The organism is Burkholderia sp. HI2714, from assembly GCF_002223085.1.
Lineage (GTDB): Bacteria > Pseudomonadota > Gammaproteobacteria > Burkholderiales > Burkholderiaceae > Burkholderia > Burkholderia lata_D.
Genome location: NZ_NKFM01000025.1, coordinates 1 through 56,137 on the forward strand (window position 1 = coordinate 1; position 56,137 = coordinate 56,137).

Genomic DNA, 56,137 nt, shown 5'->3' on the forward strand with positions numbered 1-56,137 from the left:
CACGCGAGATCCCGAACTTCAAGTACGTGCCGGTGCTCTCCGAGCCGGACGCCGGCGATCAATGGACGGGCCGCACCGGCTTCGTCCATCGCGCGGTGATCGAGGATCTGCCCGATCTGTCGGGCCACCAGGTGTACGCATGCGGCGCACCGGTGATGGTCGAGTCCGCGCAGCGCGACTTCACGCAGCACCACGCGCTGCCGGCCGACGAGTTCTACGCGGACTCGTTCACGAGCGCCGCCGATCTCGCGCATCCGGTCTGAGGCCCGCGCACCCGCGTACGGCACTTCGCGCCGCGATGTCACATCCGTGGCATCGCGGCGGTTTACAGTGTGGCGCGGGATGCCTTATGCTTGCGCACATGAACTGCTTCCTGTCCGCCCTTCGACGTCGCCGCTCGCCGCTCCGCCCGGATGCCGCAGGCTCGTTACGGACTCGCGCGTAACCCCCGCACTGCTTCACCGGTTACGCACAAGCTGTTCGACCCACCAGCCACGGCCTTCCGTGGCTTTTTTATTGCCCGTTTCCCTTTCAACGTCCGCTGGAGTCTGCTGCCATGCCCCTGAACGATTATCCGATCGACTCGCTGATGTACATCACGAACCGCCCCGACATCGTGTTTACGCACGGCAAGGGTTCGTGGCTCTACGATCACACGGGCAAGCGCTATCTGGACTTCATCCAGGGCTGGGCCGTCAACAGCCTCGGCCATTGCAACGAAGGCATCGTCGACGCGCTGAAGACGCAGGCGGAAAAGCTCCTGAACCCGTCGCCCGCGTTCTACAACGAACCGATGGCGAAGCTCGCGGGCCTGCTCACGCAGCACAGCGTGTTCGACAAGGTGTTCTTCACGAACAGCGGCGCGGAAGCGAACGAAGGCGCGATCAAGCTCGCGCGCAAGTGGGGCCGCAAGTTCAAGAACGGCGCGTACGAGATCATCACGTTCGACCACAGCTTCCACGGCCGCACGCTCGCGACGATGTCGGCCAGCGGCAAGCCGGGCTGGGACACGATCTACGCGCCGCAGGTGCCGGGCTTCCCGAAGGCCGAGCTGAACGACATCAACTCGGTCGAGAAGCTGATCACCGACAAGACCGTCGCGGTGATGCTCGAACCGATCCAGGGCGAAGGCGGCGTGATTCCGGCCACGCGTGAATTCATGCAGGCGCTGCGCGCGCTGACGAAGCAGCACGACCTGCTGCTGATCGTCGACGAAGTGCAAAGCGGCTGCGGCCGCGCGGGCACGCTGTTCGCGTACGAGTTGTCCGGCATCGAGCCGGACGTCATGACGCTCGCGAAAGGCATCGGCGGCGGCGCCCCGCTCGGCGCGCTGCTGTCGAAGGCCGAGTTCGCGGTGTTCGAGGCCGGCGACCAGGGCGGCACGTACAACGGCAATCCGCTGATGACGGCGGTCGGCTATTCGGTGATCTCGCAGCTCGTCGCACCGGGCTTCCTCGAAGGCGTGCGTGCGCGCAGCGAATACCTGAAGCGCAAGCTGCTCGAGCTGTCGGAAGAGCGCGGCTTCGAAGGCGAACGCGGCGAAGGCCTGCTGCGCGCATTGCTGCTCGGCAAGGACATCGGCCCGCAGATCGTCGAGAAGGCCCGTGACATGCAGCCCGACGGCCTGCTGCTGAATGCCGCGCGGCCGAACCTGCTGCGCTTCATGCCCGCACTGAACGTGACGACCGAGGAAATCGACCAGATGATGGCGATGCTGCGGTCGGTGCTCGACACGCTCTAAGGAGAACCCGCCGATGGATGCCGCCGCCGATGCTGTTGCAATCCGCCCGTTCGAACGCGCCGACACCGATGCCGTGCTCGCGGTATGGCGCGACGCGTTCCCGCAGTACGAAGACGCGGATGCGCCGCCGCACCGCGATCCGCTGCGATCGATCGAGCTGAAGCTCGCGACGCAGCCGGAACTGTTCTTCGTCGCGACCAGCGGCGCGCGCGTGGTCGGCACGCTGATGGCGGGTTTCGACGGGCATCGCGGCTGGCTCTACTCGTTCGGCGTATCGAACGACGCACGCCGGCTCGGCATCGGCCGCGCGCTGATCGCGCATGCGGAACGCGCGCTCGCCGCGCGCGGCTGCCTGAAGATCAACCTGCAGGTGCTGCCCGGCAACGACGATGCGTGCCGCTTCTACGCGGCGCTCGGCTATCGCGTCGAGGAACGCATCTCGTTCGGCAAGACGCTGCCGGCCGCGTGAAGCAGAGGCCGGCAGGCCGCCACGTCAGCGCGTGATCGGCCCCGCGCCCGGCAGCGGATTGCCGAGCGCGTCGGTCGGCACGGCCTGCTGCTCGAACGCGGCGAAATACGCGGCCCACTGCGTGTCGCTCACGCGCACGATCAGCGCGCCGTCCTGCCAGATGTCGTTGTGATCGTTGTGGTCGTCGCCCGCGCGGTGCAGGTAGTTCGAGCCGGTCGAACCCTGGTTCATGTGCGTATCGTGGATGCCGTTGCCTTCCGAATACGAACGGCCGAACACGACGACGTCGAGCCCCTGCGACTGCGCGGCGTTCACCAGCCGCAGCAGCGACGGGATCGGCTCCTGATTCTCCGTGCCGTCCATCACGGCGCTCGGGCGCCATGCGCCCGTTTCGTTCAGGATGTCGCTGCGCAGGTAGTCGAGCGCGGGCAATGCCGCCTGCCCCGTCAGGTCCGTATAGCCTTCGGCGGCGGCCTCGAGCGTCTGCGTGATCGGGTGGTGGAAATCGTAGACGAGCTTGTAGTTCAGCAGGTCGTCCGCGTCGTTGGTGCCGACATTGATCGCGACGTCCCAGTCGCCGCCGGGCAACGCCAGCGTCAGGTGGATGTGATATTGGATCTCGCTGCCGTGCGGCGAGCCTTTCAGCTTCGCCACCGATGTAACCTTCGCCTTCACGAAACCGTAGTCCAGACTCATGCGTGCTCTCCGTGTGCCGATCGGCCGCCGATGCTACGCGGCCCGTGTGACGGTTGGCAGGCGACCGGCAACGGGCGGCCGCCCCATCGTTCCCGCGCCGCGTGCGCGGCGCAACAGTCGAATGGAGTCGCGCCCGCACGCACAAGTTCGACCGGAATCGCATGACACGAAAAAAAAGGCTGTCACGGCATCCCGTGACAGCCTTTCGAAAGCCCGTGTGCGACGCGCCCGGCATCTGCCGTCGCGCGCCGCCGGGCCCGCTCATTCACTCACTCATTCACCCAGGTACGCGGCACGCACCTTCGGATCGTCGAGCATCTGCTTCGCATCGCCTTCCATCGTGACCGTGCCCGAATCCATCACGTAGCCACGATCGGCCGCCTGCAGCGCGAGGCGCGCGTTCTGCTCGACGAGCAGCACCGTGATGCCCTCCTTCGAGATTTCACGCACCACTTCGAAGATCTTCTCGACCATGATCGGCGACAGGCCCATCGACGGTTCGTCGAGCAGCAGCAGCTTCGGCTTCGAGAGGATCGCGCGCGACATCGCCAGCATCTGCTGCTCGCCGCCCGACAGCGTGCCCGCGAGCTGCGTCGCACGCTCCTTCAGGCGCGGGAAGAAGCCGAACATGCGGTCGACGTCCTTCTTGATCTGCTCGTTGTCGTTGCGCAGGTACGCGCCCATCTGCATGTTCTCGACGATCGACATCCGCGCGAAGATCCCGCGGCCTTCCGGCACCATCGCGAGGCCGCGCTTGAGCAGCTCGTGCGACGGGATGCCCTTGATCGACTTGCCTTCGTACTCGATGTCGCCTGCCGAATACGCCTTGAGACCCGTGATCGCCTTCATCGTCGTGGTCTTGCCCGCGCCGTTCGCGCCGATCAGCGTCACGAGCTCGCCCTGGCGGACTTCCATGTCAACGCCCTTGACGGCCTGGATGCCGCCGTAGTTGACCTGCAAGCCCTTGATTTTCAACATTGCCGCTGCCATCAGTGCACCCCTGCGCCGAGATATGCCTCAATCACCTTCGGATTCTTCTGCACGTCCTGCGGCAGACCTTCGGCGATCACCTTGCCGTAATCGAGCACCGTCATCCGGTTGCACAGCCCCATCACGAGCTTCACGTCGTGCTCGATCAGGAGAATCGTGCGGCCGTCCGAGCGGATCTTGTCGAGCAGGCGCGTGAGTTCGACCTTCTCGGTCGCGTTCATCCCGGCCGCCGGCTCGTCGAGCGCGAGCAGCTTCGGGTCGGTGGCCAGCGCGCGCGCGATCTCGAGGCGGCGCTGGTGGCCGTACGACAGGTTGCGCGACGTGTAGTCCGCGTACTGCAGCACGCCGACGTATTCGAGCAGCTCGATCGCGCGCTCCTTGATCTCGCGCTCTTCCTGGCGTTCGGCCGGCGTCTGGAACACCGCGCCGAGCAGCCCATGCTTGGTACGCACGTGGCGGCCCACCATCACGTTCTCGAGGGCCGTCATCCCGCCGAACAGGCGGATGTTCTGGAACGTGCGCGCGATGCCCGTCTTCGCGACCTGATGCACCGCGGTCGGCTTGTATTCCGTGCCGTCGAGCTTGAACTCGCCGGAGTCCGGCGTGTAGAGGCCCGTGATCACGTTGAAGAACGTCGTCTTGCCGGCGCCGTTCGGGCCGATCAGGCCGTAGATCTCACCTTCCCTGATCTGCAGACCGACGTCGGACAGCGCCTGCAGGCCGCCGAAGCGTTTGTTCACGCCCTGCACGGACAGTCGGATTTGTTTGTCGCTCATGTGTGTATCCCCTCGTCCGTAGGTTAAGCGCGCACCGGCTTCTTGCTGGCGCGCTTCGCCAGTTTCGCGATCTTGTCCTCATGCTTCGGCGCGGGCCACAGGCCTTCCGAGCGATACAGCATGATGACGACCATCGCGAGGCCGTACAGCGCCTGACGGATCACTTCCGTATCGACGATGTCATGACCGAACAGCGCGTGCTGCAGCGGGCTCATCGTCGAGCGCAGGAATTCCGGGAAGATCGCGAGCAGCACCGCACCCAGGATCACGCCCGGGATGTGGCCCATGCCGCCGAGCACCACGCAGGCCAGCACGACGATCGATTCCCAGAACGTGAACGATTCCGGCGACACGAAGCCCTGGAACGAACCGAACATCGCACCCGACAGGCCGCCGAACGACGCGCCCATCGCGAATGCGAGCAGCTTCACGTTGCGGGTGTTGATGCCCATCGCCTTCGCCGCGATCTCGTCTTCGCGGATCGCCGCCCATGCGCGGCCGATACGCGAGTGCTGCAGGCGCGTACACACCCAGATCACCAGCAGCGAGCACAGCACGAACAGGTAGTAGTACATGTAGACCGACGGCAGCTGGATCCCGAACAGCGAATGCGTCTGCGCGAGGCTGAAGTCGCCGACGTGCACCGGATCGATGCCCGTGATCCCCTTCGGGCCGTTGGTGATGTTCACCGGACGGTCGAGGTTGTTCATGAAGATCCGGACGATTTCACCGAAGCCGAGCGTCACGATCGCCAGGTAGTCGCCGCGCAGGCGCAGCGTCGGCGCGCCGAGCAGGATCCCGAAGGTCGCCGCCAGCGCCATCGCGATCGGCACGATGATCAGGAACGGGATGTGCAGCCCGTTCGGCGCGAGCGCCGCGATCCACTCGAACTGCGAGGTCAGGTGCGGCGAACTCAACAATGCCGCGGTGTACGCACCCACCGCGTAGAACGCGATGTAACCCAGGTCGAGCAGGCCGGCGAAGCCGACCACCACGTTCAGGCCCAGCGCGAGCATCACGTACAGCATCGCGAAGTCGAGCACGCGGACCCAGTAGTTGCCGCCGGCCGAGCCGATGATGATCGGCGCCGCGATCACGAAGACCGCGGTCAGGAGGCCGATGATGACGGTCTTGGTGGTGTTGCGCTCTTCGACGAGCGACGTCGAGGATTCGATCGGTTGAATGGATGTCATGTTGTTTGCTCCCTTCCGTTACGCGCGATCCGCGACACGTTCGCCCAGCAGGCCGGACGGACGGAACACCAGCACGATGATCAGCACGATGAAGGCGAACACGTCCTGGTAGTTACTGCCGAATACGCCGCCCGTGAGGTTGCCGATGTAGCCGGCCCCGAGCTGCTCGATCAGGCCGAGCAGCACGCCGCCGACCATCGCACCGCCGAGGTTGCCGATCCCGCCCAGCACCGCAGCGGTGAATGCCTTCATGCCGGGGATGAAGCCCATGTAGAAGTGCACGTTGCCGTATTCGGATGCGATCATCACGCCGGCCAGTGCGGCGAGCGCGGAGCCGATCATGAACGTCGCGGAGATCACGAAGTTCGGGTTCACGCCCATCAGGCTCGCGGTGTTCGGGCTTTCGGCGATCGCGCGCATCGCGCGGCCGAGCTTGGTCTTGTGCACGAGCAGCAGCAGGCCGCCCATCACGATGAACGCGACGGCGATGATCACGATTTCAGTCACCGAGATCACGGCGCCGGGCGTCGTATCGGTGGCCTTGATCACGTTGATCGGATCGGTCGGCAGCAATTGCGGGAACGGCAGCGGGTTGCGCGACCAGATGATCATCGCGGCGGTCTGCAGCAGGATCGACACGCCGATCGCGGTGATCAGCGGGGCGAGGCGCGGTGCGCGACGCAGCGGCCGGTAGGCGACCCGCTCGATCGTGAAGCCGACGAATGCACAGACGACTGCGGCGATGCCCAGGCCGATCGTCAGCGTCGCGACGTTGCCGAGTCCGGGGAAATGGTTCTGCAGCACGGTGATGGCCGACAGGGCGACCATCGCGCCGATCATCAGCACGTCGCCATGCGCGAAGTTGATGATGCCGAGAATGCCGTACACCATCGTGTAGCCCAACGCGATGATGGCGTAGACACTGCCGAGCACCAGCCCGTTGAGAACCTGCTGGACGAAAATATCCATTTAAAGCTCCTTGGCCCGTGCTGCCGGAGGACGTTGCGCCCCGCGGGTAAGCGAGGAATCGCGCCTTCTCGGCGACACTGCGGGTACTAGTCGATACCGGTAAGGGTGGATCGTCCCGGCGCGCGCCGCCCGGCCTGTACGGCCGGACCTGCCGCCGGAGCGGATACAAAAACGGCACCGCACTGTTCCGGTGCCGTCATGAGTCCCGTCGCTAAATCGTCACGACATCGAGGACGGTGTTCGTGGCCTCCTTGAAGTCGTAGGGCAGCATGCCGAGACGGCCATCGTCCGGTTGCCCGGCATCCGTGCCTTTTCCCGTCCGGCGCGAGGCAAGCCCCGCACCCGGGCGGATCGGATTCCGTGCCGCGCTGCCTCGCAAGGCACCGCGAACGCCGCGCCCGACATTCGTCAGGACTGCGTCGGAATCCATCGTACGAACCAGACCGCGCGCCGCGACATCATTGCTCGCGGCAACGCGCTGTTTCGTCGAATCGAAATGAAAGGGGACCGGCGACATCGGCACGCTGCCCGCATCACCGGGCACCCTGGCCGGCCTGCGTCGATCGGCGCGCACGGTCGCTGTCACGCCACGACCGGCGGCCTGCTGTGCTGCAACCTGCGTGCCCGCTGCCTGGCCGTTCGCCAGGCCAAGCGCGTTGATTTCCTCGATCGCCAAACGTGCCCCGTTTTCCTTGTCCTTGCCCAATTGCGCGGTGCGGCCCACGAACGATGCCGCACGACCGGTTCCGGCGACGCGCACGCCGCTGGCCGGCGGTGCCGCGAACGCCGCAGCCTCCCTCCCCGCCTCGTCGTCGCTCTTTTTGCTGCAGCCGGCAAGCATTGCAACCGGTGCGGCGACGGACATGGCGTAAGCCAACTTCACATGCATCGAGTGGTCTCCCGCGCCTTGCCAAAATCCGATTTCAAAGCCATTCAGGCCTGAAAACGGGCGCATTGTAACTCCATTTATAGGACGCCAATAATCCTGATTCGATGGGGTTTTCCTGCATTGCAACCAATTTTGAGAGACGCTTGGAAGCGCGCAGAGCAACCCGGTTGCACCATTGATCCGAATAATGGTTGCGATTGCGATTTCGACAGGCAAAAAAAAGCGCGCCGTAAGGCGCGCTTCGGTGTTCCGCGGGTGCGATGCGGCAATCAGGCGGCGGGCGGCAGGTTCAACCCGCGCGGCAGCGGAAACGACACGTTTTCCTCGATGCCGTCGAGCGCGCGCACATTGCGCACACCGAGTTCGCGCAGTCGCGCGATCACGGCCTGGGCGAGCACTTCGGGGGCCGACGCGCCGGCCGTCACGCCGATGCGACGCTTGCCTGCGACCCATGCCGGATCGATCTGGTCGGGTGCATCGACCATGTACGCGTCCACGCCGCGCTTCTCGGCCACTTCACGCAGGCGGCTCGAATTCGAGCTGTTCGGGCTGCCGACGACGATCACGACATCGCACTGCGGCGCCATGAACTTCACGGCGTCCTGGCGGTTCTGCGTCGCGTAGCAGATGTCCTGCTTCTTCGGCTCGCGGATCTTCGGATACTTGGCCTTCAACGCGCCGATGATCTCGGCCGCGTCGTCGACGGACAGCGTCGTCTGCGTGACGAGCGCGATGCGTTCGGGATCGGCGAGCTCGAGCTTCTGCACGTCCTCGACGCTCTCGACGAGATGCATGCCGCGCTCGACCTGCCCCATCGTGCCTTCGACTTCCGGATGGCCCTTGTGCCCGATCATGACGATGTCGACGCCGTCCTGGCGCATCTTCGCCACTTCGACGTGCACCTTCGTGACGAGCGGGCAGGTTGCGTCGTAAATGCGCAACCCGCGCACGTCGGCCTCGTCGCGCACGGCCTTCGACACGCCGTGCGCGCTGAAGATCACGGTATTGCCGGCCGGCACTTCCTCGAGTTCCTCGACGAAGATCGCGCCTTTCTTCTTCAGATCCTCGACCACGTACTTGTTGTGGACGATCTCGTGACGGACGTAGATCGGCGCACCGTGCATCGCGATGGCGCGCTCGACGATCTCGATGGCGCGATCGACGCCCGCGCAGAAACCGCGCGGCTGGGCCAGCAGGATTTCGGCATCGGCGGCGACGGTCTGCCCGGACAGTGTATCGGTGGTGCTCATGATTACAGGATTCCGATGATTTTCACTTCGAACGTGAGCGCTTGGCCCGCGAGCGGATGATTGAAGTCGAACAGTGCCGAGGTTTCGCTGACTTCCTTCAGCACCCCCGCGTATCGGCCACCGTCCGGCGCGTTGAACTCGATCAGTTCGCCCGGCGTGAAATCGTCGCCGACCATCCCGTTCTCGCGCAGCGTCGACAGCGTCACGCGCTGGAGCATGTCGGGATTGCGGGGACCGAACCCTTGTTCGGGGGCTAGCTGAAAAGTCGAATGGTCGCCGACCCTGAGGCCGATCAGAATCTGTTCCAGCGACGGCGCCAGTTGCCCCGCGCCGAGCAGCAGCGTGGCCGGCTTGTCGGTGAAGGTGTTGACGATATCGGCGCCGTCGGCCAGTGCCAGCCGGTAATGCAACGTGACGTGGGAACCGGGCTTCACTTCGGATAGATCGATGAGGCTCATGAATTACTCGTTCAGTCGGCGCCCGATACGGCCGAACGGCCCGGCGCAAAACCAATATTGTAAGTCACCTGAGCGCGCAAGGCGGAAAGTGCGACGACGTCGCGCACACCGCCCGCCGCCAATGGAGTTTCAAGCATGCTGTCACCCTGCCCTGCCTTGCCGTCCGTCGAATGCCGCGACAGCACCGATCTGCCGGCCGATCCGCCCGGCCGCGTCATCCCGATCCACCGGCGCAAACGCCGCCTGCGCGGCTGGCGGCCCGAGCGGCCGCGCGAGCGATTGCTGGAGCGTGGGCCGGCAGCGCTGACCGACGACGAACTGGTCGCCCTGCTGCTCGGCACGGGCAAGCCCGGGCACGACGTGTTCACCACCGCCCGCGCACTGGTCAAGCAGTTCAAGTCGTTGCACGGGCTGCTCGAGGCGACCACCGACGATTTCGAGGCGCACCCCGGCATCGGCCCCGCGCGCTCCGCGCGGCTGGTTGCCGTCATCGAGATCGCGCGTCGCATGCTGAAGGAGAAAGCGCACGAGAAGAAGCCGATCGATTCACCCAGCGCGGTCGAGGACTATCTGCGGCTGAAGATCGGCGCGCGTCCGTACGAAGTGTTCGCGGCGGTCTACCTCGACGCGCGCCACGGCCTGATCGACATGGAGGAAATCACCCGCGGCTCGCTGACGCGCATGGCCGTCTACCCGCGCGAGATCGTGCGCCGCGCGATGGCATACAACGCCGCGGCCCTGATCGTCGCCCACAATCATCCGTCGGGCGCGGTGCAGCCGAGCGCGGAAGATCGCCGCCTGACCCGCGTGCTGCACGACGCGCTCGCGCTCGTCGATGTCAGGCTGCTCGATCACGTCGTGATCGGCACCAGTGATACCTTTTCGTTCGCACGGGCCGGTTGGATGTAGACTGTGCGGTTGCGGCCCGCCCAAGGGCGCCGCAACGGTGATGCGAAATTAGGTTTGATTTTTCTGAACTTTTTCTGCTAGAATCGCCGTCTGTCTTTTTTCCAACCAGTTCTAGCCATCGAAGGGCCTTGTCTGTAAGGGCTTCGGCGTTCTGAGTGCAGCCATGGATCACGTGGCGGTACGATGGAACCTTCATCGGCGATCGAACCCCGAATTTAGCGTATTAGGAGTGCTCTCATGGCACGCGTATGCCAAGTAACTGGGAAAGCGCCGATGAGCGGCAACAACGTTTCCCACGCCAACAACAAGACCAAGCGTCGCTTCCTGCCGAACCTGCAAAACCGCCGGTTCTGGGTTGAGAGCGAAAACCGCTGGGTGCGCCTGCGCGTCTCGAACGCCGGCCTGCGCCTGATCGACAAGAACGGCATCGATTCCGTGCTCGCTGACCTGCGCGCACGCGGCGAAGCCTAAGCCCAAGGAGCACAATCATGGCAAAAGGCGCACGCGACAAGATCAAGCTTGAGTCGACCGCTGGTACGGGTCACTTCTACACGACCACGAAGAACAAGCGCAACATGCCGGAAAAGATGGCGATCAAGAAGTTCGATCCCGTCGTCCGCAAGCATGTGGAATACAAAGAAACCAAGATCAAGTAATCTCCGGTTTCTGCCAGCCTGACGGCGACCGAAAAGCCCCGCACATGCGGGGCTTTTTGTTTTGCGCGCACGCTCCGGCGCGACGCGGTATGCTCTCCCCTTTCCGCGGCCACGGCCGCCGGAACGCACAAGATCAAAAGCGTAACGATGGAGATGCAGCATGAAATTCGACGTGGCGATCGTCGGCAGCGGCCTGGCAGGGCTGTCGGTCGCACTCAACCTGGCCAGCACGCGACGTGTCGCGCTGATCGCGAAACGGTCGATGATGGAGGGCGCGAGCGATAACGCGCAAGGCGGCATCGCGGCAGTCCTCGATTCGGCGGACAGCATCGAGAACCACGTCGACGACACGCTGGTCGCCGGTGGCGGCTTGTGCGACGAAGGCGCGACGCGCTATATCGTCGAGCACGGCCGCGAAGCGATCGAATGGCTGATCTCGCAGGGCGTGCCGTTCACGAAGGACGACGCGGCCGAGCTCGGCTTCCATCTCACGCGCGAAGGCGGCCACAGCCACCGCCGGATCATCCACGCGGCCGACGCGACCGGCCATGCGGTGCTCGCCACGCTGTCGGCGCGTGCGCGCCAGCATCCGAACATCACGTTCTTCGAAAACCACCACGCGATCGACCTGATCACGTCGGACCGGCTCGGCCTGCCCGGCCGCCGCTGTCACGGCCTGTACGCGCTCGACGTCGACAACGACCGCACGATCACGATCGAGGCGCCGCATACGGTGCTCGCAACGGGCGGCGCCGGCAAGGTCTACCTGTACACGACGAACCCCGACACCGCGACCGGCGACGGCATCGCGATGGCGTGGCGTGCGGGCTGCCGCGTGTCGAACATGGAATTCATCCAGTTCCACCCGACCTGCCTGTTCCATCCGTACGCAAAGTCGTTCCTGATTTCCGAAGCCGTGCGCGGCGAAGGCGGCCTGTTGAAGCTGCCCGACGGCACGCGCTTCATGCCCGCACACGATCCGCGCGCCGAACTCGCGCCGCGCGACATCGTCGCGCGCGCGATCGACTTCGAGATCAAGAAGCGCGGGATCGACTGCGTGTATCTCGACATCAGCCACCAGCCGGAAGCGTTCCTGCGCGAACACTTCCCGACGATCCACGCGCGCTGCCTCGAATTCGGCATCGACATCGCGAAAGAGCCGATTCCCGTCGTGCCGGCCGCACACTACACGTGCGGCGGCGTCGTCACCGATCTCGCCGGGCGCACCGATCTCGCGGGCCTGTATGCGGTCGGCGAAACGTCGTACACGGGGCTCCACGGCGCGAACCGGCTCGCGAGCAACTCGCTGCTCGAATGTCTCGTGATCGGCCGTGCCGCGGCCGAAGCGATCGAGGCAGCCGGCTTCGATGCCGAAACGCCGGCCACGCTGCCCGCATGGGACGAAAGCCGCGTATCGGATGCGGACGAGGAAGTCGTCGTTGCGCACAACTGGGACGAGCTGCGCCGCCTGATGTGGAACTACGTCGGCATCGTGCGCACCGACAAGCGCCTCGAACGCGCGAAGCACCGATTGTCGCTGCTGCGCGACGAGATCCAGGAGTACTACGCGAACTTCCGCGTGACGCGCGATCTGCTCGAGCTGCGCAACCTCGTCGACGTGGCGACGCTGATCGTGAAGAGCGCACACTCGCGCCGCGAAAGCCGCGGGCTGCACTACAGCCGCGACTGGCCGAACTCGCTGCCGAAGGCACTGCCGAGCGTGCTCACGCCGCGTGCGCGTCGCTGAGCGGCACGCCCTTCCCGGCTGCGGTCGCACAGGAAAAAAGCCGTTGGCGTTTGCGCGCCAACGGCTTTTTTGTCTGATCGAACGCGTTCGGTCAGTCGACGATCCGCATCGAATAGTCCGTCGCGCGCACGTCCTTCGTCAGCGCGCCGATCGAGATACGGTCGACCCCCGTTTCCGCGAACGCACGCACCGTCTCGAAATTGACGCCGCCCGACACTTCGAGCACGGCCTTGCCGTTCGCCACACGCACCGCTTCACGCATCATGTCGAGCGTGAAGTTGTCGAGCAACACCGACTGCGCGCGATGTGCGAGCGCAGTATCGAGTTGTGCAAGCGTCTCGACTTCGACCTGCACGGGCACACCCGACTCCAGCGCAAATGCCGCGTCGAGCGCCTCGCCGACACCGCCTGCCGCCGCGATGTGGTTTTCCTTGATCAGGATGCCGTCGTACAACGCGAGACGCTGGTTCTCGCCCCCGCCGACGCGCACCGCGTACTTCTGCGCGAGCCGCAGGCCCGGTAGCGTCTTGCGCGTATCGAGGATCTTCGCGCGCGTGCCTTCGACGCGATCGACGTAACGACGCGTCGCGGTCGCGACGCCCGACAGCAACTGCAGGAAGTTCAGCCCGTTGCGCTCGGCCGTCAGCAGCGCGCGCGCCGGCCCTTCGAGTTCGCAGACGGTCGAATCGGGCGACATCCGGTCACCTTCGCGATAGCGCCATTGCACGACGATCGACGGATCGATCCGGGCAATCACGGCCTCGAACCACGGCACGCCGCACAGCACGGCTTCCTCGCGCACGATGATGCGTGCACGGCGACGTCCGCCGGCCGGTACGAGCCGCCCGGTCTGGTCGCCGGTGCCGACGTCTTCCGCGATCGCATCGGCCACGTTGCGCGCGATCGCATTGTCGAATGCCGTGCCGTATTGCTCGCGGACGATGTTGAACAGCGGGGATACTGCGGAACTCGCGCCGCCTTCCGCCGGGCCGCCCCCAAGGAAGGTGGCCGCCCCCTCGGGGGGCACCGAACGAATGTGAGCGTGGGGGCTATTCATTATGCAGCCCCCACGTTCGCGAACAGTTGCTGGTCACGCTGCAGATCGCCGCTCGCCTGCACGCGCTTCTTGTGCGCGGCCGCGAAATCGAGCATCCGGTCGATCGGCAGGCGTGCGCGCTCGCCGATCGCGGGATCGACGAAGATCTCGTTGTGACCGCGCTCGAGCACGTCGGCGAGGTTCGCGAGGCCGTTCATTGCCATCCACGGGCAGTGCGCGCAGCTCTTGCAGGTGGCGCTGTTGCCGGCCGTCGGCGCGGCGATGAAGGTCTTGCCGGGCGCCGCAAGCTGCATCTTGTGCAGGATGCCGAGATCGGTCGCGACGATGAAGTGCGTCGCGTCGAACTTGACCGCCGCATCGATCAGCTGCGTGGTCGAGCCGACCACATCGGCCTGCGCGACGACGTTTTCCGGCGACTCGGGGTGGACGAGCACCTTCGCGTCCGGATACTCGGCGCGCAGCAGGTCGAGCTCGATGCCCTTGAATTCGTCGTGAACGAGGCACGAGCCTTGCCACAGCAGCATGTCCGCGCCGGTTTTCTTCTGGATGTAGCTGCCGAGATGGCGATCCGGCGCCCAGATGATCTTCTCGCCGCGTGCATGCAGGTCGGCCACGATCTCGAGGCCGATCGACGACGTGACCATCCAGTCCGCGCGCGCCTTCACGGCAGCGCTGGTATTCGCGTAGACGACGACGGTACGGTCGGGATGCGCATCGCAGAACGCCGAGAATTCGTCGACGGGGCAGCCGAGGTCGAGCGAGCACGTCGCATCGAGATCGGGCATCAGGATGCGTTTGTTCGGGCTCAGGATCTTCGCGGTCTCGCCCATGAAGCGCACGCCGGCGACGACCAGCGTCTGCGCGTCGTGGTCACGGCCGAAGCGGGCCATTTCGAGCGAATCGGCGACACAGCCGCCAGTTTCGTCGGCGAGCTCCTGCAGCTCGGCGTCGACGTAGTAGTGCGCGACCAGCACGGCCTTTTCACGCACGAGCAATGCCTTGATGCGCGCCTTCAGCGCGGCCCGCTCTTCGGCGGACGGTGCATCGGGCACCTTGGCCCATGCCTGCCCCACGCCGCATACGGTCCCTGCTGCAACGGGCCGGTCGTACTCGACGGGTTTGATCGTCGATTGCATCTCCATATCTCCTGTCGACCAGCGTTAGTGCTTTAGCACTTACGCTGGTCCCATGCTTCGCGGTCGATCAGAGTTAGCGCTTTAGCGCTTACTCTGATCCCATGCTTCGCGGTCGACCAGCGATAGTGCTTTAGCACTTACGCTGATCCCATGCTTTGCGGTCGATCAGCGTTAGCGCTTCGGCGCCCACTCCGATCCTAGCCCAAGAACAACACTTCCACGTTGCCCCAAGCCTCATACCAATCCGGCCCTGCCGAACACCGTTCAAAAACTGCCGGACCAAATAAAAAACCCCGCCAACGCGGGGTTTTTGACGTCCTTAGATTCTAATCGATTTCGAATCAGGCGTAGCGGCGCAGGCGCGTCGCGAATTCCTGCAGCGCCTTGATGCCGCTTTGTTCTGCGCGATGGCACCAATCCTGCAATTGCGCGAGAAGCTGTTCGCGCGATGCGGTCGAACGATCCCAGATCGCGGCGAGATCCTGGCGCAGCTGGAAATAGGTTTGCAGCTTCTGGCTGTTCGCGAAGATTTCCGGCAGCAGCTTCTTCTGCGGCTCGTCGAGGCCGTCGGCGTCCTTGTGGAACCACTTGCGCGCGCCGCGCATCATCTGGTACTTCTCGCCGCCGATTTCCTTCAGGTGCGCGAGCTCCTGGCGGTACGCACGCTTCACGGCCTTGCCGTAGCGCGCCATCACTTCGTAGCGGTTCGACAGCACGGCCTGCAGCGTTTCCTGGTCGAGCACCGTCTTCGGCTTGTTCAGGCGCGGCGTCGGCGCGACCTTCTTGACCTTCGCGAGACCGAATGCCGACATGATGCGGATGTACATCCAGCCGATGTCGAACTCGTACCACTTGTTCGACAGCTTCGCCGACGTCGCGAACGTGTGGTGGTTGTTGTGCAGCTCTTCGCCGCCGATCACGATGCCCCACGGGAACAGGTTCGTGCTCGCGTCGGCCGAGTTGAAGTTGCGATAGCCCCAGAAGTGACCGAAGCCGTTGACGACGCCCGCCGCCCAGAACGGAATCCAGACCATCTGCACGGCCCACACGGTCAGGCCGAGCACGCCGAACAGCGCGACGTCGATCACCATCATCATGCTGATGCCGAGGATCGGGTACTTCGAGTAGACGTTGCGCTCGAGCCAGTCGTTCGGCGTGCCGTGGCTGAACTTGCGCATCGTCTCTTCGTTCTTCGCTTCCGCGCGATACAGCTCGGCGCCCTCGAGGAACACCTTCCAGATGCCGCGCGTCTGCGGGCTGTGCGGATCTTCCTCGGTCTCGCACTTCGCGTGGTGCTTGCGGTGAATCGCCGCCCACTGGCCGGTCAGCATGCCGGTGGTCATCCACAGCCAGAAGCGGAAGAAGTGGCTCGCGATCGGATGCAGCTCCAGTGCGCGGTGCGCCTGGCAGCGGTGCAGGTAGACGGTCACGCCGATGATCGTGACGTGCGTGACGGCGAGCGCGAACAATGCGACTTGCCACCACGAAAAATGCAGGAGCCCGTGGGAAAGAAAATCGAGCACAGAATTCAACAAGGCAGTTACCCGTGATGAGAGCGACGCCACGCTGGCGTCAGAAGAATGAAAGCATACCGCGTGTAGACCAGAATTTTACTTCAACCGTTCCAAGTCTTTGTAAAAAATGAATATTTTCTTGCCCTGACGCAATCCCCGCGGTCCATGCGCGGACTGGGAAAGGCCCGCGATCCGGTTTCGACCGCGGGATCGGTACGAATGACCGCCCGCGCCCGCTACGCCGCCGGCGCGCGCCCGTCCAGCGCACCGTTGGCCGCTGCCGGATCGCGCCCGGTTGCCGCGTCCGCCGCGGGAAACCCGTCCGGCAACCCGACCACGCGCACTTCGCGCTGCGGGAACGGAATCGAGATCCCGTGCTCGCTGAACAGCCGCCAGATGTTGCGGTTCACGCTCGAACGCACGCCGGACGTGCCTTTCGCCGAATCCTCGATCCAGAAGCCGAGCTCCAGGTCGATCCCGTCCGCGCCGAAACTCACGAGGTACGGGGTCGGCGCGGGCTCGGCCAGCACGCGCGGCACACCCTTGGCCGCATCGGCGAGCAGCGCGAGCGCCTGCTCGACATCGCTCGTGTACGCGACCTGCACGGCGACCTTCGCGTACCCGCGCGTCAGGTACGACGACTGGTTCTGCACGACGTCGGTGATCAGCTTTTCGTTCGGGATCAGCGTCTCGTTGCCGTCGAGGCCGCGCACGACCGTGTAGCGCGTGCGGATCTGCGTGACGACGCCTTGCAGGCCGCCGACGCTGATCGCATCGCCGAGCCGCAGCGAGCGGTCGAGCAGGATGATGAAGCCCGACACGTAGTTGCTGGCGATCTTCTGCAGCCCGAAACCGAGGCCGACACCCACCGCGCCGCCGAACACGCCGAGCACGGTCACGTCGATGCCGACCAGCGACAGCCCGATCAGGATCGCCGCGAACACGAGCAGCGCGCGGCCGACCCGCGACAGCACGACCTTCAGGTTCGCGTCGAGCGTGGTCGCGCGCGTGAGGCGATCCTCGAGCACCGAGCCGAGCCACATCGCGACCATCAGCGTCACGCACACCCACAGCGCGCCGGAGATCACCGACAGCAGCGTGAGATGCGCATTGGCGACACGGAACTGCACGCTGTCGAGCCAGCCGAGCACGTCACGCTGGATGCCGAGCACGGTCAGCACCATCGCGGCCCACACGACGGTCGACACGATTTTCTCGACGATCGACAGCCATACATGCGTGTGGCCGTCGCGCGCGAACACGCGCCGCGCAAAGAAGAACAGCACGTAGATCAGCCCGATGCCGAACAGCGGCACGAGCGCGAGCGACAGCAGCGACGTCGACATGAACGGGTCGAACGCGAGCTGCGCGCCGCCCACGAACACGCTGCCGAACAACGGGAACAACGCGCGCTTCAGGCTTTGCGCGCCCGCGCCGGGCGCACGTCCGGCCGCCCGGCGGCGCGCGTCGATCCGGCCGTGCACGAAGCGCGCGGCCACCCATGCGAAGCACAGCGCGCCGATGAGGATCGCCGCCTGCCAGATCATCACCGGCTGGTGGAAATCGTCGATGACCGATGCCAGCCGGTGCGACAGCAGGCGGCTCTGCAGATTCTCCATCGTCCGTCCGGCCCGCCGTTACTGCGCAGCGCGCCGTTCGAGCACCGCGGCGAAGAAGCCGTCGGTCGCGTGACGGTGCGGCCACAGCGACAGGTAGTCGCCCGTCTCGAGCTCGATGCGCTGGTCGTCCAGCACCTTCTGCGCCGGCACCAGCACGAAGTCGGGATGGTCGGCCAGGAACTGTTCGACGATGCGTTCGTTCTCGGCGTCGAGCACGCTGCAGGTCGCGTAGACGAGCCGGCCACCCTTCTTCACCAGGCGCGCGGCGCTCGCGAGGATCGACGCCTGCTTCGGCGTCAGCTCGTCGATCGCGGTGCGCGTCTGGCGCCACTTCAGGTCCGGATTGCGGCGCAGCGTGCCGAGGCCGCTGCACGGCGCATCGACCAGCACGCGGTCGATCTTGCCGGCGAGCCGCTTGATCTTCGCGTCGTGTTCGCTGTCGATCAGCACGGGGTTCACGTTCGACAGCCCGCTGCGCGCGAGGCGCGGCTTCAGCTTCGCCAGGCGCTTTTCCGACACGTCGAACGCGTAGAGGCGCCCGGTCGAGCGCATCATCGCGCCCAGTGCGAGCGTCTTGCCGCCCGCGCCCGCGCAGAAATCGACGACCATCTCGCCGCGGCGCGGCGCGACCAGCGAGCACAGCAGCTGGCTGCCTTCGTCCTGCACCTCGATCGCGCCTTCCTCGAACAGCTTCAGGCGCGTCAGCGCCGGCTTGCCGACCACGCGCACGCCGAACGGCGCGAACGGCGTCGCGCCCGCATCGATGCCTTCCGCGCGCAACCCGTCGATGACCTGATCACGGCTGGCCTTCTGCGCATTGGCACGCAGGTCGAGCGGCGCCGGGTAGTTCAGCGCGGCCGCGAGCTGCGCGAGCTCGTCGGCGTCGAAACGGGCCGACAATGCCTGGTGGATCCAGTCGGGCAGGTTCGTGCGGATGCGCACCGGCAGGCTCGCCGGATCGATCTTCGACACGTGCTCGAGCCATGCGGCCTCGGTGTCGGACAGGAACGGCTTCAGCGCATTGCGGCCAGCCGTCTGCATCAGGCCGAGCAGCGTGAGGCGCCGCGCAGGCGTGCCCGTGCCGCTCTCGGCGAGGTGCGAAAACTCCATCTTGCGGCGCAGCACCGCGAACACCGCCTCGGCGATCACGCCGCGCTCGGCATGCCCGAGCTTCGGATGCGCGCGGAAGAACCGGCTCGTCGTCGCATCGGCGGGGCCGGCGAACTTCAGCACCTCGGCCAGCAAAGTCTCGGTCTGGCCGATCAGGAATCCGTGCAGTTTCATACGCCCTCACTCGTTTCGGTATGCGGTTGATCCGCGAAAATCCAGCGCGCCTCTTCCGGCGCCACCACTGCACGGCCGTTCTCGAGGCGCAGGCGCCCCTCGATGAACCAGCGCACCGCGCGCGGATACAGCACATGCTCGACCGTCAGCACACGCTGCGCGAGCGCGGCCGCGTCGTCACCCGCGCGCACGGGCACCGCGCCCTGCGCGACGATCGCGCCGCTGTCGAGCTCGGGAATCACGAAGTGCACGCTCGCGCCATGCAGCGCGACACCCGCGTCGAGCGCCTGCTGGTGCGTGTGGATGCCCTTGAAGCTCGGCAGCAGCGACGGATGGATGTTCAGCAGCCGGCCTTCGTATCGTCTGACGAATGCGGGCGTGAGGATGCGCATGAAGCCGGCGAGGACCACGAGATCGGGCGCGAATCGGTCGATCTCGGCGGCGAGCGCCGCGTCGAAGCTGTCGCGGCCGTCGAACGACCGGTGGTCGACCACCGCCGTCGCCACCCCGTGCGACGCGGCAAATGCCAGGCCGGCCGCGTCGGGCCGGTTGGCGATCACGGCCGCAACTTCGGCCGGCCAGCGTTCCTGCGCGCACGCGCGGACGATGGCCTCCATGTTGCTGCCGCGACCGGAAATCAGGATCACGAGTTTTTTCATCCGCGAATTTTACCATTCGCCCCCGCGTTTCCCCCCTTCTCGGCCGCCGGCCCGCCCGAACGTTTATAATCTTCTGCTTTGCGGCATCCCACCGCCCATTCCCCGACGCTGCATCCGCTATCGTGAAAGTCTTCCGCGGCCTGCCCAACGCCGAGAGCCGCGCCCCGTGCGCGCTGACGATCGGCAACTTCGACGGTGTCCATCGCGGCCACCAGGCCCTGCTCGCGCGCGTGCGCGCGGCAGCGGACGCGCGCGGCCTGCCCGTGTGCGTGATGACGTTCGAGCCGCACCCGCGCGAATTCTTCAACCCGGCCGGCGCGCCGCCGCGCATCGCGATGCTGCGCGACAAGCTCGAGGCGCTGCGCGATCACGGCGTCGACCGCGTGGTCGTCGAGCACTTCAACCACACGTTCGCGAGCCAGTCGCCGCAGGCGTTCGTCGAACGCACGCTGGTAAACGGGCTGCACACGCGCTGGATGATGGTCGGCGACGATTTCTGCTACGGCGCGAAACGCGCGGGCACCTTCGACACGCTGCAGGCGGCCGGCGCGCAGTACGGCTTCGAGGTCGAGCAGATGGGTACGGTGGCCGGCAGCGACGGCACACGCATCTCGAGCTCGGGCGTGCGCGCCGCGCTCGCGGCCGGCGATCTCGATGCGGCCGCGCAGGCGCTCGGCCATGGCTATGCGATCAGCGGCCACGTCGCGCACGGGCTGAAGCTCGGCCGCGACCTCGGCTTCCCGACGCTGAACCTGCCGATCGCACACAAGCGGCCGGCGCTCGCGGGCATCTTCGTCGTGCAGGTGCACGGCCTCGGCCCCGCCCCGCTGCCGGGCGTCGCGAGCCTCGGCCTGCGCCCGACCGTCGACGATTCGGGCCGCGTGCTGCTCGAAGTCCACCTGCTCGACTGGCACGGCGACGCGTACGGCAAGCTCATCCGCGTCGAATTCCTGCAGAAGCTGCGCGACGAGGCGAAATTCGACGATCTCGAGGCGCTGTCGCGCGCGATCGCGCTGGACGTCGCAAATGCGCGTGCGTACTTCATCGAGCGCGACCGCGCGCCGGGCAGCCGCGCCACGGGCTTCGCGACGTCGGCCACCGACCGAATTAGCTGATCCGGACGGCGGCGCCCCGCGCCGCACCCTCGCGCCGCTCAGTCGCGCGCATACCCGATTCACGACGCTCGCGCGTCCCCCGAGATTTAGATAGCGATCCCATCATGAGCAACAAGAAAGCCGATTCGAAACCGCAGGCCAAGTATCCGGTCAACCTGCTCGACACGCCGTTCCCGATGCGCGGCGACCTGCCCAAGCGCGAGCCGCAGTGGGTCAAGGAATGGGAAGAGCGCGGCATTTACGAGAAGATCCGCGCGGCCAGCGCCGGCCGGCCGAAGTTCATCCTGCACGACGGCCCGCCGTACGCGAACGGCGACATCCACCTCGGCCACGCCGTCAACAAGATCCTGAAGGACATCGTCGTCAAGTCGCGCAACATGGCCGGCTTCGACGCGCCGTACGTGCCGGGCTGGGATTGCCACGGGATGCCGATCGAAATCCAGATCGAGAAGCAGTTCGGCAAGTCGCTGCCGGCGGCCGAAGTGATGAGCAAGGCGCGCACGTACGCGACCGAGCAGATCGAGAAGCAGAAGGTCGGCTTCAAGCGTCTGGGCGTGCTCGGCGACTGGGCCAACCCGTACAAGACGATGAACTTCGTCAACGAGGCGGAAGAGATCCGCGCGCTTGGCAAGATCATCGAGAAGGGCTACGTGTATCGCGGGCTGAAGCCGGTGAACTGGTGCTTCGACTGCGGCTCGGCGCTCGCGGAAGCGGAAGTCGAGTACAAGGACCGCACCGATCCGACGATCGACGTGATGTTCGCGTTCGCAGAACCGGAAAAGACCGCGCAGGCGTTCGGCCTGCCGGCCCTGCCGCGCGCGGAAGGCGGCATCGTGATCTGGACCACCACGCCGTGGACGATCCCCGCGAACCAGGCGCTGAACCTCCATCCGGAAATCGTCTACGCGCTGGTCGACACCGAGCGCGGGCTGCTGATCATCGCGGAAGAGCGCGTCGAAGCATGCATGACCGACTTCAAGCTGACCGGCCGCGTCGTGGCGACCGCGCCGGGCGTGAAGCTCGCGGGCCTGCGCTTCCACCACCCGCTCGCGTCGGCTCACCCCGGCTACAAGCGCACCGCACCCGTGTACCTCGGCGACTACGTGACGACCGACACGGGTACCGGCGTCGTGCACTCGTCACCCGCGTACGGTATCGAGGACTTCGTGTCGTGCAAGGCGCACGGGATGACCGACTCGGACATCATCAACCCGGTGATGGGCGACGGCCGCTACATCGAATCGCTGCCGCTGTTCGGCGGCCTGTCGATCTGGGACGCAAACCCGAAGGTCGTCGACGCGCTGAACGCGGCCGGCTCGCTGCTGCGCAGCGAGCACTACAAGCACAGCTACATGCACTGCTGGCGCCACAAGACGGCGATCATCTACCGCGCGACGTCGCAGTGGTTCGCCGGCATGGACGTGACGCCGCGCGACGGCGGCAAGACGCTGCGCGAAACCGCGCTCGAAGGCATCGACGCCACCGCGTTCTACCCGTCGTGGGGCAAGCAGCGCCTGTTCAGCATGATCGCGAACCGTCCCGACTGGACGCTGTCGCGCCAGCGCCAGTGGGGCGTGCCGATGGCGTTCTTCGTGCACAAGGAAACCGGCGAGCTGCATCCGCGCACGCTCGAGCTGCTCGAGGAAGTCGCGAAACGCGTCGAGCAGTCGGGCATCGAGGCGTGGCAGACGCTCGATCCGCGCGAGCTGATCGGCGACGACGCGAACCTGTACGAAAAGAACCGCGACACGCTCGACGTGTGGTTCGATTCGGGCACGACGCACTGGCACGTGCTGCGCGGCTCGCACAAGGATCAGCTGCAGTTCCCGGCCGACCTCTACCTCGAAGGCTCGGACCAGCACCGCGGCTGGTTCCACTCGTCGCTGCTCACGGCGTCGATGATCGACGGCCGCGCGCCGTACAAGGGCCTGCTCACGCACGGCTTCACGGTCGACGGCGAAGGCCGCAAGATGAGCAAGTCGCTCGGCAACGGCATCGACCCGCACGAAGTCGCGAACCGTCTCGGCGCGGAAATCATCCGCCTGTGGATCGCCTCGACCGACTACTCGGGCGAGCTCGCGATCTCCGAGGAAATCCTGAAGCGCGTGACCGAAGGCTATCGCCGCATCCGCAACACGCTGCGCTTCCTGCTCGCGAACCTGTCGGACTTCGACTTCGCGCAGCACGCCGTGCCGGTCGACGAATGGCTCGAGATCGACCGCTATGCGGTCGCGTTCTCGCAGCAACTGCAGACGGAGCTGCTCGGCCACTACGAGAAGTACGAATTCCACCCGGTCGTCGCGAAGCTGCAGACGTACTGCTCGGAAGATCTCGGCGGCTTCTACCTCGACGTGCTGAAGGACCGCCTGTACACGAGCGCGGCCGATTCGCGCGCACGCCGCTCCGCGCAGACCGCGCTGTACCACCTGACGCACGGCCTGCTGCGCGTGCTCGCACCGTTCCTGTCGTTCACGGCGGAAGAAGCGTGGAAGGTGTTCCAGCCGGCCAGCGACACGATCTTCACGGAAACCTACTACGCGTATCCGGAAGTCGACGGCTCGGCCGCGCTGATCGAGAAGTGGGCGCTGCTGCGCGAGGTGCGCGGCAACGTGACGAAGGCGCTCGAGGAGGCACGCACCGCGAACCGCATCGGTTCGTCGCTGCAGGCCGAAGTCGCGGTGCACGCGAGCGGCGCGCGCTACGACGCGCTCACGAGCCTCGGCGACGATCTGAAGTTCGTGCTGATCACGTCGGCCGCGACGGTCGTCAAGGTCGACGACGAAGCGCAGGAAAGCGTCGACGTGGCTGCGTCGAAGTACCAGAAGTGCGAGCGCTGCTGGCACTACCGTGAAGATGTCGGCGCACATGCCGATCATCCGACGCTGTGCGGCCGCTGCTTCTCCAACCTGTTCGAAAACGGCGAAATCCGGAGCGCTGCTTAACTATGGCGAAAACCCTGTCGAAACCGGCCAGCGGCGCGCTCGCGCCCTGGCTCGGCATTTCGCTGATCGTGATCCTGTTCGACCAGCTGTCGAAGATCGCGATCCTGAAGACGTTCGCGTACGGCGCGCAGCACGAGCTGACGTCGTTCTTCAACCTCGTGCTGGTGTACAACCGCGGCGCCGCGTTCGGCTTCCTGTCGACCGCCGGCGGCTGGCAGCGCTGGGCGTTCACCGCGCTCGGCATCGCCGCGACGCTCGTGATCTGCTTCCTGCTGAAGCGTCACGGCCAGCAGCGGCTGTTCAGCCTGTCGCTCGCGATGATCCTCGGCGGCGCACTCGGCAACGTGATCGACCGGCTCGTCTACGGCCACGTGATCGACTTCCTCGATTTCCATCTCGGCGCCTGGCACTTCCCGGCGTTCAACCTCGCCGATTCCGCGATCACGGTCGGCGCGGTGCTGCTGATCTACGACGAACTGCGTCGCGTGCGCGGCTCGCGCTAAGCGCGCATACTCGGCGTCGACGGCCGGCTTCGCGCCGGCCGTTCCGTTTGACCCTTGGAGGCCTGAGTTGGCACACGCAGAACTCGCAGGAAAGCACCTCGTTCTCGGCCTGACGGGCGGCATCGCCTGCTACAAGATCGCCGAGCTCACGCGGCTGCTCGTGAAGGCCGGCGCGACCGTGCAGGTCGCGATGACCGAAGCCGCCACCCAGTTCATCACGCCCGTCACGATGCAGGCGCTGTCGGGCCGGCCCGTCTACACGAGCCAGTGGGACGCGCGCGTCGACAACAACATGGCGCACATCGACCTGTCGCGCGAAGCCGACGCGATCGTGATCGCGCCCGCGTCGACGGACTTCCTCGCGAAGCTCACACACGGGTTCGCGGACGACCTGCTGTCGACGCTGTGCGTCGCGCGCGATTGCCCGCTGCTCGTCGTGCCCGCCATGAACCGCCAGATGTGGCAGAACCCGGCCACGCAACGCAACGCCGCGCAACTGCGCGCGGACGGCGTGTCGGTGCTCGGCCCGGATTCGGGCGCGCAGGCGTGCGGCGAAGTCGGCGACGGCCGCATGCTCGAGCCCGAGGCGATCTACGAAGCGATCGTCGCGCACTTCGCGCCGAAGGTGCTCGCGCACCGGCGCGTGCTGATCACGGCCGGCCCGACGTTCGAACCGCTCGACCCGGTGCGCGGCCTCACGAACCGCTCGAGCGGCAAGATGGGTTTCGCGCTCGCGCGCGCCGCGCAGCAGGCCGGCGCCGACGTGCATCTCGTCGCGGGGCCGGTGGCGCTCGACACGCCGTGGGGCGTCTACCGTCAGGACGTGCAGACTGCCCAACAGATGTACGACGCGGTCATGCATGCGGTCGCCGATGCCGACATCTTCATCGCGGTCGCTGCGGTCGCCGACTGGCGCGTCGCCCAGCCGGCCGAGCACAAGATGAAGAAGACGGCCGACCACAAGGTGCCCGCGCTCGCGTTCGTCGAGAATCCCGACATCCTCGCGTCGGTCGCGGCGCTGCCCGATCCGCCGTTCTGCGTCGGCTTCGCGGCCGAAAGCGGCGACCTCGACGTGCACGGCGACGAGAAGCGCAAGCGCAAGAACGTGCCGCTGCTGGTCGGCAACCTCGGCCCGCTGACGTTCGGTCGCGACGACAACGAAGTCGTGCTGTTCGAGGCCGCCGGCCTCACGCGCCTGCCGCGCGCCCCGAAGGACGAACTCGCGCACACGCTCGTCGCGGAAATCGCGAAGCGCCTGCCCGACAATCGCCTGATCTGACCTCCCGCGCGGCGGCCGTCGCTGCCGCGCCCTTCCCGACCCATCCGACGACCGCATGAAACTCGACCTGAAGATTCTCGACGCGCGCATGCGCGACTACCTGCCTGCCTACGCGACCACCGGCAGCGCGGGCCTCGACCTGCGTGCGTGCCTCGATGCACCGGTCACGCTGCAGCCGGGCGAAACGACGCTCGTGCCGACCGGCCTCGCGATCCATCTCGCCGATCCCGGCTACGCGGCGCTGATCCTGCCGCGCTCGGGCCTCGGCCACAAGCACGGCATCGTGCTCGGCAACCTCGTCGGCCTGATCGATTCCGACTACCAGGGCCAGCTGATGGTCTCGACATGGAACCGCGGCCAGACCGAGTTCGTGCTGAATCCGTTCGAGCGGCTCGCCCAGCTCGTGATCGTGCCGGTCGTGCAGGCGCAGTTCAATATCGTCGACGACTTCGCCGAAAGCGATCGTGGCGAGGGCGGCTTCGGCAGCACCGGCCGTCACTGAACGACGCAACGAAAAAAGGGGCCTCGCGGCCCCTTTTTTTCATTCCTTATGCCGTCATTCCTCGACGGCTTGCGCGATCCGCGCGGGCGCCAGGTCGCGCTGCCGCGATTGAGCCACGATCGCGTAGATCACCATCGCGACCAGCACGCCGAGCAGCACCGCCGACGAGCCGATCGTACCGAGCGCGAGGCCGCCCTTCGCCACCGGCTTCGTCAGCAGGTCGCCGACCGTCGCGCCGAACGGACGCGTGAGCACGAACGCTGCCCAGAACAGCAGCACGCCGGAGATACGCGTGAAATAGTGCGCCAGCACGATCACCGCGAGCAGCTCGCCGATCAGCAGCGCGCCGCCACCGAAGCCGAGCCCCGAGCTGTCCGCGAGGAAGTCGCCGAGCGCAGTACCGAGCGTGTTGGAGAACAGGATCGCGATCCAGTACAGCAGCTCGACCTTGCGCGTGCGGATCAGGTCGACCGACAGCGATTCGCCGCTGAGGCGCCACACCGCGAAGATCGCCAGCAGGATCGCGACGAGAATCGACGAGCCGGCCGCATAGCCGAGGCCGAGCGTGCGGTCCATGAAGTCGGACATCGTCGTGCCGGCCGTGCTCGTCGCGACGATCACGGCCCAGTAGATCGCCGGGCGATAGCGTGTCGTCCTGAGCTGCGCGCCCAACGTCACGAGAAAGAAACCGAACAGCAGGATGGAGCTCACCGCATAGCCGACGTTCAGCGTCATCGACAGCAGGTCGCCACCGGTTTCGCCGAGCGTCGTCGCGCAGATCTTCATGATCCAGAACGCGAGCGTGATTTCGGGAAGTTTGTTCATTCGAACCCCTTTTTGCAGGAAAGCGGCAGGCCGGCGCGTGCCGGCCTGCCTTGCAGACAGGTTCGAATGTAGTCGCCGCAGGCTTAACGGAACCTTAGCGAGCGGGGAATCGGCGCGTACGGGCCGCGCCGTGACCCTCAACGTGCGTGTTGGTGCCGGTAATGCAGCGCGTATGCGAGGGTGAGCAGCACGACGAACACGACGCCGACCACCATCGTCATCCGGAATTCGTGCGTGAACGCGGTCGTGAACAGGATCGCCGCGACGAGGCCCGCACCGAGCAGGCTGCCGAACGGGTGCCCCCACATCCGGAATGCGAGCGCGGGGCCGCGATAGCGCGAACGGAAGCGCAGGTGCGTGACGAAGATCATCAGCCACGTGAACAGGGCACCGAACATCGCGATCGCCATCATCACGGTGAACGCGGTGTCGGGCGCCAGCGCGACCAGCACGGCCGCCACCGCGACGCCGCTCGTCGAGATCCACAGCGCCGCGCGCGGCACGCCGTTCGTGCCGAGCCGGCCGAACACCGCGGGCGCGAGCCGCGCGCGCGACAGGCTGAACATCATCCGCGTCGTCACGTAAAGCTGGCTGTTCATCGCCGACAGCGCCGCGATCAACAGCACGAAGTTGATCACGCCTGCCGCGTACGGCACATGAGTCGCGGCCATCACCTTCACGAACGGGCTTTCGTCGGTGCCGGCCTGCGTCCACGGCACGATCGCGAGCATCAGCGACAGCGTCAGCAGGTAGAACAGCACGAGCCGGAACACCGTCGAGCGGAACGCGCGCGTGACCGCGTGCTGCGGATCGCGCGCCTCGCCGGCCGCAATTGCGACAGCTTCGATGCTCATGTAGCTGAAGATCGCGACGATCACCGCGACCCAGGTGCCCCACGGCCCCTTCGGCATGAAGCCGCCGTGCGCGGTGTAGTTCGCGAAACCGATGCCCGACGCGGCCGGCGCCGACCACACGAGATAGGCGCCGAGCACGATGAACACGACGATCGCCGCGATCTTCAGCAGCGAGAACGCGTATTCGACCGAGCCGTACAGCGTGACGCTCGCGAGGTTCACGGCAATCAGCAGCGCGGAAAAGCCGATCACCCAGTACCAGCCGGGCACCGCCGGGAACCAGTACTTCATGAACACGGCGATCGCGCTGATCTCGGTGCCGATCGCGAACACGACCGCGAACCAGTACGCATAGCGCACCAGGAAACCCGCCAGCGGGCCGACATAGTGCTCGGCATACGCACCGAACGAGCCGGCCGTCGGATGGGCGACCGTCATTTCCGCGAGCGCGCCCATCAGCAGCAGCGCGATCAGCGCGCCGATCGCATACGAGACCAGCACGCTCGGGCCCGCGAGCCCGATCGCGAATCCGCTGCCGAGGAACAGCCCCGTGCCGATCGCGCCGCCGATCGCGATCATCGCCATCTGCCCAGACGTCAGCGCATGGCGCAAACCCTGTTCGCGCGCGACGATGTCGTCGAACGTCCGTTGTTGTTGTGTCACTGCGTTGCCACTCCCCTGCACCACCATCGCGCCGCCGGCGCCAGATAAAACGAAACGGCGCGGAAAACATCCCGCGCCGTTCGCATGAACTACCCGATTATCGCTTACTCGACTTCGACCGCCTCTTCGTTCGGCTTGTGCGGCGGGTTCCCGAGCTTGTCGAACGACAACTGCACCTTGTCGCCTTCGTCGACGTCGACCGTCACGTGACCGCCGTTCAGCAGCTTGCCGAACAGCAGTTCGTCGGCCAGCGCACGGCGGATCGTGTCCTGGATCAGCCGCTGCATCGGCCGCGCGCCCATCAGCGGGTCGAAGCCGTGCTTCGCGAGATGCTTGCGCAACGCGTCGGTGAAGAGCGCGTCGACCTTCTTCTCGTGCAGCTGTTCCTCGAGCTGGATCAGGAACTTGTCGACCACGCGCATGATGATTTCCTCATCGAGCGAGCGGAAGCTGATGATCGAATCCAGGCGGTTGCGAAACTCCGGCGTGAACAGGCGCTTGATGTCGGTCATCTCGTCGCCCGTTTCACGGCGCGTCGTGAAGCCGATCGTCGCCTTCTGCATCGACTCGGCGCCCGCGTTCGTCGTCATGATGATGATGACGTTGCGGAAATCCGCCTTGCGGCCGTTGTTGTCCGTCAGCGTGCCGTGGTCCATCACCTGCAGCAGCACGTTGAAGATGTCCGGATGCGCCTTCTCGATTTCGTCGAGCAGCAGCACGCAGTGCGGCTTCTTCGTGACGGCTTCGGTCAGCAGGCCGCCCTGGTCGAACCCGACGTAGCCCGGCGGCGCGCCGATCAGGCGGCTCACCGCGTGACGCTCCATGTATTCCGACATGTCGAAGCGGATCAGCTCGATGCCGAGCGTGAACGCGAGCTGGCGCGCCACTTCGGTCTTGCCGACGCCCGTCGGGCCGGAGAACAGGAACGCGCCGATCGGCTTGTCCATCTTGCCGAGGCCCGCGCGCGCCATCTTGATCGAGGCAGCCAGCGCGTCGATCGCCGGATCCTGGCCGAACACGACGCTCTTCAGGTCGCGGTCGAGCGTCTGCAGCTTGCTGCGGTCGTCCTGCGATACGCTCTGCGGCGGCACGCGTGCGATCTTCGAGATGATTTCCTCGATCTCGCTCTTGCCGATCGTCTTCTTCTGCTTCGACTTCGGCAGGATGCGCTGGGCGGCGCCCGCTTCGTCGATCACGTCGATCGCCTTGTCCGGCAGGTGACGGTCGGTAATGAAGCGCGCCGACAGTTCGGCCGCGGCCGACAGCGCACCCGACGAATACTTGACGCCGTGGTGCTCCTCGAAGCGCGACTTCAGCCCGCGCAGGATCGCGACCGTCTGCTCGACGGTCGGCTCCGTCACGTCGACCTTCTGGAAGCGCCGCGACAGGGCCGCGTCCTTCTCGAAGATGCCGCGATATTCGGTGAACGTGGTCGCGCCGATGCACTTGAGCACGCCCGACGACAACGCCGGCTTCAGCAGGTTCGACGCATCGAGCGTGCCGCCCGACGCGGCGCCCGCGCCGATCAGCGTGTGGATCTCGTCGATGAACAGGATCGCGTGCGGACGCTCCTTCAGCTCCTTCAGCACCGTCTTCAGACGTTGCTCGAAGTCGCCGCGGTACTTGGTGCCCGCGAGCAACGCGCCCATGTCGAGCGAATAGACCTGCGCGTTCGCGAGGATGTCCGGCACTTCGCCGCGCGTGATGCGATAGGCGAGCCCTTCCGCGATCGCGGTCTTGCCGACGCCGGCCTCGCCGACGAGCAGCGGATTGTTCTTGCGGCGGCGGCACAGCACCTGGACCACGCGCTCGACCTCGGGCTCGCGACCGATCAGCGGATCGATGCGGCCGTCCTTCGCCATCTGGTTCAGGTTCTGCGTGAATTGCGCGAGCGGTGTTTCCTTCTGCGCATTCGCGTCTTCGCTTTCCGCGTTCGCGTCAGCCGACTTCGCGGCTTCGCCGCTGCTCGTCTTCGCGATGCCGTGCGAAATGAAGTTCACGACGTCGAGGCGCGTGACGCCCTGCTGCTGCAGGTAGTACACGGCGTGCGAATCCTTCTCGCCGAAGATCGCGACCAGCACGTTCGCGCCGGTCACTTCCTTCTTGCCGTTCGACGTCGACTGGACGTGCATGATCGCGCGCTGGATCACGCGCTGGAAACCGAGCGTCGGCTGGGTATCGACATCGTCGGTACCCGGGACGGTAGGTGTGTTGTCGTGGATGAAATTGCGCAGGTTCTGACGCAAGTCCTCGATGTTTGCCGCGCACGCGCGCAACACCTCGGCTGCCGTCGGATTATCCAGCAGAGCCAGCAGCAAATGCTCGACCGTAATGAACTCATGGCGCGCCTGGCGTGCTTCCATGAACGCCATGTGCAGGCTGACTTCCAATTCCTGGGCAATCATGCTTCCTCCATCACGCACTGCAGCGGATGCCCGGCCTGCCGCGCATGGGTAACGACTTGCTCAACCTTGGTCGACGCGATGTCCCGCGTATAGACCCCACATACCCCTCGCCCTTCGCGATGGACCTTCAGCATGATCTGCGTGGCCGTCTCGCGATCCTTCTTGAAATACTCCTGGACCACCATCACGACGAATTCCATTGGCGTGAAGTCGTCGTTCAGCAGCACCACCTTGTACATCGAAGGCGGCTTGAGCTTCTGCTGCTTGCGTTCCAGGACGGTGCTGTCCTGCTTGTCCGGGATAATCGCCATACACCCATTCTAAACAACTCGGACAGGCCCGCAATCCTGCCATTACCCGACCGACCGGCCGGCGCCCTCCCCGGAATCCCGGAACACGCGATCTTCTTCGCGCCATACGAAAGCCGGCTGCGGTGCCGGCTTTCACGCGTGGCGCGGAACACGAACCGTCAGGGGAACCGCACCGGAACGTCGTGTCCGCATCCAGTATCCCACAAGCCGGGACGACTCGAACGCGTGTCACTCGAGCCTGGTATATGAGCCGATTATGCGGCTTTTCAAGACCTCGCGCTCGGCCGCGTGCTGCTAAGCAAAGCCGGAAAAACCCTGAAAATGGGTTCTTTACAACGTCCCTCTAAACGTCTAAAAATTCCACTTGACACTCCAATAAAGAGCGCCAACAATCAAGCTGGCACTTTTTTCAATTTGCCGGTTGGCAAAATGAAAGAGGCCGAGGTGAGCTTGTGAGGGGGGAACGGCTGCGTTTTCAGGTCGTTTAGCTTTTCGAGCGTGCTCGTGGTAAGTAGCAGCGACTGTGTGACAGGGGAAGTAGGAAATGGCAACTGGTATCGTTAAGTGGTTCAACGACGCGAAGGGCTTCGGTTTCATCACTCCCGATGAGGGCGGTGAGGATCTGTTTGCGCACTTCTCGGCTATCACCATGAATGGCTTCAAGACGCTGAAGGAAGGCCAGAAGGTGAGCTTTGACGTCGTTCAAGGACCGAAGGGCAAGCAAGCGTCGAACATCCAGGCCGCATAAGGCACCGGATATCAGACGAAGAAACCCGGCGCATGTATTGCGCCGGGTTTCTTTATTTGAGGCCGGCCAATCGATAATCGATTGGCCGGCCTTTTCGTTCAATCCCGATAATTGAACACACATTGTCTTGTCACACGCGCAGATCGGATACTCATCCCGCGCGTGAAACATAATCACCACTCGTTACACGACCTTCAGCGTGCCCATCATGCCGAGATCCTCGTGTTCGAGAATGTGGCAATGAAACATGCGCTCTCCGGGCATGTCTTGCGTGACGAGAATCGTCACGGTTTCGCCGCTGCGCACGTTCACCGTATCGCGCCACGCGCGGAACGGTTCGCTCGTGCGTGAACCGCCCGACGCGCGCTCGATCACCTGGAACTGTGTGCCGTGCAGGTGGAACGGGTGATCCATGTCGGTGCCGTTGCGGATCGTCCAGCGCTCGACGTCGCCACGGCGGCTCGTCAGCGTCGTGCGATGCGGCGCGTAGGTGTCGCCGTTGATCGTGAAGCGCATGCCCGCCGGGCGGCCGTGCGCCGCGCCCTTCATCATCGCGTCCATGTCCATCTCTTCGCCGAACGCGACCGCCTTGTGCGCGACCGGCTCGCCCAGCGGCGGCACCGCGCGCAGGGTCGACGGCAGCGCGCGTGCGGCCGCCGGCGCGAATGCGACGTCGGCCAGGGCCAGCGCCGGATCGGGCGGCAGGCTGCCGTGCCCGTCATCATGCGACATCGACATCTTGCGGCGGTCGTATTCGGCTGCCTGCAGCACGGCGCGCGACGCCCGGTCGCCTGCGCGGACCAGCAGCTCTGCACGCTCACCCGGTGCAATCAGCAGCGACGTGACGCGGCGCGGCGCGTCGAACAGCCCGCCATCGGTGCCCGCGTGCTCGAACGCGCGGCCGTCGTCGAACGCGACGCGCAGGTAGCGCGCGCTGCACGCGTTCCACACGCGCCAGCGCTCGTCGCCCGCGACATCGATCCGCGGCCGGCGGGCGCCGTTGACCAGCACGAACTGGCCCTCGCGGCCGTTCATCCAGTCCATCATGTCGTTCGGTGCAATCGTGCCGTCGCGCGCAAGCTTCAGGTCCGACACGAACAGGTTGCGCTCGGGCCAGCCCGCCAGCGGATCGTCCGCGGCGCGCACGACGAACGGGCCGGCCAGCCCGCGGAAGACCTGCTCGGCCGTCATCATGTGCGGATGCGGGTGGTACCAGTAGGTGCCGGCACTCCCCTTCGGCAGCGTGAAGCGGTACACGCGCGACGCGCCGGGCGCGACGGGATCGGAAGGATTGCCGTCCTGGTCTGGCGGCACCGGCAGGCCGTGCCAGTGGATCGTCGACGGCTGCGGCAGCTTGTTCACGAACTTGATCTCGACCGTATCGCCCTCACGCACGTCGATCAGCGGACCGACGACAGGGCCCTGCGTGCCCGCGCCGAACTGCCAGAACGTGGTCGGCCGTGCACCGTGCAGCATCGGGCGCGCCACGGGCTGCGCCACCAGCGTGGTCCGGAACATGCCGGGCTCGCGGCTTTCGTTCGAGAGCGTGCGCAGCGCCGCGAGCGGCGCGCCGGCCGGCAGCGCGTCGGCGGCCGCGAGCGCGGCCGGCGCGGACTTGCCGTGCTGCCCGTGACTCGCCATCCCCGACATGCCGGGCATGTCGTCCATCGAGTCCATGCCGGCCATGCCGGCGTGACCGGCATGCTGCGCCCACGCGGCGCGCCCAAACAGCGACGCGGCCGCGACACCGATGGCGCGCGACAGGAAGGTTCTCCGTATCATCAATCGTTCCTCGTTATCCATGCTGGGTCGCGCGGCCGCCGCGACGCCCGCGCCGGCCGGCCGAAGCGCCGATGCGCGACGCAACCCCTGATGCCCGCGTCATCATAACCGCAGGCCCGAATCGAGACGCGCCGCGGCCGGCCGGGTGGCGATACGCCGCAGGGTTCGACAACCCCGCACCCGATTCGGCATGCATCGGCCCGCATCGTCGGTCGGCGATGCACGGCGCTTCGCTCACCGCCGAAGCGCCACGCAACCCTGCCCCGGGCAGTTCCCAGGCGGCCTCCTCGCGCCTGCCGTTCGGCCCCACCGCGGCGCCCCTCATTTCCCCGATCCGCAAATCCGCCAATATTTCACGATGCGGAACAAGTCTCTGCGTTATAAAAATTCGTGGTGCAGGGCACAAAATCCCCGTTTCGCGATGCCAAAAAACGTTCCGCAATACAAAACGACAGAAATAATTATTTGTTTTTAAAAGAGAATTTTTGTTTAGTGAAGCCGTTCTACCTGCACCATCCGATCGGGCCGCGGACGTAGACTTTGTTCCATGCACTGACGCTTCGCCACGACGTTCGATACGGAACCCGGCGCAAGCAGCCAGTCGGGCCACAGCCGGCCAAGCCGGCAGGCGGCAGGCGGCAGGCGGCACACCAGAATCGCTTGAAATCAGAAAGGGAGAACGGAAATGAAGGGATTTCGCTTTGGTTCAGCGCTCGGGTCGTTCTACATCCTGCCGGCAAACGGCGGCTGGGAAGCGACGTTCGGCAACGCCTCGCTCGGCGCATTCTCGTGCCCTGAAGTGGCAGCCGACCACATCTCCCGCGGCGACTGCGCGCAACCGTCCGAACTGGACACGGCGACGCTCGAAGTGCCGGACGAAATCGCCGAATGGGAAATCGTTCACGTCTGAATGGCACATCTGCAACGACGAACGCCCCGGGCGACCGGGGCGTTTTTCTTGTGTGGCCGGCGTCAGGCGGCAATGCCCGCCGCACCGGCCCACGCATCGGTCCGCGCGATCGCGCGGCCTGCATCAGGCGACCGCGTCGACGATGCCGTTCAGCGTCGCGCTCGGGCGCATGGCCTGGCTCGTCAGGTCGACGTTCGGACGGTAGTAGCCGCCGATAGCTTGCGCCTTGCCCTGCGCGGCCGCCAGCTCTTCCAGGATGCGCGCTTCGTTGTCGGACAGCGCCTTCGCCACGCCTTCGAACTGCGCCTTCAGCGCCGCGTCCTCAGTCTGCTCGGCCAGCGCCTGCGCCCAGTACAGGCACAGGTAGAAGTGGCTGCCGCGGTTGTCGAGGCCGCCGACCTTGCGCGCCGGCGACTTGTTCTCGTCCAGGAACTTGCCGGTCGCCTGGTCGAGCGTCTTCGCGAGCACGACCGCCTTCGGGTTCTGGTACGCGTTGCCGAGGTGTTCGAGCGACGCGGCCAGCGCGAGGAATTCGCCGAGCGAATCCCAGCGCAGGAAGCCTTCCTCGACGAACTGCTGCACGTGCTTCGGCGCGGAACCGCCGGCACCCGTCTCGAACATCCCGCCGCCGGCCATCAGCGGCACGATCGACAGCATCTTCGCGCTGGTGCCGAGTTCCATGATCGGGAACAGGTCGGTCAGGTAGTCGCGCAGCACGTTGCCGGTCACCGAAATCGTGTCCTTGCCCGCGCGGATGCGCTCGAGCGAGAAACGCGTGGCTTCGACCGGCGTCATGATGCGGATGTCGAGGCCGTTCGTGTCGTGATCCTTCAGGTAGCGTTCGACCTTCGCGATGATCTGCGCGTCGTGCGCACGCGCCGGATCGAGCCAGAACACGGCCGGAGCGCCGGTCGCGCGTGCGCGGTTGACCGCGAGCTTGACCCAGTCCTGCACCGGTGCGTCCTTCGTCTGGCACATGCGCCAGATGTCGCCCGCTTCCACGGCATGCTCGAGCAGCACGTTGCCCGCTTCGTCGGTCACGCGCACGACGCCGTCCGCCGGGATCTGGAACGTCTTGTCGTGCGAACCGTATTCTTCAGCCGCCTGCGCCATCAGGCCGACGTTCGGCACGCTGCCCATCGTGACCGGATCGAACGCGCCATGCTGCTTGCAGTCCTCGATCACGGCCTGGTAGACCCCTGCGTAGCAGCGGTCCGGAATTACGGCCTTCGCGTCGTACAGCTGGCCGTCCGGGCCCCACATGCCGCCCGAATCGCGGATCATCGCCGGCATCGATGCGTCGACGATCACGTCGCTCGGCACGTGCAGGTTCGTGATGCCCTTGTCCGAGTTGACCATCGCCAGGCGCGGACGCACTGCGTACTCAGCCTTGACGTCGGCTTCGATCGCTTCGCGCGTATCGGCCGGCAGGTCCTTCAGGCGCGCGTACAGGTCGCCGATGCCGTTGTTCGGGTTGAAGCCGACCTTCGCCAGCACGTCCGCGTGCTTCGCGAGCGCGTCGCGGTAGAACACCGACACGAAGTGACCGAACAGGATCGGGTCCGAGACCTTCATCATGGTCGCCTTCAGGTGCACCGAGAACAGCACGTCCTGCGCCTTCGCGTCGGCGATCTGCGCTTCGATGAAGCTGCGCAGCGCGTTGCGGCTCATCACCGACGCGTCGATCACTTCACCGGCCTTCACGGCCGTCTTTTCCTTCAGCACCTTCTTCGCGCCGTCGGTCGTCGTGAGTTCGATCTTCACGCTGCCGGCATCGGCGATCAGCGCCGACTTCTCGCTGCCGTAGAAATCGCCTTCGGTCATGTGCGCGACGTGGGCCTTCGACGTCGCCTTCCACGCGCCCATCTTGTGCGGATGCTTGCGTGCGTAGTTCTTGACCGACAGCGGCGCGCGGCGGTCGGAGTTGCCCTCGCGCAGCACCGGGTTCACCGCGCTGCCCTTGATCTTGTCGTAGCGGGCCTTGACCGCCTTCTCTTCGTCGGTCGACGGATCTTCCGGGTAGGCCGGCAGCTTGTAGCCCTGCGCCTGCAGTTCGGCGATCGCGGCCTTGAGCTGCGGCACCGATGCGCTGATGTTCGGCAGCTTGATGATGTTCGCTTCCGGCTTCAGCGTGAGCTGGCCCAGTTCGGCCAGATCGTCGGAACCCTTCTGCTCGGGCGGCAGGACGTCCGCGAATGCGGCGATGATGCGGCCGGCGAGCGAGATGTCGCGCGTTTCGACGGCGACGCCGGACGAGCGCGTGAAGGCCTTGACGATCGGCAGCAGCGAATAGGTCGCGAGCGCGGGCGCTTCGTCGGTGAGGGTGTAGATGATCTTGGGCGAAGTGGACATGGTCGATGCGTTGCTACGTGATTGTTGAACAGGGAGCGCCGGCGGGTAACCGGCGGGGAGCGACCGGGTCGGTCGCGAAAGGGGCGCGCCGGCTCAGCCGGGCGGTGGTGTTGCGAGGGCCGTCATGTTCTACCTTGCAGGGGCTCCGGGCCGCATCGCGGCGCCGCGGCCCGCATGCCGGACCGCCCTGCCAACAAACCTGCCATCCACGAAACGCTCCGGCGCCGGCAGTAGGCGCCGGGGCGGCCGGCAACCTGCCGGCCCACCCCGGAAGGGGTCTTACATGTTCTCGATCAGCACTTCACCGAAGCCCGAGCACGACACCTGCGTCGCCCCTTCCATCAGGCGCGCGAAGTCGTACGTGACGCGCTTCTGCAGGATCGACTTCTCCATCGCGGCGATGATCGTGTCGGCTGCTTCCGTCCAGCCGAGGTGGCGCAGCATCATTTCCGCCGACAGGATCTCGGAACCGGGGTTCACGTAATCCTTGCCCGCGTACTTCGGTGCGGTACCGTGCGTCGCTTCGAACATCGCGACCGAATCCGACAGGTTCGCGCCCGGCGCGATCCCGATGCCGCCGACCTGCGCGGCCAGCGCGTCGGAGATGTAGTCGCCGTTCAGGTTCAGCGTGGCGATCACGTCGTATTCGGCCGGGCGCAGCAGGATCTGCTGCAGGAACGCATCGGCGATCGAATCCTTGATCACGATCTCGTTGCCCGTCTTCGGGTTCTTCACGCGCATCCACGGGCCGCCGTCGATCAGCTCGCCGCCGAATTCCTTCTGCGCAAGCGCGTAGCCGGCGTCACGGAACAGGCCTTCCGTGAACTTCATGATGTTGCCCTTGTGCACCAGCGTGACCGACTTGCGATCGTTGTCGATCGCATACTGGATCGCCTTGCGCACGAGACGCTCGGTGCCTTCCGTCGACACGGGCTTGACGCCGATCCCCGAGGTTTCCGGGAAGCGGATCTTCTTCACGCCCATCTCGTCCTGCAGGAACTTGATCACCTTCTTCGCCTGCTCGGAGCCCGCGGCCCATTCGATGCCTGCGTAGATGTCTTCCGAGTTCTCGCGGAAGATCACCATGTCGATCTTCTGCGGCTCGCGCACCGGCGACGGCACGCCCTTGAAGTACTGCACCGGGCGCAGGCACACGTACAGGTCGAGTTCCTGGCGCAGCGCGACGTTCAGCGAACGGATGCCGCCGCCGACCGGGGTCGTGAGCGGCCCCTTGATCGACACCACGTATTCCTTCAGCACCTGCAGCGTTTCGTCCGGGAGCCACACGTCCGGACCGTACACCTTCGTCGCCTTCTCGCCCGCGAAAATCTCCATCCAGTGGATCTTGCGCTTGCCCTTGTAGGCATGCGCGACCGCAGCGTCGACGACCTTGATCATGACCGGCGTGATATCGAAGCCCGTACCGTCGCCTTCGATATAGGGAATGATCGGCTGATCGGAAACGTTGAGCGAGAAGTCCTTGTTGACGGTGATCTTGTCACCGCCTTCCGGAACCTTGATGTGCTGATACGGCATGATCGACTCCAGTGACGTGGCTGAGCAGGTGATGCTGGTCGAAGCTGCGCGCGCGGCGGGGGCGCGGCATGGCCACCCCGTGACGGCAACAGCGAGCCGCTATTCTAGCGCCCCAACCGGGCACTTCGGCATGAAGCGCGGCACTGCGTATCAAGACCCCACTTATGTCTTATATAAGACAGAGGACTTGCCGTTCCGTATTATGCATTAAGATTCCGCCATTTGCCATAGACCGCCCGCCCCCGCTTCCCGCGGCGCGCCGGGCGGACGCCTCGCCATGAACCTGATCGCCCTCAACAAGCCGTTCGGCACGATTTGCCAGTTTTCCGCGCACGAGACGCGCCCGTCGCTCGGCGACTGGGTAAAAACGCCCGGCGTCTACGCGGCCGGCCGGCTGGACGCGGACAGCGAGGGGCTGCTGCTGCTCACCGACGACGGCGCGCTGCAGGCGCGCATCGCCGAGCCGCGCCACAAGCTCGTCAAGCGCTACTGGGCGCAGGTCGAGGGGGCGCCCGGCCCCGCCGACCTGAAGGCGCTCGCACGCGGCGTCGACCTCGGCGACTACGTGACGCGTCCGTGCCGCGCCGAATTCATCGAACCGCCCGACACGCTGTGGCCGCGCAATCCGCCGATCCGCTACCGCGCCGCGATCCCGACGACGTGGATCGAGCTGGCGATCACCGAAGGCAAGAACCGGCAGGTGCGCCGGATGACGGCGGCCGTCGGCTTCCCGACGTTGCGCCTGGTGCGCGTCGGCATCGGCGCACTGGATATATTCGCGCTCGGCATTGCACCGGGAGAAACAATCGCACTGCCGCCGCGCGCGCCGTGGGACGGTTTCGCGCCCGCCGGATGACGAATTCGGGACGCGCGAATTTTTCGTCATCTTTTTCGTCAACCGGCTGCGAAGATCGCGCGTTAAACCACGCAGATGCCAACCTTAGCTATCCGGCATTGGCAGCCGAACCCGTGTTTGCGTCACGAAAGCGACGTTTTTATCGAATACGATTCGGCGCCCGCAGCGCAATGAGAAATTTCTCGAAGCGTCTGTCAACCGAAAGGTGGATGGCACCGTTAGACGACATGACTCCTATTGCCGGGTCATTTGGTTAATTAACTAAAGCTGAGGAACACAACATGAACAAACTGATCGCTGCTCTGGTCGCTGGTCTCTTCGCAACGGCTGCATTCGCACAAGCATCGGCTCCGGAAGCTGCTCCGGCTGCTGCTGAAGCTGCTTCGGCACCGGCTAAGCACGCTGCTAAGAAGCACCACGCAGCTAAGAAGCACCACAAGGCATCGAAGAAGGCTGCAGCGAGCGACGCAGCAGCACCGGCAGCTGCTTCGAACTAAGTAAGCTTGCTGTAATAAATAACGCAGTCAAGAACACGCAGTCTTGCCGTTCTTACGGCGTTGAAAGGCAGATCACCGCAAGGCGATCTGCCTTTTTCTTTTTGTGCCCGACGACACGCATCGCGTACCATGCGGGTCTCGTTTTCCAGATAGGAGCCTTGCTGTGCAATTCTCCCTGCGCTCGTCGCTCGGCCGCCTTGCGCGCGCCGCCGTGTTTCCCGCCGCGCTCGCCGTCATGGCGTTCGGCATGCAGGCCGCCAGCGCGCAAGTGCCGCCCGGCGCCAAGCAGCCGAGCGAATTCCCGCGCGTGAAGCTGCGCGCCGGCATGTACGTGATCGACGCGGCCGTCGCCGCGAACGACCCCGACCGCGAACAGGGGCTGATGTACCGTTCGCAGCTCGCGCCGAACGAAGGCATGCTGTTCGTGTTCAACGAGAACGCGGTGCATTGCTTCTGGATGAAGAACACGCTGATCCCGCTGTCGATCGCGTTCATCCGCGCGGACGGCACGATCACCGACATCGACGAGATGAAGGCCGAGACGACCGACAACCACTGCCCGCGCAACAACGGCGTCTATGCACTCGAAATGAGCAAGGGCTGGTTCGCCGCGAAGGGCATCAAGCCCGGCATGAAGCTCGAAGGCCTGCCGAAGGCCCAGTAACGGCCATTGTCGCGGCGCCGTGCCGCGCACCGACCGAAGCCGGCCGCCCGTTGCGCGCCGGCTTTTTTTTCGCCCGAAGGCGGTGGCGCCCGGCTTGATTCCGCCGCTGCCGGCCGCATCTGCAAAAGCCACGCGCAAGCGCTATGCTTTAAGTCTCGCTTGTCCAGCCCGGGCCGCCACTGTCGGCCCGCTTACATCCGAACCTAAGGAGGTTCACGTGCCCCGCAAAACCCCCATCGAGCGCTATCGAAATATCGGGATCAGCGCTCACATCGATGCCGGCAAAACCACGACGACCGAGCGCATCCTGTTTTACACCGGCGTGAGCCACAAGATCGGTGAAGTGCACGACGGCGCGGCCACGATGGACTGGATGGAGCAGGAGCAGGAACGCGGCATCACGATCACGTCGGCCGCGACCACGGCCTTCTGGAAGGGCATGGCCGGCAACTATCCGGAGCACCGGATCAACATCATCGACACCCCGGGCCACGTCGACTTCACCATCGAAGTCGAGCGCTCGATGCGCGTGCTCGACGGCGCGTGCATGGTCTACGACTCGGTCGGCGGCGTGCAGCCGCAGTCCGAGACCGTCTGGCGCCAGGCCAACAAGTACAAGGTGCCGCGTATCGCGTTCGTCAACAAGATGGACCGTATCGGCGCCGATTTCTTCCGCGTGCAGAAGCAGATCGGCGAGCGCCTGAAAGGCGTCGCCGTGCCGATCCAGATTCCGATCGGCGCGGAAGATCATTTCCAGGGCGTCGTCGATCTCGTGAAGATGAAGGCGATCGTGTGGGACGACGAAAGCCAGGGCGTGAAGTTCTCGTACGAGGACATCCCGGCGAACCTCGTCGAGCTCGCACACGAATGGCGCGAAAAGATGGTCGAGGCCGCGGCGGAAGCGAGCGAGGAACTGCTCGAGAAGTACCTGCACGACCATGAATCGCTGACCGAGGACGAGATCAAGGCCGCGCTGCGCAAGCGCACGATCGCGAACGAGATCGTGCCGATGCTGTGCGGCAGCGCGTTCAAGAACAAGGGCGTGCAGGCGATGCTCGACGCGGTGATCGACTACCTGCCGTCGCCGGTCGACGTGCCGGCGATTCTCGGCCACGACTTCGCCGATCCGGAAAAGCCGGCGGAACGCCATCCGAGCGATGACGAGCCGTTCTCGTCGCTCGCGTTCAAGATCATGACCGACCCGTTCGTCGGCCAGCTGATCTTCTTCCGCGTGTATTCGGGTGTCGTCGAATCCGGCGACACGGTGCTCAACGCGACCAAGGACAAGAAGGAACGGCTCGGCCGGATCCTGCAGATGCATGCGAACGAGCGCAAGGAAATCAAGGAAGTGCGCGCGGGCGACATCGCGGCGGCCGTCGGCCTGAAGGAAGCGACCACCGGCGACACGCTGTGCGATCCGGCGAAGCCGATCATCCTCGAGAAGATGGAATTCCCGGAGCCGGTGATCTCGCAGGCCGTCGAGCCGAAGACGAAGGCCGACCAGGAAAAGATGGGCCTGGCGCTGAACCGCCTCGCGCAGGAAGATCCGTCGTTCCGCGTGCAGACCGACGAAGAATCCGGCCAGACGATCATTTCGGGGATGGGCGAGCTTCACCTCGAAATCCTGGTCGACCGGATGAAGCGCGAATTCGGCGTCGAGGCGACGGTCGGCAAGCCGCAGGTCGCGTATCGCGAGACGGTGCGCACGACGGCGTCCGACGTCGAGGGCAAGTTCGTCAAGCAGTCGGGTGGTCGCGGCCAGTACGGCCACGCGGTGATCACGCTCGAGCCGAACCCCGGCAAGGGCTACGAGTTCCTCGACGAGATCAAGGGCGGCGTGATTCCGCGCGAATTCATCCCGGCCGTCGACAAGGGCATCACCGAGACGCTGAAGAGCGGCGTGCTCGCGGGCTACCCGGTCGTCGACGTGAAAGTGCATCTGACGTTCGGCTCGTACCACGACGTCGACTCGAACGAAAACGCGTTCCGGATGGCCGGCTCGATGGCGTTCAAGGAAGCGATGCGCAAGGCAAAGCCCGTGCTGCTCGAGCCGATGATGGCCGTCGAGGTCGAGACGCCCGAGGACTTCATGGGCAACGTGATGGGCGACCTGTCGAGCCGGCGCGGCATCGTGCAGGGGATGGAGGACATCGCGGGAGGCGGCGGCAAGCTGGTGCGTGCCGAGGTGCCGCTCGCGGAGATGTTCGGCTATTCGACGTCGCTGCGCTCGGCCACGCAGGGCCGTGCGACGTACACGATGGAGTTCAAGCACTACGCGGAAACGCCGGCGAACGTGTCGGAAGCCGTGATCAACGCGAAAGTGAAGTAAGCGCGGCGCGCTCGCGCGCTGCTGCTTGCAGGCAAGGCCCGTCCGGTTCCGGACGGGCCTTTTTTTCATTCGCGCGCACCGTGCACGCGGCCTTTTTTGAGCGGCACGCCCCGCTTTTTTTTCGCGTGCCACAATGCATCGCGATTCATCAGATGGAACCATCCCGATGCCGCCCACCCCTGCCCTGCGCCGCCTGCTGATCCTCTATGCCGGCCTGATCGCCGCGAACGCCGCCGTCTGGCTGTGGGCGCTCGCCGTGTTGCGCGACCATCCGCTGCTGCTCGGCACCGCGGCAATCGCGTACGGGCTCGGGCTGCGTCATGCGGTCGACGCCGATCACATCGCCGCGATCGACGTTGCGACGCGCAAGCTGATGCAGGAAGGCCAGCGTCCGGTGAGCGTCGGGCTGTTCTTCTCGCTCGGCCATTCGACGATCGTGATCGCCGCGACGCTCGGCATCGCGCTGACCGCGTTCGCGCTGCGCGACCGGTTCGATGCATTCCGCGAGATCGGCGGCACGATCGGCACGGCGGTATCGGCCACCTTCCTGCTCGTGCTCGCGTGCGTAAACCTGGTGATCCTGCGCGACGTGTGGCGGCGCTATCGCGGCACGCACGGACACGCACACGATGCCGCGCATGTGCACCGCCCTGCCGGACTCGTGTCCCGGCTGCTGCGTCCGCTGTTCCGGTTCGTGTCGAAGAGCTGGCACATGTACCCGGTCGGCGTGTTGTTCGGACTAGGTTTCGATACTGCAACCGAAATCGGCCTGCTCGCGATCGCCGCCGCGCAGGCGAGCCAGGGGCTGCCGGTCTATACGGTCATGCTGTTTCCCGCGCTTTTCACCGCCGGCATGACGCTGATCGACTCGACCGACAACGTGCTGATGATTCACGCGTACGGCTGGGCGATGGACGATCCGCAGCGCAAGCTGCTCTACAACGCGAGCATCACGTTCGTGTCGGCGGCCGTCGCGCTGGCGATCGGCGGGATCGAGGCGGCCGGCCTGCTGGCCGACAAGCTGTCTCTGACAGGCCCCGTGCGCGACGCGCTCGATGCGCTCGGCGAACGCTTCGGCTCGATCGGCTACGGCATCGTCGCCCTGTTCCTCGTCTGCTGGATCGCGTCGATCCTGTTCCACCGCTGGCAGCGCGCGGCCGATGCGCCTGCGCGCTGAACATAGCTCAGACGTTTCATTCCGGAAACAAAACTCCCCCCCAAGACGTGGCAGGCGCCGTCGCGCGCTCGCGCGCGCCTTGCGCGACGGGCGCAAGCGGCCGGTGGCACGGATCTCGCAGATAGGGATTCGCACGGCGGGCCCGCATACCGTTCCGCGCTCGCGGCTGGCGTCCAGCGCCCGCCCGAAAGCGATCGGCTGCCGACAGGACTACGAACCTTTACCGGCTCCCTGCACCACACCTAGGTAACCGCGCGGCGACGAGGCATCGCGCGCATGGGGAGGCCATGATGCTCAAGAAGAAACAACCGTTCCGTACGCCGGGACGGCGCTATCGCGCAACCTTGTTCGCCGCAGCCGCGTTCGCGTGCTGCTGCTCGTATGCTGTCGCACAGGATGCGACACCGGACGCCGCGGCCAATGCAGTAGCCAGCGCGGACGCCATCATGACGCTGGTCGACGACGCTTCGCCGTGCAAAGCCAATCCGGCTGCGTGCGCGGTGCACGTGTTCGCCGGCGGGCGCGTTGGCGGAAATGGCGCAGGCTCGGGCGGCAATGACAGCGGCGGCAGCCCCGCTAGCGGAAATGGCAACGCTAGCGGTAGCGGCAACAACGGGAACGGTACCGTCGGACCTGCTGGTGTCGGCGGAACGACAAGCGGAACATCCGGCGGCACGAGTGGTACGGGCGGCTCGGGCCGCGGAGGCAATGCGTCTGGCAGCGGGGGTTCGGGTGGAGGGTCTTCCGGAGGCGGCACTTCGGGGGGCGGGACTTCGGGAGGCGGTACTTCGGGAGGCGGCACTTCCGGTGGCGGGACTTCCGGTGGCGGGACTTCCGGAGGCGGTACTTCGGGAGGCGGGACTTCCGGTGGCGGCACTTCCGGTGGCGGCACTTCCGGTGGCGGTACTTCCGGGGGCGGTACTTCCGGGGGCGGTACTTCCGGGGGCGGTACTTCCGGGGGCGGTACTTCCGGGGGCGGTACTTCCGGGGGCGGTACTTCCGGGGGCGGAGGCCATGGTGGACACGGAGGCGGCGGCGACGGTGACGGCGGTGGGCACGGCGACGGTGGTGGCCATGGCGACGGTGGCGGTCACGGCGACGGTGGTGGCCATGGCGACGGTGGCGGTCACGGCGACGGTGGTGGCCATGGCGACGGCGGTGGTCACGGCGACGGTGGTGGCCACGGCGACGGTGGTGGCCACGGCGACGGTGGTGGCCATGGCGACGGCGGTGGTCACGGCGACGGTGGTGGTCACGGCGACGGCGGTGGTCACGGCGACGGTGGTGGCCACGGCGACGGTGGTGGCCATGGCAACGGTGGTGGCCATGGCGACGGCGGTGGTCACGGCAACGGTGGTGGCCACGGCGACGGTGGTGGCCACGGCGACGGTGGTGGCCATGGCAACGGTGGTGGCCACGGCGACGGTGGTGGCCACGGCGACGGTGGTGGCCATGGCAACGGTGGTGGCCACGGCAACGGTGGCGGCCATGGCGACGGCGGTGGTCACGGCGACGGCGGTGGTCACGGCAACGGTGGTGGCCACGGCGACGGCGGTGGCCACGGCAACGGTGGCGGCCATGGCGACGGTGGTGGCCACGGCAACGGTGGTGGCCACGGCAACGGTGGCGGCCATGGCGACGGCGGTGGTCACGGCAACGGTGACGGCGGCGGCCATGGCACCGGTGGTCACGGCAATGGCGGTGGCAATGGCAATGGCAACGGCAGTGGTGGCGCTGGCAACGGTGGTGCCAATGGCGTTGGCAACGGCAATGGCGGCGGTCACGGCAACGGCGGCTCGTCCGGCGGCAACCACTGACCGGACGCGTTGCCCGACCGGGTGCCGTCAGAGCATCTCGAGCGCGCGCTTGCTGCGCGGCGGACGGAAATATGCGTCAAGCTGCGCGCGCTCGTCATCGCTCAATTCGAAATCGAGCGCGGCCCGGTTGTCGCGCACGTGTTCGAGCCGCGACGCCTTCGGGATCGCGAACACCCCCGGCTGCGCGAGCACCCACGCGAGCGCGACGCGCATCACCGACACGCCGCGCTGCCGCGCGATCTCGTCGAGCGGCGAGTGCTTCGGCAGCCGCCCGTGATCGACCGGACTGTAGGCCATCGCCGGCATCCGGTGCTCGGCAAGCCACGGCAGCAGGTCGAACTCGGGGCCGCGCCGCGCGATGTTGTAAAGGATCTGGTTGGTCGCGCACGCGCCGCCACCGGCTTCATCGACGAGCTCGGCCATGTCGGCCGTATCGAAGTTGCTGACGCCCCAGTGGCGGATCTTGCCCGCGCGCTGCAGCGCCTCGAAGCCTTCGACCGTCTCCTCGAGCGGCACCGAGCCGCGCCAGTGCAGCAGGTACAGGTCGAGCCGATCGGTACGCAGGCGCTTGAGGCTCGCGTCGCATGCGGCGACGACGCCGCGCCGGCTCGCATGGTGCGGATAAACCTTGCTGACGAGGAACACGTCGTCGCGCAAGCCCGCGAGTGCTTCGCCGACCAGCTCCTCGGTCGCGCCGTCGCCATACATCTCGGCCGTATCGACCAGCGTCATCCCGAGCGCGACGCCTTCGCGCAACGCCGCGATCTCGTCCGCGCGCCGGGCGGGCCGTTCGCCCATTTCCCATGTGCCCAGGCCAAGCTTCGGAATCGTCTCGCCATCCGGCAGGACGACCGTGGCGATCGTGTCTGTCATGCGTTCCTCGTTGCGGATTCGTGGCCGCGCACCGCGGCCCAGCCATGGAATACGACGCATCAGTGTAGTCAATCGACGCGCCATTCACCTATTGCACGGCAAAAACCGGCTATAACGGCGCCACGTGATGACTTAGAATGGCCGCAATCAGATCGATACCCACTCCATGAAGGCATCCACGGACGACCGCTGGCAGGACCTGCGCCCCGACCCCGACAACGACACGCCGCTCTACCTGCAGCTCGCCCGCAAGCTCGGCGACGCGATCCACGACAACCGCTGGACAGCCGGCGAGGCCCTGCCGTCGGAGCGCGTGCTGTCCGATGCGCTCGGCGTCTCGCGCATCACCGCGCGCAAGGCGATCGCGCTGCTCGTCGAACAAGGCCTGATTCGCCGCACGCAGGGCGCGGGCAATTTCATCCAGCCGCGCTACGAAGATCCGCTGTCGCGGCTGTCGAGCTTCAGCGAAATGCTCGAACGGCGCGGCTTCAAGCCGAGCTCGCAATGGCTCGCGCGCGAGATCCAGCCGGCGAACCGCGACGAAGTGATCCAGCTCGGGCTGTCGCCGGCCGCATCGGTTACGCGCCTGAAACGCCTGCGCCTCGCCGACGGCATCGTGATGGCCGTCGAGAATTCGACGTTCCCCGCGACGCTGATCCCCGATCCGCAGGCGATCGGCGGCTCGCTGTACAGCTATCTCGAAGCGCGCGGCACGCCGATCGTGCGCGCGCTGCAGCATTTCCGCGCGGTCAACGCGACCGACGAGATTGCCGAGCAGATGGGCATCGCGCCGCACGACGCGCTGCTGCTGATCACACGAATCGGCTATACGTCGGACCAGCGCGCGATCGAACTGACCGATACCTACTGCCGCAACGACTACTACGACTTCGTCGTCGAGCTGCGCAAGTAACGCCCGCCGCGCGGCCGGCCCTCACAGCCAGCGCGCGTCGTCGGTGCCGAGCGGCACGGGCGGGCGCGCAAGCGACGGCGGGGTCGCCGACAACCGCTCGGCCGGCCGTACCGCGTCGAGCGTGCCGAACGGCGACGCGATGCGCTCGATCCGGTCGCTCACGTCGGTGCGCGCGAAATCGAGTGCCTGCAGGCCGTCCGGCACGATGCCGAACGACTGCAGCCAGCGTCCCGTCTGCGCGAGCGACAGCCGCACGTGCCAGCTTCCCCCTTCGCGCGCCCGGCGCGCGAGCGCGATCATCGCGCCGAACGCCGCGAGATAGCCCGTTGCATGATCGAGCGCCTGGCACGGCAGGTGGCGCGGCCCGTCCGCGTGCGCAGCCTGCTGCTCCTGCCATGCGATCCCGCTCGCCGACTGCACGAGGCTGTCGAAGCCGCGCCGCTGCGCCCACGGCCCCGCATGCCCGTACGCGGATATCGATACGTACACGATGCCGGGCCGCCGCATCGCCAGCGCATGCGGCGCGAAGCCGCGCGCCGCGAGCGCGCCGGGCCGGTACGACTGCAGGAACACATCCGCGTCGTGTGCGAGCCCGTGCAGCGTATCGATGCCCGCCGCATCGCGCAGGTCGATCCACGTCGAACGCTTGCCGCGCCCGTTGTCGATCACGAGCGGCGCGATGTTCGGCAGGTGCGGGCCGTTGACGAGCAGCGTCTGCGCGCCGTGCGACGCCAGCGTGCGGCCCGCGACCGGCCCCGCGATGATGCGCGTGAGATCGAGCACGCGCACTCCCGTGAGCGGCTGGCCCGCTTCGCCGCGGCCGATCGGCTCGACCGGCGCGTCGCCGATCCGCTCGATCTCGAACAGCGGCAGCGACGCGATCGCGCGCGCCTGCTCGAGTGACGCCCACTCGTCAGGTGTTCTGATCAATGCCGCGCACAGCCCGGACTCGGCCAGCGCAGTATCGAGTGCCGCGCCGTCCCGCGTGCGGATCGCCGCGGCGACATCGTCCCGCTGCGCGCTGCAGCCAAGTACGTCGAGAATACCGTTCAGGTGATGCGGGAAGTTCGCGTGCAGCTGGATCCAGCGGCCGTCGCCCGTCTCGAAGAAGCCCGTCACCGGATGACGCAACTCCGGCGGCGGACCATCGTCCACGCGCAGGTAGCGTTCGCTGCGGAATGCGATGAGCGCGTCGCGCACCGACACGTCGACGGATTGCGCGACGCCCGTGCGAAGCCGGTGGCATTCGGCCGCCGCGAGCCCGGCTGCCGCGATCGTCGCCGCGGCCAGCGTGCCGACGCGGAAGGTCGACGGCAGCGTCGGGTCCTGCCCCGTCACGGTCGCTCGGGCCAGCGCGCCGGGGCCGCCGTGTGCGAGCCGCCACAGATGCGCCAGCGCGAGTTCGGGTGTCATGGCGGAATGGGCGATGAGGAAGACAAGATCGAGTCTAGGATCGGCGGCGGCCGCGAGCAATCCTGATTGCGCGAATCGAAACATCGCGCGGTCGTATCCCCTGCGTTCCGGCAGAAGCGGCCGACATCACACCATTCCGTGAGCAGGAAGCCTGCCAGTACCCTCGACACCGGCGTGCCTCCAGCACAGGTGAACCGCGACCTGCTGCGCTCACTACCGGATCGCGCAACCGGGCACCGCTACCATCACGCGGACAGCGTGCGGCTGCCCGCACGCTGCCGCGCCGACGCGAAACGCTCGCGCGCCAGCGTCGAACGTTCGCTCGACCGGGACGTACCGGAGCCGGACTCGCCGATCACGCGGATCGCCGCATGACCACACGGCCGACTGGATCACGCATCCGCTCGAACAATGCACGGACGGAGCACTGATCCAGCCCCGGGCGCGCTACGTCGGCAGCGAAACGGGCGCATGACGCCGGCCGTCGCGCCACGCGACGAGCGGCCTCCACCACGCCTGCGCGGCGCGCCTCGCCGGCACCTCGAGCGGACCGAACGCGAACGTCGCACGCTGCGACCCCGCGCTGACCCATACGCGCATGCCGGGCATCAGCATCAACGAAGCCCCGGCACCGAGCCAGTGATCGTCGTGTCGCCCCTCGATCGTCACCCAGACTTCACCCTCGGCCACCTCCAGCGAGGTGCGATCGACGATCCGCCACCGACCGGCCGGCTCGTCGCCATCGATCACATAAAGTCGCAGTTCGCGCATGGCAGCCTCCTGGTCGCACGGGTCCGATGGCATCAGTATTTCTGACAGCGGCAGCACACGGACAGATACGGCTGCAGACACTTTTGGCTGAACTGTACTGGTCATTCGACGGGGACGGGCACCGCCGGCCGGACTGCGCACCGCCCTTGCGCCGAAGCTGCACGGCGCAATGGCTTTCCCTACAATGTCGGCTGTCCCGCGCCACCATCCCGCCCCCATGTTCCAGCGCCCGCCTGCCGCCGCTCCCGGCGAAAAGAACCTCACCGTGATGCTCTGGCTCGTCGCAACGGGCTTCTTCATGCAGACGCTCGATGCGACGATCGTCAACACGGCGCTGCCGTCGATGGCCGCGAGCCTCGGCGAATCGCCGCTGCGCATGCAGTCGGTCGTGATCGCGTACTCGCTGACGATGGCGGTGATGATCCCGGTCTCGGGCTGGCTCGCCGATACCTTCGGCACGCGGCGCGTGTTCTTCAGCGCGATCCTGGTGTTCTCGCTCGGGTCGCTGCTGTGCGCGAATGCGCATACGCTCACGCAACTTGTCGCGTTCCGCGTCGTGCAGGGGGTCGGCGGCGCGATGCTGCTGCCGGTCGGACGGCTCGCGGTGCTGCGTACCTTTCCGGCCGAGCGCTACCTGGCCGCGCTGTCGTTCGTCGCGATTCCCGGCCTGATCGGCCCGCTGATCGGGCCGACGCTCGGCGGCTGGCTCGTGAAGATCGCGTCGTGGCACTGGATCTTCCTGATCAACGTGCCGGTCGGCGTCGCGGGCTGCATCGCAACCTTCTATTCGATGCCCGATTCGCGCAACCCGGCCGTCGGCCGCTTCGACCTGAAGGGCTATCTGCTGCTGACGATCGGCATGGTCGCGATTTCGCTGTCGCTCGACGGGCTCGCCGATCTCGGGATGCAGCACGCGGCCGTGCTCGTGCTGCTGATCCTGAGCCTCGCGTGCTTCGTCGCGTACGGGCTGTATGCGGTGCGCGCGCCGCAACCGATCTTCTCGCTCGAGCTGTTCCGGATCCACACGTTCAGCGTCGGGCTGCTCGGCAACCTGTTCGCGCGGATCGGCAGCGGCGCGATGCCGTACCTGATTCCGCTGCTGCTGCAGGTGAGCCTCGGCTACTCGGCCTTCGAGGCCGGGCTGATGATGCTGCCGGTGGCCGCCGCCGGAATGTTCTCGAAGCGGATCATCACGCGCCTGATCACGCGGCACGGCTACCGCAAGGTGCTGCTCGCGAACACGATCATGGTCGGCGTGATGATGGCGAGCTTCGCGCTGATGCGCGACACGGTGCCCGTCTGGGTGAAGGTCGTGCATCTCGCGCTGTTCGGCGGCTTCAACTCGATGCAGTTCACCGCGATGAACACGCTGACGCTGAAGGATCTCGGCACGGGCGGTGCGAGCAGCGGCAACAGCCTGTTCTCGCTCGTGCAGATGCTGTCGATGAGCCTCGGCGTCACGGTGGCAGGCGCGCTGCTCGCGACGTTCACGGGCATGCTGCGCACCGTGACGCCGAGCAACACGCTGCCGGCATTCCATGCGACGTTCATCTGCGTCGGGATCATCACGGCGGCTTCCGCGTGGATCTTCGCGCAGCTCGCGCCCGAGATCCGCAGCACCGCGCGCAAGACCGACCCGTCCGAACGCGCGTGATGCGTGGCGCGCGCCGAACCGGGTCGGCACGCACCATCACGGTGCAGCGCGGCCCCGCGACGCGCATCTGAAACGCCGACGATGCCCCGCGGCTCGGCCGCGCGACGCGTCGCCGCACGCGATACGACGCCGTGCACGCTTCTTGCTCGCCTATTCTCTAGGTAAACTGGCAGTCTTCCTTCGGCCGACATCATGAGCATGATCGAAATCGATCCCCCCGGCTTTCAGCCGCCCCGCCCCGTCGCGGGCGACGACGGGAACCGGCGCACCGTGCTGTACGGCGGCTACACCGTGTTCAGCGTGTTCCAGCCCGTTTTCTCGGTGTCGCACCGCCGCGCGATCGGCTATCACGCGTCGCTGCGTGCACACGACGAGGAAAGCCACCAGGTGGCGTCGCACGAGGTGTTCACGCAGGCGGCGCGGCGCGGCGACCTGCTCGAGCTCGGCCGGCTCGCCGAATCGCTGCATCTCGGCAACTTCCACGCCTTCGACAGCCATGACGAATGGCTCTTCCTGAGCCTGCATCCGGCCGCGCTGATGGACACCGTCTACAGCGACGCGCTGCTCGCGAACCTGAAGGCGCTCGGGCTGCCGCCGCACCGCGTGGTGCTCGAGGTGCCCGAGCAGGCGGGCGGCGAGACGCCGCGCTACGCGGCGATCGTCGACGGGCTGCGCAAGGCCGGCTTCCTGATCGCACTGGTCGGATTCGGCGCGAAGCATTCGAACATCGACCGCGTGTGGCACCTGCATCCCGACATCGTCACGCTCGACCGCGGCATTCTCGCGCAGGCGAGCGAGCACTCACATCTCGAACGCGTGCTGCCGGGGCTCGTGTCGCTGCTGCACGAATCCGGGCAGCTCGTGCTGATGGGCGGGCTCGCGACCGAGCGCGACGCGCTGATCGCACTGGAGTGCGACGTCGATTTCGTGCAAGGCCAGTACTTTGCGGGGCCGAGCGTCGAACCGGTGCAGCCGCAGGCCGCCGCGGGCTGCATGGACACGCTGTCGGCCGCGTTGCGGCTGCGCGTCGCGGAACGCGAGCGCACGCAGGCGGAACGGCTCGCACCGTACGTCGCGGCGCTCGAGGAAGCGAGCCGCAAGCTCGGCGCGGGCGAGCCGCTCACCGACGCGGCTGCCGTCGTACTCGGGCTGCCCGAGACCGCGCGCTGCTTCCTGCTCGACGCATCGGGGCGCCAGATCGGCGACAACGTGCTCGCACGCGGCAGCGTCTCGCAGCGCGCGAAGCGCTTCCGGCCGCTGCTGCACTCCGAAGGCGCGAGCTGGGAACGTCGCCCGTACTTCATCGACGCGATGCGCGCACCGGGCCGCGTGCACCTGACGTCGCCCTACCTGTCGATCAACGAGGCGCACCTGTGCGTGACCGCGTCGATCGCCGCGCCGGTCGCGACCGGCATGCAGGTGCTCTGCGTCGACATCAACTGGGAAGCGGCACTCAACCGCGAATGAACGCGCCGCCGCACCGCCTTACCTAGGCGGCGGCGGTCTTGCGTACGATCAGCCGGTGCACGCGCTTGCCGGACGATGCGCTGACGACCTCGTGCTCGTCGATCACCTGCGTGCCGGCGCCCAGCGCCGCCCGCATCCGCGCCGAATCGAGCGGCGTGTAGAGGCGGCCGCGCTCGTCGCGCAGCGCGCCGGTTCCGGCCACCCGCCAGCTCATGTACAACGTGCCGCCCGGCATCAGCAGCTCGGCCAGCCGCGCGGCGGCGGCGGCCGCTTCCGCCTGTTCGAGATGCATGACGACCGTTTCGCACAGCACGTTGCGAAACGCGCCGGACGGCACGCCGGCCAGCGCCGGCAGCGCGGCCAGCTCGAAGGTGAGGTCCGGATGGCGGCGTCGCGCCTCGTCGAGCAGCGCGGCGCTCGCGTCGTAGCCGCGCACGTCGAAGCCGCGCGACGCGAGCCAGGCCGTATCGCGCCCGGCCCCGCAGCCGACGTCCGCGGTCGGCCCCGGCGAGAAATGCTGCTCCAGCAGCGCGTACATGTCGTCGGGCGCAGCCTGGTCGAGCCAGTCCTGCGCGTATTGCGCGGCATGGGCGTCGTAGGCATCGAGAGTCGGGCGATCCACCATGGTGACGGCTCCGCATAGGCGTCGTATGACGCACTCCGCATCTTAGCCGTTGCGCCTCCCGTGCGGCACCTCGCGCGACGGGCTGCGCCGCCCCTACGCGGCCCGCACGTCGCCCGCGCGCGGCGCCTGCGCGGTCAGCTCGGCCCACAGCGCATCGCCGCGCCAGGCCGGGCGCGCCGCCGCACGTTCCGTGTCGTGCACGAGCGCGCACAGTCGCGCATTGACGGGCGCGTGCCCGCCGAAGTGCGCGGCCAGCCGCACGACCTCGCCGTTGATCCACTCGACTTCCGTCGCCCGCCCCGCCGCAAGATCGTCGGACATCGACGAACGCGCGAGCGGGTCGATCGCGAGCATCCGGCCGCCGAGCACGCAAAACGCCGGATCGGGCAAGTCGAGCACGGCCGGGAGCCACCCGGCCGGCAACGGCGTCAGCCGCGCGGGCCGGATCGCGGCCCGCGCCAGCCAGTGCAGCGCTTCGCGCTGCGCTAGCGCAACACAGCGCCGGTACGCGCGTTGCGCAAGTTCGTCGCGCAGCGGCAGGTTCGCGAGCGCGTTGACCGCGTTGTTCAGGTTGAGCAGCAGCTTCGCCCATTGCACGGCCCGCATGTCGCGGTGCAGCACGAGCGGCAGCCCGGCGCGCGCGAATGCGTCGGCGAACGGCGTCAGCGCGGGGGAGGCTTCGGCCGCCAGCGCACCGGCCGAACCCTGGTGAAACGCACCGGGCTCGCGCTCGATCACGTTGAACGGCACCATGCCGGCCAGCACGGTGGCATGTGGCAGGGCTTCGCGCAGCACGTCGGCGTTGTGCAGGCCGTTCTGGAAACTGATCACGACCGTGCCGGGCCGCAGCACGCCGGCAAGCTGCACCGCGGCCTCACGCGTCGCGGCCGATTTCACCGCCACGAGCACGAGCCGCGCGGCGGCCGCAGCCGCCGGATCGGTCTCGAACACGACGTCGGCCGGCGCGAGCGTTGCGCGATAGCCGCGCTGGTCAGTCAGCGTCAACCCGTGCCGATGAATCGCGTCACCGATCCGTGCGCGGCCGACGAGCGTCACATGCGTGCCGGCCGCCGCAAGCCGGCCACCGAGATAGCAGCCGACGGCGCCCGCGCCGAACACGCAAACCGGGGTGTCAGACATGCGAATGCGCGCCGCCGTGCACGGGGCCGGCCCGACGCTCGACTTCGCGGCGCACGTCACCGCGCAGCCCCGCGAAGAACGCGACCTCGGCAACGACGAACAGCGGCCCGACCATCAGGCCGACCAGATCGTCGACGAACGCGGGCTTGCGCCCCTCGAACCAGTGCCCGACGAACTGCACGATCCAGCCGACGACGAACGCGCCGATGCCGATCGCGAGCCATTGCGCGGTCGGCAGCGACGCGAGCGCCTGTGCGGCCCACAGGCCGAGCGCGAACAGCGCGATCATCACGATCCCGAACCGCAGGTCGAGACGCAGGTAGAACACCGCGAACGCGACGGCCAGCAGCAGCGCCGGCGACAGCGCGATGCCGGCCAGCATCCCGAGCGCCGGCCTCGACAGCAGCACCTCGACCGCGAACACGATCATCGGAATGCCGACCAGATGCGTCGCGATGTTGCGCGCGTCGCGATGGTAGGCCGCATACTGGGAAAGATGGTCTTCGAGGGTCTTCATCGCGTCTCCTGATCGGTTATTGAGCGCTATGATGCGCGTCACGCCCGAGAACCTCTGTCAGCTACCCGACATCGCGTGCCCATGCCTGCCTCGCTCGCCCCGTACCTGCCGCAGATCGAAGCGAACCCGTGGTTCGCCGCGCTGCCGCCCGCGCTGCGCGCCGACCTGATCGCGCGCGCGACGCTGCGCCGTCTGCCGGCCGGTCATGCGTTGTTCCGGCGCGGCGACCCGCCATGCGGGCTGTACGCGGTACTGGCCGGTTCACTCACGATAGGTGCGGTCGACCCGCAGGGCAAGGAAGCGCTGCTGACGGTGGCCGAGCCCGTCACCTGGTTCGGCGAAATCGCGCTGTTCGACGGCCAGCCGCGCACGCACGACGCGATCGCCCTCGACGACGCGCTGCTGCTGCACGTCCCGCAGGCCGCGCTGCTCGCGATCCTCGACGCGACGCCGCAATACTGGCGGCAATTCGCGCTGCTGATGGCGCAGAAACTGCGCCTGAGCTTCCTGACCGTCGAATCGATGAGCGTGATGCCGGCCGCGCAGCGGCTCGCCGCCCGGCTGCTGATGATCGCCGACGGCTACGGCGGAATCAGCGCCGGCCGCACCCGCATCCGGCTGTCGCAGGAAAAGCTCGCGGCGATGCTGTCGCTGACGCGGCAGACCACCAACCAGTTGCTGAAGG

The 56,137-nt window shown here is 66.5% G+C and carries 52 protein-coding genes and 1 pseudogene (1 of these 53 cut by a window edge); 24 read left to right on the forward strand and 29 right to left on the reverse strand.

Annotated features, from left to right (window positions below):
• The 3 genes and pseudogenes from CFB82_RS14045 to CFB82_RS14055 form a co-directional block, all read left to right on the forward strand.
• Positions 1–263 (forward strand): annotated as a pseudogene (locus tag CFB82_RS14045) (CDP-6-deoxy-delta-3,4-glucoseen reductase); the annotation flags it as partial.
• 293 nt (positions 264–556) lie between these two features.
• A complete protein-coding gene (locus CFB82_RS14050; RefSeq protein ID WP_069248649.1) occupies positions 557–1,741 on the forward strand; it encodes an acetylornithine transaminase in 1,185 nt (394 codons plus the stop codon).
• Between the two features lie 13 nt (positions 1,742–1,754).
• The gene (locus CFB82_RS14055) at positions 1,755–2,210 is read left to right on the forward strand and encodes a GNAT family acetyltransferase (protein ID WP_046544599.1); all 456 of its coding nucleotides are present in this window, start codon (positions 1,755–1,757) and stop codon (positions 2,208–2,210) included.
• A 24-nt stretch (positions 2,211–2,234) separates the two neighbouring features.
• On the opposite strand, the gene CFB82_RS14060 is transcribed toward CFB82_RS14055, so the two are convergent.
• The 9 genes from CFB82_RS14060 to CFB82_RS43980 all read right to left on the reverse strand — a co-directional run bounded on the left by CFB82_RS14060 (position 2,235) and on the right by CFB82_RS43980 (position 9,568).
• Complete coding sequence (locus tag CFB82_RS14060) at positions 2,235–2,906, reverse strand: DUF2278 family protein (protein WP_089446262.1); 672 nt, start codon at positions 2,904–2,906, stop codon at positions 2,235–2,237.
• Between the two features lie 273 nt (positions 2,907–3,179).
• Complete coding sequence (locus tag CFB82_RS14065; RefSeq protein WP_069248651.1) at positions 3,180–3,896, reverse strand: ABC transporter ATP-binding protein; 717 nt, start codon at positions 3,894–3,896, stop codon at positions 3,180–3,182.
• Positions 3,896–4,672, reverse strand: a complete 777-nt coding sequence (locus CFB82_RS14070; protein ID WP_069248652.1) for an ABC transporter ATP-binding protein — start codon at positions 4,670–4,672, stop codon at positions 3,896–3,898. Before CFB82_RS14070 ends, CFB82_RS14065 begins: the two co-directional genes overlap by 1 nt.
• Before the next feature lie 23 nt (positions 4,673–4,695).
• Positions 4,696–5,865 carry an ABC transporter permease subunit gene (locus tag CFB82_RS14075; RefSeq protein ID WP_069248653.1) on the reverse strand — a complete coding sequence of 390 codons (1,170 nt, stop codon included), beginning with the start codon at positions 5,863–5,865 and terminating at the stop codon, positions 4,696–4,698.
• Between the two features lie 18 nt (positions 5,866–5,883).
• The gene (locus CFB82_RS14080; RefSeq protein WP_006488946.1) at positions 5,884–6,834 is read right to left on the reverse strand and encodes a branched-chain amino acid ABC transporter permease; all 951 of its coding nucleotides are present in this window, start codon (positions 6,832–6,834) and stop codon (positions 5,884–5,886) included.
• A 211-nt stretch (positions 6,835–7,045) separates the two neighbouring features.
• Positions 7,046–7,789: an amino acid-binding protein gene (locus CFB82_RS14085; protein ID WP_179255406.1), complete on the reverse strand. Its 744-nt coding sequence runs from the start codon at positions 7,787–7,789 to the stop codon at positions 7,046–7,048.
• 203 nt (positions 7,790–7,992) lie between these two features.
• Positions 7,993–8,973 carry a 4-hydroxy-3-methylbut-2-enyl diphosphate reductase gene (gene ispH / locus CFB82_RS14090; protein ID WP_011352949.1) on the reverse strand — a complete coding sequence of 327 codons (981 nt, stop codon included), beginning with the start codon at positions 8,971–8,973 and terminating at the stop codon, positions 7,993–7,995.
• Positions 8,974–8,975: 2 nt separating this feature from the next.
• Entirely contained in the window at positions 8,976–9,431 is a 456-nt protein-coding gene (locus CFB82_RS14095) for an FKBP-type peptidyl-prolyl cis-trans isomerase (protein ID WP_046544593.1), read from the reverse strand.
• Between the two features lie 11 nt (positions 9,432–9,442).
• Entirely contained in the window at positions 9,443–9,568 is a 126-nt protein-coding gene (locus CFB82_RS43980) for a hypothetical protein (RefSeq protein WP_256979042.1), read from the reverse strand.
• On the opposite strand from CFB82_RS43980, the gene radC reads away from it, so the two are divergent.
• The 4 genes from radC (at position 9,567) to nadB (ending at position 12,743) form a co-directional block, all read left to right on the forward strand.
• Positions 9,567–10,340, forward strand: coding sequence for a RadC family protein (gene radC / locus CFB82_RS14100; protein WP_069248655.1), 774 nt, complete (start codon positions 9,567–9,569; stop codon positions 10,338–10,340). The two genes, CFB82_RS43980 and radC, sit on opposite strands and share 2 nt — an antisense overlap.
• A 237-nt stretch (positions 10,341–10,577) precedes the next feature.
• On the forward strand, positions 10,578–10,811 hold the full coding sequence (gene rpmB / locus CFB82_RS14105; RefSeq protein WP_004186391.1) for a 50S ribosomal protein L28: 234 nt from the start codon (positions 10,578–10,580) through the stop codon (positions 10,809–10,811).
• 17 nt (positions 10,812–10,828) lie between these two features.
• Positions 10,829–10,996 carry a 50S ribosomal protein L33 gene (gene rpmG / locus CFB82_RS14110; protein ID WP_006478046.1) on the forward strand — a complete coding sequence of 56 codons (168 nt, stop codon included), beginning with the start codon at positions 10,829–10,831 and terminating at the stop codon, positions 10,994–10,996.
• A gap of 160 nt (positions 10,997–11,156) precedes the next feature.
• Positions 11,157–12,743 (forward strand): L-aspartate oxidase, encoded by a 1,587-nt coding sequence (nadB, locus tag CFB82_RS14115; protein WP_046544591.1) that lies wholly within the window; start codon positions 11,157–11,159, stop codon positions 12,741–12,743.
• A gap of 91 nt (positions 12,744–12,834) precedes the next feature.
• Here the strand turns inward: nadB and nadC are convergent, their stop codons facing one another.
• The 6 genes from nadC to purN form a co-directional block, all read right to left on the reverse strand.
• On the reverse strand, positions 12,835–13,800 hold the full coding sequence (gene nadC, locus CFB82_RS14120; protein ID WP_256990360.1) for a carboxylating nicotinate-nucleotide diphosphorylase: 966 nt from the start codon (positions 13,798–13,800) through the stop codon (positions 12,835–12,837).
• Entirely contained in the window at positions 13,800–14,936 is a 1,137-nt protein-coding gene (nadA, locus tag CFB82_RS14125) for a quinolinate synthase NadA (protein WP_059816346.1), read from the reverse strand. Before nadA ends, nadC begins: the two co-directional genes overlap by 1 nt.
• A gap of 341 nt (positions 14,937–15,277) precedes the next feature.
• Entirely contained in the window at positions 15,278–16,471 is a 1,194-nt protein-coding gene (locus CFB82_RS14130; protein WP_069248656.1) for a DesA family fatty acid desaturase, read from the reverse strand.
• A gap of 215 nt (positions 16,472–16,686) precedes the next feature.
• Positions 16,687–18,069, reverse strand: coding sequence for a mechanosensitive ion channel family protein (locus CFB82_RS14135; RefSeq protein ID WP_089484456.1), 1,383 nt, complete (start codon positions 18,067–18,069; stop codon positions 16,687–16,689).
• Positions 18,070–18,087: 18 nt separating this feature from the next.
• The gene (locus tag CFB82_RS14140; RefSeq protein WP_069248658.1) at positions 18,088–19,353 is read right to left on the reverse strand and encodes an RsmB/NOP family class I SAM-dependent RNA methyltransferase; all 1,266 of its coding nucleotides are present in this window, start codon (positions 19,351–19,353) and stop codon (positions 18,088–18,090) included.
• Positions 19,350–20,012, reverse strand: coding sequence for a phosphoribosylglycinamide formyltransferase (gene purN / locus CFB82_RS14145; RefSeq protein ID WP_039368183.1), 663 nt, complete (start codon positions 20,010–20,012; stop codon positions 19,350–19,352). The genes CFB82_RS14140 and purN overlap by 4 nt, the downstream gene beginning before the upstream one ends.
• A 122-nt stretch (positions 20,013–20,134) precedes the next feature.
• Between purN and CFB82_RS14150 the strand changes: the two genes are divergently transcribed.
• The 5 genes from CFB82_RS14150 (at position 20,135) to dut (ending at position 26,353) form a co-directional block, all read left to right on the forward strand.
• The gene (locus CFB82_RS14150) at positions 20,135–21,127 is read left to right on the forward strand and encodes a bifunctional riboflavin kinase/FAD synthetase (protein WP_089446268.1); all 993 of its coding nucleotides are present in this window, start codon (positions 20,135–20,137) and stop codon (positions 21,125–21,127) included.
• Between the two features lie 104 nt (positions 21,128–21,231).
• A complete protein-coding gene (gene ileS / locus CFB82_RS14155) occupies positions 21,232–24,069 on the forward strand; it encodes an isoleucine--tRNA ligase (protein ID WP_069248661.1) in 2,838 nt (945 codons plus the stop codon).
• Positions 24,070–24,071: 2 nt separating this feature from the next.
• The gene (lspA, locus tag CFB82_RS14160) at positions 24,072–24,572 is read left to right on the forward strand and encodes a signal peptidase II (RefSeq protein ID WP_069248662.1); all 501 of its coding nucleotides are present in this window, start codon (positions 24,072–24,074) and stop codon (positions 24,570–24,572) included.
• Positions 24,573–24,639: 67 nt separating this feature from the next.
• The gene (coaBC, locus tag CFB82_RS14165; RefSeq protein ID WP_089484457.1) at positions 24,640–25,851 is read left to right on the forward strand and encodes a bifunctional phosphopantothenoylcysteine decarboxylase/phosphopantothenate--cysteine ligase CoaBC; all 1,212 of its coding nucleotides are present in this window, start codon (positions 24,640–24,642) and stop codon (positions 25,849–25,851) included.
• A gap of 55 nt (positions 25,852–25,906) precedes the next feature.
• Positions 25,907–26,353, forward strand: a complete 447-nt coding sequence (gene dut / locus CFB82_RS14170; RefSeq protein WP_021160741.1) for a dUTP diphosphatase — start codon at positions 25,907–25,909, stop codon at positions 26,351–26,353.
• Between the two features lie 54 nt (positions 26,354–26,407).
• Here dut and CFB82_RS14175 read toward each other — a convergent pair whose 3' ends face one another.
• The 4 genes from CFB82_RS14175 to clpS form a co-directional block, all read right to left on the reverse strand.
• The gene (locus tag CFB82_RS14175) at positions 26,408–27,178 is read right to left on the reverse strand and encodes a COG4705 family protein (RefSeq protein ID WP_089484458.1); all 771 of its coding nucleotides are present in this window, start codon (positions 27,176–27,178) and stop codon (positions 26,408–26,410) included.
• A gap of 137 nt (positions 27,179–27,315) precedes the next feature.
• The gene (locus tag CFB82_RS14180) at positions 27,316–28,695 is read right to left on the reverse strand and encodes an amino acid permease (RefSeq protein ID WP_089484459.1); all 1,380 of its coding nucleotides are present in this window, start codon (positions 28,693–28,695) and stop codon (positions 27,316–27,318) included.
• 104 nt (positions 28,696–28,799) lie between these two features.
• A complete protein-coding gene (gene clpA, locus CFB82_RS14185; RefSeq protein WP_069248665.1) occupies positions 28,800–31,100 on the reverse strand; it encodes an ATP-dependent Clp protease ATP-binding subunit ClpA in 2,301 nt (766 codons plus the stop codon).
• Entirely contained in the window at positions 31,097–31,411 is a 315-nt protein-coding gene (gene clpS, locus CFB82_RS14190) for an ATP-dependent Clp protease adapter ClpS (protein ID WP_006398529.1), read from the reverse strand. Before clpS ends, clpA begins: the two co-directional genes overlap by 4 nt.
• 544 nt (positions 31,412–31,955) lie before the next feature.
• Between clpS and CFB82_RS14200 the strand changes: the two genes are divergently transcribed.
• Positions 31,956–32,159 carry a cold-shock protein gene (locus tag CFB82_RS14200; protein WP_006478030.1) on the forward strand — a complete coding sequence of 68 codons (204 nt, stop codon included), beginning with the start codon at positions 31,956–31,958 and terminating at the stop codon, positions 32,157–32,159.
• 183 nt (positions 32,160–32,342) lie between these two features.
• Here the strand turns inward: CFB82_RS14200 and CFB82_RS14205 are convergent, their stop codons facing one another.
• A complete protein-coding gene (locus CFB82_RS14205) occupies positions 32,343–33,941 on the reverse strand; it encodes a multicopper oxidase family protein (protein ID WP_089484460.1) in 1,599 nt (532 codons plus the stop codon).
• A gap of 685 nt (positions 33,942–34,626) precedes the next feature.
• On the opposite strand from CFB82_RS14205, the gene CFB82_RS14210 reads away from it, so the two are divergent.
• Positions 34,627–34,851 (forward strand): hypothetical protein, encoded by a 225-nt coding sequence (locus CFB82_RS14210; protein WP_069248666.1) that lies wholly within the window; start codon positions 34,627–34,629, stop codon positions 34,849–34,851.
• Positions 34,852–34,974: 123 nt separating this feature from the next.
• On the opposite strand, the gene CFB82_RS14215 is transcribed toward CFB82_RS14210, so the two are convergent.
• Positions 34,975–37,203: an NADP-dependent isocitrate dehydrogenase gene (locus tag CFB82_RS14215; protein ID WP_089484461.1), complete on the reverse strand. Its 2,229-nt coding sequence runs from the start codon at positions 37,201–37,203 to the stop codon at positions 34,975–34,977.
• Positions 37,204–37,482: 279 nt separating this feature from the next.
• Positions 37,483–38,739 (reverse strand): NADP-dependent isocitrate dehydrogenase, encoded by a 1,257-nt coding sequence (icd, locus tag CFB82_RS14220; protein ID WP_006478026.1) that lies wholly within the window; start codon positions 38,737–38,739, stop codon positions 37,483–37,485.
• A 277-nt stretch (positions 38,740–39,016) separates the two neighbouring features.
• Here icd and CFB82_RS14230 point away from each other — a divergent pair, with 277 nt between their 5' ends.
• The 5 genes from CFB82_RS14230 to CFB82_RS14250 all read left to right on the forward strand — a co-directional run bounded on the left by CFB82_RS14230 (position 39,017) and on the right by CFB82_RS14250 (position 44,262).
• Complete coding sequence (locus CFB82_RS14230) at positions 39,017–39,595, forward strand: pseudouridine synthase (RefSeq protein WP_089446272.1); 579 nt, start codon at positions 39,017–39,019, stop codon at positions 39,593–39,595.
• A 281-nt stretch (positions 39,596–39,876) separates the two neighbouring features.
• Positions 39,877–40,092 (forward strand): hypothetical protein, encoded by a 216-nt coding sequence (locus CFB82_RS14235; RefSeq protein ID WP_011352970.1) that lies wholly within the window; start codon positions 39,877–39,879, stop codon positions 40,090–40,092.
• A gap of 163 nt (positions 40,093–40,255) precedes the next feature.
• On the forward strand, positions 40,256–40,756 hold the full coding sequence (locus CFB82_RS14240) for a DUF192 domain-containing protein (protein WP_039368216.1): 501 nt from the start codon (positions 40,256–40,258) through the stop codon (positions 40,754–40,756).
• A gap of 217 nt (positions 40,757–40,973) precedes the next feature.
• Positions 40,974–43,085, forward strand: coding sequence for an elongation factor G (gene fusA / locus CFB82_RS14245; protein ID WP_069248671.1), 2,112 nt, complete (start codon positions 40,974–40,976; stop codon positions 43,083–43,085).
• Between the two features lie 166 nt (positions 43,086–43,251).
• Positions 43,252–44,262, forward strand: a complete 1,011-nt coding sequence (locus CFB82_RS14250; protein WP_174941971.1) for a HoxN/HupN/NixA family nickel/cobalt transporter — start codon at positions 43,252–43,254, stop codon at positions 44,260–44,262.
• 242 nt (positions 44,263–44,504) lie between these two features.
• Here the strand turns inward: CFB82_RS14250 and CFB82_RS44545 are convergent, their stop codons facing one another.
• Positions 44,505–46,046: a hypothetical protein gene (locus CFB82_RS44545; RefSeq protein ID WP_179255407.1), complete on the reverse strand. Its 1,542-nt coding sequence runs from the start codon at positions 46,044–46,046 to the stop codon at positions 44,505–44,507.
• A gap of 60 nt (positions 46,047–46,106) precedes the next feature.
• Positions 46,107–46,952: an aldo/keto reductase gene (locus tag CFB82_RS14260; RefSeq protein ID WP_089484462.1), complete on the reverse strand. Its 846-nt coding sequence runs from the start codon at positions 46,950–46,952 to the stop codon at positions 46,107–46,109.
• 166 nt (positions 46,953–47,118) lie between these two features.
• Between CFB82_RS14260 and CFB82_RS14265 the strand changes: the two genes are divergently transcribed.
• Entirely contained in the window at positions 47,119–47,865 is a 747-nt protein-coding gene (locus CFB82_RS14265; protein WP_011352976.1) for a GntR family transcriptional regulator, read from the forward strand.
• 21 nt (positions 47,866–47,886) lie between these two features.
• On the opposite strand, the gene CFB82_RS14270 is transcribed toward CFB82_RS14265, so the two are convergent.
• Positions 47,887–49,278 (reverse strand): CoA transferase, encoded by a 1,392-nt coding sequence (locus CFB82_RS14270; protein ID WP_089484463.1) that lies wholly within the window; start codon positions 49,276–49,278, stop codon positions 47,887–47,889.
• 174 nt (positions 49,279–49,452) lie between these two features.
• Between CFB82_RS14270 and CFB82_RS14275 the strand changes: the two genes are divergently transcribed.
• Positions 49,453–49,653 (forward strand): hypothetical protein, encoded by a 201-nt coding sequence (locus tag CFB82_RS14275; protein WP_143750909.1) that lies wholly within the window; start codon positions 49,453–49,455, stop codon positions 49,651–49,653.
• A 72-nt stretch (positions 49,654–49,725) separates the two neighbouring features.
• Here the strand turns inward: CFB82_RS14275 and CFB82_RS14280 are convergent, their stop codons facing one another.
• A complete protein-coding gene (locus tag CFB82_RS14280) occupies positions 49,726–50,049 on the reverse strand; it encodes a DUF2917 domain-containing protein (protein ID WP_089484465.1) in 324 nt (107 codons plus the stop codon).
• A gap of 217 nt (positions 50,050–50,266) precedes the next feature.
• On the opposite strand from CFB82_RS14280, the gene mdtD reads away from it, so the two are divergent.
• Both mdtD and CFB82_RS14290 read left to right on the forward strand, forming a co-directional pair.
• Positions 50,267–51,703 carry a multidrug transporter subunit MdtD gene (gene mdtD / locus CFB82_RS14285; RefSeq protein ID WP_089440860.1) on the forward strand — a complete coding sequence of 479 codons (1,437 nt, stop codon included), beginning with the start codon at positions 50,267–50,269 and terminating at the stop codon, positions 51,701–51,703.
• Positions 51,704–51,895: 192 nt separating this feature from the next.
• On the forward strand, positions 51,896–53,170 hold the full coding sequence (locus CFB82_RS14290; protein WP_089484466.1) for an EAL domain-containing protein: 1,275 nt from the start codon (positions 51,896–51,898) through the stop codon (positions 53,168–53,170).
• Positions 53,171–53,192: 22 nt separating this feature from the next.
• Here CFB82_RS14290 and CFB82_RS14295 read toward each other — a convergent pair whose 3' ends face one another.
• The 3 genes from CFB82_RS14295 to CFB82_RS14305 form a co-directional block, all read right to left on the reverse strand.
• Positions 53,193–53,795: a methyltransferase domain-containing protein gene (locus CFB82_RS14295; protein ID WP_089484467.1), complete on the reverse strand. Its 603-nt coding sequence runs from the start codon at positions 53,793–53,795 to the stop codon at positions 53,193–53,195.
• Between the two features lie 93 nt (positions 53,796–53,888).
• Positions 53,889–54,935, reverse strand: a complete 1,047-nt coding sequence (locus CFB82_RS14300; RefSeq protein ID WP_089484474.1) for a 2-dehydropantoate 2-reductase — start codon at positions 54,933–54,935, stop codon at positions 53,889–53,891.
• On the reverse strand, positions 54,928–55,452 hold the full coding sequence (locus CFB82_RS14305; protein ID WP_089484468.1) for an Mpo1 family 2-hydroxy fatty acid dioxygenase: 525 nt from the start codon (positions 55,450–55,452) through the stop codon (positions 54,928–54,930). The genes CFB82_RS14300 and CFB82_RS14305 overlap by 8 nt, the downstream gene beginning before the upstream one ends.
• An 81-nt stretch (positions 55,453–55,533) precedes the next feature.
• Here CFB82_RS14305 and CFB82_RS14310 point away from each other — a divergent pair, with 81 nt between their 5' ends.
• A protein-coding gene (locus tag CFB82_RS14310; protein ID WP_089484469.1) for a Crp/Fnr family transcriptional regulator crosses the window boundary here: on the forward strand, positions 55,534–56,137 show its 5' portion. Its footprint extends 104 nt past the window's final position; 604 of the gene's 708 nt are visible here — the first part of the coding sequence; the start codon lies at positions 55,534–55,536; its stop codon lies off the right edge, out of view.

What these genes read in the sequence shown, in the direction of transcription:
- CFB82_RS14050 (WP_069248649.1), top strand. Translation starts at nt 557, where the DNA reads ATGCCCCTGAACGATTATCCGATCGACTCGCTGATGTACATCACGAAC.
- CFB82_RS14055 (WP_046544599.1), top strand. Translation starts at nt 1,755, where the DNA reads ATGGATGCCGCCGCCGATGCTGTTGCAATCCGCCCGTTCGAACGCGCC.
- CFB82_RS14060 (WP_089446262.1), bottom strand. Translation starts at nt 2,906, where the DNA reads ATGAGTCTGGACTACGGTTTCGTGAAGGCGAAGGTTACATCGGTGGCG.
- CFB82_RS14065 (WP_069248651.1), bottom strand. Translation starts at nt 3,896, where the DNA reads ATGGCAGCGGCAATGTTGAAAATCAAGGGCTTGCAGGTCAACTACGGC.
- CFB82_RS14070 (WP_069248652.1), bottom strand. Translation starts at nt 4,672, where the DNA reads ATGAGCGACAAACAAATCCGACTGTCCGTGCAGGGCGTGAACAAACGC.
- CFB82_RS14075 (WP_069248653.1), bottom strand. Translation starts at nt 5,865, where the DNA reads ATGACATCCATTCAACCGATCGAATCCTCGACGTCGCTCGTCGAAGAG.
- CFB82_RS14080 (WP_006488946.1), bottom strand. Translation starts at nt 6,834, where the DNA reads ATGGATATTTTCGTCCAGCAGGTTCTCAACGGGCTGGTGCTCGGCAGT.
- CFB82_RS14085 (WP_179255406.1), bottom strand. Translation starts at nt 7,789, where the DNA reads ATGCGCCCGTTTTCAGGCCTGAATGGCTTTGAAATCGGATTTTGGCAA.
- ispH (WP_011352949.1), bottom strand. Translation starts at nt 8,973, where the DNA reads ATGAGCACCACCGATACACTGTCCGGGCAGACCGTCGCCGCCGATGCC.
- CFB82_RS14095 (WP_046544593.1), bottom strand. Translation starts at nt 9,431, where the DNA reads ATGAGCCTCATCGATCTATCCGAAGTGAAGCCCGGTTCCCACGTCACG.
- radC (WP_069248655.1), top strand. Translation starts at nt 9,567, where the DNA reads ATGCTGTCACCCTGCCCTGCCTTGCCGTCCGTCGAATGCCGCGACAGC.
- CFB82_RS43980 (WP_256979042.1), bottom strand. Translation starts at nt 9,568, where the DNA reads ATGCTTGAAACTCCATTGGCGGCGGGCGGTGTGCGCGACGTCGTCGCA.
- rpmB (WP_004186391.1), top strand. Translation starts at nt 10,578, where the DNA reads ATGGCACGCGTATGCCAAGTAACTGGGAAAGCGCCGATGAGCGGCAAC.
- rpmG (WP_006478046.1), top strand. Translation starts at nt 10,829, where the DNA reads ATGGCAAAAGGCGCACGCGACAAGATCAAGCTTGAGTCGACCGCTGGT.
- nadB (WP_046544591.1), top strand. Translation starts at nt 11,157, where the DNA reads ATGAAATTCGACGTGGCGATCGTCGGCAGCGGCCTGGCAGGGCTGTCG.
- nadC (WP_256990360.1), bottom strand. Translation starts at nt 13,800, where the DNA reads ATGAATAGCCCCCACGCTCACATTCGTTCGGTGCCCCCCGAGGGGGCG.
- nadA (WP_059816346.1), bottom strand. Translation starts at nt 14,936, where the DNA reads ATGCAATCGACGATCAAACCCGTCGAGTACGACCGGCCCGTTGCAGCA.
- CFB82_RS14135 (WP_089484456.1), bottom strand. Translation starts at nt 18,069, where the DNA reads ATGGAGAATCTGCAGAGCCGCCTGCTGTCGCACCGGCTGGCATCGGTC.
- CFB82_RS14140 (WP_069248658.1), bottom strand. Translation starts at nt 19,353, where the DNA reads ATGAAACTGCACGGATTCCTGATCGGCCAGACCGAGACTTTGCTGGCC.
- purN (WP_039368183.1), bottom strand. Translation starts at nt 20,012, where the DNA reads ATGAAAAAACTCGTGATCCTGATTTCCGGTCGCGGCAGCAACATGGAG.
- ileS (WP_069248661.1), top strand. Translation starts at nt 21,232, where the DNA reads ATGAGCAACAAGAAAGCCGATTCGAAACCGCAGGCCAAGTATCCGGTC.
- lspA (WP_069248662.1), top strand. Translation starts at nt 24,072, where the DNA reads ATGGCGAAAACCCTGTCGAAACCGGCCAGCGGCGCGCTCGCGCCCTGG.
- dut (WP_021160741.1), top strand. Translation starts at nt 25,907, where the DNA reads ATGAAACTCGACCTGAAGATTCTCGACGCGCGCATGCGCGACTACCTG.
- CFB82_RS14175 (WP_089484458.1), bottom strand. Translation starts at nt 27,178, where the DNA reads ATGAACAAACTTCCCGAAATCACGCTCGCGTTCTGGATCATGAAGATC.
- clpA (WP_069248665.1), bottom strand. Translation starts at nt 31,100, where the DNA reads ATGATTGCCCAGGAATTGGAAGTCAGCCTGCACATGGCGTTCATGGAA.
- clpS (WP_006398529.1), bottom strand. Translation starts at nt 31,411, where the DNA reads ATGGCGATTATCCCGGACAAGCAGGACAGCACCGTCCTGGAACGCAAG.
- CFB82_RS14200 (WP_006478030.1), top strand. Translation starts at nt 31,956, where the DNA reads ATGGCAACTGGTATCGTTAAGTGGTTCAACGACGCGAAGGGCTTCGGT.
- CFB82_RS14205 (WP_089484460.1), bottom strand. Translation starts at nt 33,941, where the DNA reads ATGATACGGAGAACCTTCCTGTCGCGCGCCATCGGTGTCGCGGCCGCG.
- CFB82_RS14210 (WP_069248666.1), top strand. Translation starts at nt 34,627, where the DNA reads ATGAAGGGATTTCGCTTTGGTTCAGCGCTCGGGTCGTTCTACATCCTG.
- CFB82_RS14215 (WP_089484461.1), bottom strand. Translation starts at nt 37,203, where the DNA reads ATGTCCACTTCGCCCAAGATCATCTACACCCTCACCGACGAAGCGCCC.
- icd (WP_006478026.1), bottom strand. Translation starts at nt 38,739, where the DNA reads ATGCCGTATCAGCACATCAAGGTTCCGGAAGGCGGTGACAAGATCACC.
- CFB82_RS14230 (WP_089446272.1), top strand. Translation starts at nt 39,017, where the DNA reads ATGAACCTGATCGCCCTCAACAAGCCGTTCGGCACGATTTGCCAGTTT.
- CFB82_RS14235 (WP_011352970.1), top strand. Translation starts at nt 39,877, where the DNA reads ATGAACAAACTGATCGCTGCTCTGGTCGCTGGTCTCTTCGCAACGGCT.
- CFB82_RS14250 (WP_174941971.1), top strand. Translation starts at nt 43,252, where the DNA reads ATGCCGCCCACCCCTGCCCTGCGCCGCCTGCTGATCCTCTATGCCGGC.
- CFB82_RS14260 (WP_089484462.1), bottom strand. Translation starts at nt 46,952, where the DNA reads ATGACAGACACGATCGCCACGGTCGTCCTGCCGGATGGCGAGACGATT.
- CFB82_RS14265 (WP_011352976.1), top strand. Translation starts at nt 47,119, where the DNA reads ATGAAGGCATCCACGGACGACCGCTGGCAGGACCTGCGCCCCGACCCC.
- CFB82_RS14270 (WP_089484463.1), bottom strand. Translation starts at nt 49,278, where the DNA reads ATGACACCCGAACTCGCGCTGGCGCATCTGTGGCGGCTCGCACACGGC.
- CFB82_RS14280 (WP_089484465.1), bottom strand. Translation starts at nt 50,049, where the DNA reads ATGCGCGAACTGCGACTTTATGTGATCGATGGCGACGAGCCGGCCGGT.
- mdtD (WP_089440860.1), top strand. Translation starts at nt 50,267, where the DNA reads ATGTTCCAGCGCCCGCCTGCCGCCGCTCCCGGCGAAAAGAACCTCACC.
- CFB82_RS14290 (WP_089484466.1), top strand. Translation starts at nt 51,896, where the DNA reads ATGAGCATGATCGAAATCGATCCCCCCGGCTTTCAGCCGCCCCGCCCC.
- CFB82_RS14295 (WP_089484467.1), bottom strand. Translation starts at nt 53,795, where the DNA reads ATGGTGGATCGCCCGACTCTCGATGCCTACGACGCCCATGCCGCGCAA.
- CFB82_RS14300 (WP_089484474.1), bottom strand. Translation starts at nt 54,935, where the DNA reads ATGTCTGACACCCCGGTTTGCGTGTTCGGCGCGGGCGCCGTCGGCTGC.
- CFB82_RS14305 (WP_089484468.1), bottom strand. Translation starts at nt 55,452, where the DNA reads ATGAAGACCCTCGAAGACCATCTTTCCCAGTATGCGGCCTACCATCGC.